We start from the raw sequence: 52878 nt of genomic DNA, 5'->3' as shown, positions 1-52878 counted from the left end.
CGAGCGGGGTGCCGAGCGCGGCGTCGGGGGCGGGGCCGGGGTCGGCGGTGAGCAGCAGGACGCGCCGCCCGGAGCGGGCCGCGGCGAGGGCGGTCGCCGCGGCGACGGTGGTGCGGCCCGCGCCGCCGGGACCGGTGACGAGGACCGTACGCAAGGGTGGAGCCTCCGGCAGGGGTCGGGATCAGGGCGTCGGAGTCAGGACGTCGGGGTCAGGACGTCGAGGTCAGGACGCTCAGGACGCGACGACGGTCTCGACGCGCTGCTTGAGGCCGGCGAGCGCGCGGTCGATGATGACCTTCTCCGCCTTGCGCTTGATCATCCCCAGCATCGGGATCTTGACGTCGACGGTGAGCTTGTAGGTGGCCTCGGTCCGTCGGCCGCCCTCCAGCGGCGCCAGGCTGTACGAGCCGTCGAGCTGGCGCAGCATCGCCGACTTGACCAGGGACCAGGACACGGTGTGCGTGTCCGGCCAGCTGTACGCGAGGGTGTGGTCGTCCTTGATCGCGCCCGCGTCGAGCACCAGGCGCACCTTCGCGGCGCGGCCCTTCTCGTCCTTCTCCAGCACCTCGGCCTGCTTGACCTCGCCGGTCCATTCCGGGTAGCGGTCGAAGTCGGCGATCACCGCCATGACCTCGGCGGGGGTCGCCTCGATCGTGATGCTCGAGCTGGTGTGTTCCGCCATCTGTGTGGCTCCTCCGTGCCGGTCCGGCCGCCTGTCTCTGCTGTCTGCCGCTGAAGGCTACCTCCCGCGGTGCGTCACCACTCCATGGCCCAGGGTGTACCGGTGGAGGCGAAGTGCCCTACGTTGACGCATTCGGTCACGCCGACGCGCATCCGGCGGGCCAGGGGCTGGTGGACGTGGCCGAAGAGCGCGTACCGGGGGCGGGTGGCCCGGATCGCCTCCAGCAGGGCGGAGCTGCCGCGCTCGAAGCGGCGGGCGACCGTGTCGTAGCAGAGTTCGGGCAGGTCGGGCGGGATGTGGGAGCAGAGCACGTCGACCTCGCCGAGCGCCTCGACCTTGGCGGCGTAGACGTCGTCGTCGATCTCGTAGGGGGTGCGCATGGGCGTCCGCAGGCCACCTCCGACGAAGCCGAAGACGCGCCCCCCGATCTCGACGCGCTCGCCGTCCAGGACGGTGGTGCCGGGGCGGGCGTATTCCGGCCACAGCGGCGGGAGGTCGACGTTGCCGTAGGTGGCGTAGGTCGGAGTGGGGAAGGCGGCGAAGAGTTCGGCGTACTGCTTCCGGACCGCCTGTTCGACGGCGGCGCTGCGGTCGATGCCGTCCCAGAGCCGCCGCCCGAACTCCCTGGCCTCCTCGAAGCGGCGTGCCGTGCGCAGCTCGACGAGGCGGTCGGCGTTCTCCGTGCCGAACAGGTCGGGGAAGATGCCGCGCGAGTGGTCGGCGTAGTCGAGGAAGAGCACGAGGTCGCCCAGACAGACGAGGGCGTCGGCCCCGTCACCCGCACGGGCCAGATCCCGGGCATTGCCGTGCACATCGCTGACCACATGAACCCTGGTGCCCCGCCTGACCCGTGTACCACGCATGAGTAGCACCCTAGGTCGCGGCCCGGCCCGGCGGAAGGGCCCCGACCTGCGGTTACTTCCGGGTCACCGGAGGGAGCGGCTAGGGTGCCGGGAGCGGTCCCGAGGCATGTGACGCACAGAACATCTGGGCGTGACCCTCTATTCGAAAGCTGTACTGGTGGGTAACGTCCGGGCCGTCCTTCACCCTGCCCGCACACATGAACCGCAGCCGACGCAGCGCCCCTCGACGACGCGGCGGCGCCGGCGCCCGACGAGGAGCAGCAGTCTTGCGCGAGTTCAGCCTTCCGGCCCTCTACGAGGTCCCAGCAGACGGAAACCTGACGGATCTCATCCGCCGGAACGCCTCGCTCCACCCAGATGTCGCGGTCATAGGGCGCAAGACCGGGGGCCAGTGGCAGGACGTCACCGCGGTCGAGTTCCTGGCCGAGGTCCGCGCCGCCGCCAAGGGCCTGATGGCCTCGGGCATCAAGCCGGGCGACCGGGTCGGCCTGATCTCCCGCACCCGCTACGAGTGGGCGCTGCTCGACTTCGCCATCTGGAGCGCGGGCGGCGTCACCGTCCCCGTCTACGAGACCAGCTCCCCCGAGCAGATCGAGTGGATCCTCGGCGACTCCGGCGCCGTCGCCTGCCTCGTGGAGACCGACGCCCACCAGGCGGCCGTCGCGTCCGTCCGCGGCGCGCTGCCCGGGCTGAAGCACATCTGGCAGATCGAGGACGGCGCCCTGGACGCCCTGCGCACCGCGGGCGAGGGACTGACCGACGAGGAAGTCGACGAGCGCAGCTCGCTGGCCGACGCGGACACCCCCGCCACCATCGTCTACACCTCGGGCACCACCGGCCGCCCCAAGGGCTGTGTGCTCACCCACCGCAGCTTCTTCGCCGAGTGCGGCAACGCGGTGGAGCGGCTGAAGCCGCTGTTCCGCACGGGTGACTCCTCCGTGCTCCTCTTCCTCCCCGCCGCGCACGTCTTCGGACGGCTGGTCGAGGTCGCCGCGCTGATGGCCCCCATCCGGCTGGGCATGGTCAGCGACATCCGCAACCTCACCGACGACCTCGCGGGCTTCCGCCCGTCCCTGATCCTCGGCGTGCCCCGGGTCTTCGAGAAGGTCTACAACGGCGCCCGCGCCAAGGCCCAGGCGGACGGCAAGGGCAAAATCTTCGACAAGGCCGCGGACACCGCCATCGCCTACAGCCGGGCGCTCGACACCCCGTCCGGCCCCTCCTTCGGCCTGAAGCTCAAGCACAAGGTCTTCGACAAGCTCGTCTACGGCAAGCTCCGCGCCGTCCTCGGCGGCCGCGCCACCCACGCCATCTCCGGCGGCGCCCCGCTGGGCGAACGCCTCGGCCACTTCTACCGCGGCATCGGCTTCACCGTCCTGGAGGGCTACGGCCTGACGGAGTCCTGCGCCGCCACCGCCTTCAACCCCTGGGACCGCCCCAAGATCGGCACGGTGGGCCAGCCGCTCCCCGGCTCAGTGATCCGCATCGCCGACGACGGCGAGGTCCTGCTCCACGGCGAACACCTCTTCACCGGCTACTGGAACAACGAGAAGGCCACCGCCGAGGCCCTGGAGGACGGCTGGTTCCACACCGGCGACCTCGGCACCCTCGACGAGGACGGCTACCTCCGCATCACCGGCCGCAAAAAGGAAATCCTCGTCACCGCCGGCGGCAAGAACGTCGCCCCCGCCGTCATCGAGGACCGCATCCGCGCCCACGCCCTCATCGCCGAATGCATGGTCGTCGGCGACGGCCGCCCCTTCGTCGGCGCCCTCATCACCCTCGACGAGGACTTCCTCCCCCGCTGGCTCGAATCCCACCACAAGCCCGCCGGCCTCACCCCCGCCGAACTCGCCGACGACCCCGACCTCCTCGCCGACGTCCAGAAGGCCGTCGACGACGGGAACGCGGCGGTGTCCAAGGCGGAGTCGGTACGGAAGTTCCGCATTCTGCCGGGGCAGTTCACGGAGGAGTCGGGGCATGTGACGCCGTCGCTGAAGCTGAAGCGGAATGTTGTGGCGAAGGATTTCGCGCACGAGATCGAGGCGATTTATCACGGGTAGGGGGTGGGTGCCCCGATCCCTCCCTTTCACCGTTTCTGCGGGGGGTGCCCCGCGCCCCCGAAACCACGCTCCGCGCGGTTGTCCTCAAACGCCGGACGGGCTGAGATAGCCCGTCCGGCGTTTGAGGACAGCGCGCGCAGCGCGCTTCGCGGGGGTGCGGGGGCGCAGCCCCTGCAAGAAACGGTGAAAGGGCGGGACCGGGGCACCCCCGCCGTCAACCGGACACAAGCTCCGACGCCCGCTCAGCCGGAGGCTCCTGCTCCCCCGCCGCGGAGGGCGGCACATTAACCGTAGCCCTCCAAAGCCGCCGGCAAGCAATCACCGTCGCCACCACCAACAACGCATTACGCAACGTCAACGTCGCAACCCCCAACTTGTCGCTGGCAATGACATGCTGAAACCAGATCGGAAACTCCAACTGCGTCAACGGCGCAGCCACCAGCACCAGCACAATCGGCAACCCCTGCCGAGTAGACCGCACCGTCGCGCACACCGCCGCCAGCCCGATCAACCACACCACATACTGCGGACTGATCACCCGACTCGTCGTCGTAAACAGCAGCACCGCCGTGAACGCCGCATCCGACGCCGTACAAGCAGTGAAAGTCCGCGCCCGCAACCGCCAGAGCAACAGCCAGCCAAAGGCGAGCAGACTCAGCCCCAGAGCCAGCGCACTGACGGCATGGACATGCCGCCCGAGGAACTCGACGGATCCGTAGTGCAGCCGGGCCCGTCCATGCCACCCGAAGTGCCGCCCGAGGTGGAAGACCAGCGAGCCGAGCGACTCGACCTCGGTCCCCCGGTCCCGCTGGAAGGTGAGGAAGGCGAGCGCCCCGGGCATGGCCGCGGCGAAGAACATGACCAGGACCACCCCCGTGACCAGGGCGGAGCTCCAGGCGGACCGCGTCCGGGGCCCCCGCTCCACCCCGGCGAGCAGCAGGACGGGCCAGATCTTCAGCAGGGCACCGAACCCGGCGAGCGCCCCCGCCACCCGGGTGCGCCGGCCGAGCGCCAGCAGACCGGCGACGGCGACGGCGGTCACCATCACGTCGTACCGGGCGTAGACGATCGGCCCGAGCAGCGGCACGCCGATCACCCAGACCCACACACCGCGCCGGTCGCGGCGCCCGCCCCGGACCGCGTACAGGAGCATCGCGAGGATCGCGGCGTCCGCCACCCAGCACACCAGGAAGAAGGCGGGGGCGTAGTCGAGGAACGGCAGCAGGCCGGGGGCGAGCACGGCGAGGGCGGCGGCGGGCGGGTACTGCCAGGTCACGTCGTCGTAGGGGAAGACGCCGGTGCTGAAGACGCCGTACCAGTTCTTGTAGATCACCTCGATGTCGACGGCGACGTCGGAGCCCGGCATGTCCAGCACGCGGAACACGCAGAGCAGCAGGACGGCCCGGGTGACGGCCCACGTCGTGATCAGGAGCCGTAGCCGTGAGCCCGTACCGGAGCCCGCCATCGTCCACCTCGTCCCATCGGGGCGCCACTCACCGTAGGTGCGCCGTCACTGCAAGGCATGATGCCTGCACAGGGGGCGGTCCGCGGTGACGTGCGGCGTCGTGGCGCCATTGCCCCCCGATCGCCGTCGATCGGGTCCGGACGCACCGGGTACTGTCGGCGGCGATGCACAAGACCCTGATCGTCACCAACGACTTCCCGCCCCGGCCCGGCGGCATCCAGGCGTTCCTGCACAACATGGCGCTGCGGCTGGACCCGGCCGACATCGTCGTCTACGCCTCGACGTGGAAGCGGAGCCGCGAGGGCGTCGAGGCCACCGCGCGCTTCGACGCCGAGCAGCCGTTCCGGGTCGTCCGCGACCGCACGACGATGCTGCTCCCCACCCCGCGGGTGACCCGCCGGGCGGTGGGCCTGCTGCGGGAACACGGCTGTTCCTCCGTCTGGTTCGGCGCGGCGGCCCCGCTGGGGCTGATGGCCCCGACGCTGCGGAAGGCCGGGGCCCGGCGGATCGTGGCCACCACCCATGGGCACGAGGCGGGGTGGGCCCAGCTGCCCGCCGCGCGGCAGTTGCTGCGGCGCATCGGCGAGGGCACCGACACAATCACCTATCTGGGTGAGTACACCCGCTCCCGGATAGCGAGCGCCCTCACGCCGGAGGCGGCGGGCCGCATGGTCCAACTGCCGCCCGGCGTGGACGAGAAGACCTTCCACCCCGCCTCGGGCGGCGCCGGGGTCCGGGCCCGGCTCGGCCTGACCGACCGCCCGGTGATCGTCTGCGTCTCCCGGCTCGTCCCCCGCAAGGGCCAGGACACCCTGATCCGCGCCCTGCCCGCCGTCCTCGCGCGCGTCCCCGACACCGTCCTGCTGATCGTCGGCGGTGGCCCCTACGCCAGCGACCTGCGCAAACTCGCCGACGAGACCGGCGTCGCCGACTCCGTCCGCTTCACCGGCCCGGTCGACTGGGACGAGCTCCCCGCCCACTACGGCGCCGGCGACGTCTTCGCCATGCCCTGCCGGACGCGCCGCGGCGGCCTCGACGTCGAAGGGCTCGGCATCGTCTACCTGGAGGCCTCGGCGACGGGCCTGCCGGTGGTCGCCGGCGACTCGGGCGGCGCCCCGGACGCGGTCCTGGAGGGCGAGACCGGCTTCGTCGTACGCGGCGACTCGGCCGCCGAGACCGCGGACCGGGTGGCGACGCTCCTCCTCGACCCGGAGCTCCGCGCCCGCATGGGGGCGCGGGGACGGGCCTGGGTGGAGGAGCGCTGGCGGTGGGACCTGCTGGCGGAACGCCTCCAAGAGCTGCTGTAGACACGCGGACGCCGGGCGCCGTCAGCCGACGTCGAGCACCGCCTTGCCGTGGAGCCGGCGCCCGAGCAGGGCCTCGGCCGCCTCGGCCGCCTTCGCCCAGCTCCCCCGCCACGAGATCTGCGGGTCGAGGGCACCGGCGGCGACGCGGTCGGCGAGCCAGGCCAGGTCGGGGCCGAGGCCGGTGCAGGAGAGCAGGAAGAAGGTGGTGAGCGAGCGGTTGTGCCGCCCCTCGCCGCCGAAGAGCGCCCCGAACGGGAAGTTCTCGCCCTCGCCCGCCGAGTGCCCCACGGCCACCAGCGTGCCGTTCTCGGCCAGCCTCTCGTAGGCTTCCACGAGTTGCCGGCCACCGATCACGTCCACGACGCCGTCGACCGGCGCGTCGAGCGCCGCCGGCTCCGAGATCACTTCGTGCGCGCCGAGGGCGCGCAGCCCGTCGCCGTGCGCCTCGGGGTGTCCGGTGGAGGCGACGACGTACGCGCCGCCGAGCCGGGCGAGCTGGACGGCGTACCGCCCGACGCCACCGGTGGCCCCGGTGACGAGGACCCGCCTGCCGAGGATCGGGCCGAGGCGGTGCAGGGCGCGCAGGGCGCTGGCGCCGGCGACGGGGACCGTGCTGATCGCCCCGAGGTCGGCTCCGGCGGGCACGACGCCGATCAGGTCGGTGTCAACGGCGCGGAGTTCGGCCCAGGCCCCGTCGGGAGCCAGGGTCACCACAGGGGTACCGGCAGCGGGGCCCGAGCCGTCGGCCGCCGCCCGTTCCACGACGCCGGCCGCGTCCCAGCCGAGGACGGCCCCGTCGGGCGCGCCCTCCAGAATGTGCCTGATCTCGCCGTAGTTGAAGGACGTCGCCGCCACCCGGATCAGTGCCTGGTGGGGTGCGGGCGTGGGGTCGGGGGCCTGGCCGAGCCGGAGCCCGGCGGGGGCGGAGTGGTCGACGAGCAGGGCGCGCATGGTGAACACCTTTCAGCAGGGCAACGCCTCGAAGCGGGCGCCGAATACAACTTATGCCACTGAGTGGCATAAGCGCGCAAGAGGCGTTCGCTACCAAGCGCCGCCCTCGGATATGCTGCGGCCATGCCGGAACCCGAGACGGAGCAGCCCGAGAGGGAACACCTGCCACTGCGCGAGCGCAAAAAGCTCCGCACCCGGCAGGCGCTGATCGACACAGCTCTGGAGCGGTTCACCGAGCGCGGCTTCGACGGCACGACCCTCGACGAGCTCTGCGACGCGGTCGACGTCTCCAAGCGCACGTTCTTCCGCTATTTCACGAGCAAGGAAGACGTGGCCATGGCGCCGACCCAGGACCTCTGGGCGGCCTTCCTCGACGACCTCGCAACCCGGCAGAGCCACGGCGGCACCCTCCTGGAAATGCTCCAGGACGCCCTGCTGGCCGCCCTGGACCGGATGACGGCCGACGACTGGCCCCGGCGCGTGCTGCTCAGCCACCGGCTCATCGACGACACGCCCTCGATGGGCGCGCACGGCCTCCACTTCTGCGACCTCACCGGCCGGGCCGCACTTGGCCTCCTCCAGCGCCGGTTCGACCTCGACACCAAGGGAGACCCCCGCCCGCGGCTCGCGCTCGACATCCTGATCGCCGCGTTCCACTGGGCGCTGGACACCTGGGCCTCCCGACCCGGCACCCCCACGCGCGCCGGCCTCGCCGCCGACCTGCGCGAGGCGTTCGCCGCCGTACCCGGCAGCCTGACGCTCACGGCGGCGCCGCGTCCGTAGGATCCCGGCGTGAAGATGACCGAGGCGATAGAGATCGATTACAGCCGTTTCCAGGAGCGCCTGGAGGCGGCCGGGAACGCGCGGGACACCACCGAACGCTGGGCGCTGCTGCGCGAGTTCCAGGAGGAGTGGGGGTACGAGCCCACCGGCGGCGCACGCTGGGAGCGGGACGAGCCGGACGCGCACAAGGAGTACGTGGCCGGCCTGGCCTCACCGGATGCCGAGCCGGAGGACGTCGACCGCTCACTCCCCATCCCCGCCGCGCTGGACGAGTGGTGGGACCTGCCGTTCAACTCGTTCGCCGACCGCTGCGAGCTGTACTGGACCAACCCGGTCCGGCCGCCCACCGTCCGCCCCGACCCCACCGGTTACGGCATCGCCGACGGCCTGCCGCCCGGCAACCCGTTCGTCGGCCCCGACGAGGACCCGCGCGTCTGCGTCCTGATGGCCGAGAACCAGTACTGCAACGAGTGGGGCTACCCGGCCGCCCGCGCCCACCTCGCCGACCCGCCGGTCCTCGTCACCGTCGCGGACGGCGAGTGGGTCCTCCAGAGCCGCTCCGTCTCCGAGTTCTTCCTCCACCTGGCCGCCGCCCGGCTGCCCGCCCACTACGGCTGGACCGTCGAGGACCCGGCCCTGTCCCCGGAGGCAATGACCCGCCTCCGCCGCACACTGCGCCCGATGGGCCTGCTGCCCTGGCGCGAACTCGGCTCCCACACCGAGTTCCTGGGCGGCCCGGACGTCATCGCCTGCCACAACACCGGTTACGGCGACACGGAACTCGTGGTGTACGGCCGCACCGAGGAGGCGCTGCGACGGCTCGCCGACACCCTCGGCACGGACTGGTCGGCCGAAATCACCGAACCGGAGAGCCACCACGAGGAGCCCTGACCACTCAGGATTGCCGGTGCGGATACCGCACCTGATGCCCGGTCCGCCTCCGCCGGTACACCTCCGCCGCCTCCCCGTCCCCGCGCTGCCGCGCCGCGCTCTCGGCGGCGGTGTACCACCGGCACATCCCGCACTCGTGCGGCGCCGGGTTCACCAACGGCCCGCTCCCGTGCGGCGTCGGCGGCAACGGCGGCGGCTCCCACATCGGCGGCGGGAACGACCGCCCGCTCACGCCTCGTCCCGCCGGGTGACGGTCCCGTACGACGTGACCACGAACGCACCCGGGACACCCGCCCGCTCCCGCTCCTCCAGAGTCGCCGGCCGCACCCGGCCCTGCTCCACCTCCCACTCCCGCCCACCCCCGGGCGCCCGGAGCCGCACCCGCGCCCCCCAGTCCTCCATCAGCTGCCCGACCTTCCCCCGACGCATATCCGTCAGCCACACGCCGGGCCGGTAGGCGGCCTCCACCTGCTTCACGCTCACCCGTTCGACCTCCGTGGTGTTCCGCTCTTCACGAGCGGGCATCAACCGTGAGGCTTAGACTCCACCTCCACGGCCTGCCTGAACAGGCCGTTCTGGATTCCAAAGCAGCTTGGAATAAGGGGAGTTGAACATATGCTCGATCCCTCACCCTGCGAACCCGTCTCCCCCGCCCTCGAGTTCGGCCGCGAGGTCAAGGCCGCCCGCGAAGCCCGCGGCTGGACCCAGGACCAGCTCGCCATCGCCCTGCACTGCCGCCAGCCGTACGTCAGCAAGGTCGAACGCGGCGAACAGCTCGCCTCGGCGGTCTTCGCCGAGCAGTGCGACCGGGTCTTCGGCACGCCGGGGACGTACGCGCGGTGGCGCCAGCGGGCCGCTGACGCGGGGTCGCCGACGTGGTTCATCCCGTACTTGCAGCTGGAGCGCGAGGCGCTGGCCATCTGCGACTACTCCAACGCGTTCATCATGGGCATCCTCCAGACCCCGGAGTATGCCGAAGCGGTCTTCCGCTCCGCCCGCCCACAGGATTCGACGGCCGACATCAAGAAGCGGGTCGAGGAACGCATGCGGCGACGGGAGTTGTTCGACTCCCCGCGCCCACCGTCCTTGTGGGTGATCCTGCACGAGGCCGTGCTGTGGTCCAACGTGGGCGGCGCCACCGTCATGCGGGCCCAGCTCACGCATCTGCTGGCGGCGTCGGAGTCGCCCCACATCACGATCCAGGTGCTCCCCTTCAGGGCGGCGACGCCGTCGCGAGGCGAGGCATTTATTGTGCTGACGCGGCAGGACGGGACTGATGTCCTGTACGAGGAGACCTATCAGCGTGGGCAAGTGGACGACTCAGCGGATGTGGTGACCGAAGCACGTGCGGCGTACGAGCGCCTGCGAGCCGACGCTCTCTCGCCCGCCGACTCCCTGGCTCGCATTCGGCACGTTTTGGAGGCATACACCCATGAACACCAACCCGAACCTCACCCTCGCGATATGGGAGAAGTCCAGCTACAGCCAGGGAAACGGCGGCAACTGCGTCGAGTTCGCCCGCAACCTCATACCGTCATCCGACACCGTCCCCGTCCGCGACAGTAAGCACCCGTCCAGCCCTGCCCTTGCCTTCCCCACAGCCGCCTGGACCACGTTCGTCACAAGCGTCAAGGCACTCTAATCGGAGGAGTATGGCCATGAGCACCATTCCCGACCTCACCAGCGCGATATGGAAGAAGTCCAGTTACAGCGAGGGAAACAGCGGCCAGTGCGTCGAGTTCGCCCGCAACCTCGTACCGTCATCCGACACCGTCCCCGTCCGCGACAGTAAGCACCCGTCCGGCCCCACCCTCCTCTTCCCCGCATCCGCCTGGTCCACGTTCATTGCGAACGTCCGGAAGCGGTGAGCCCACCGCGCCCCACCCAGCCCACTCGCCGAAGAGGTCCAATGCCGTCTTCCCCATCTGCCCACGCCCCAGTGGACCTGCGGATCGCGCCAATCGATGACGTGCTCGACCAAGTTGAGCGTGCTCTCTGGACGCAGCTGGACCGAAGCACCCTGGTGCGCAAACGACGGTCGCTGGGGGCGCGCACAGATCGTGGCACGTGGGTGCGGGTCGAACGGCGCGGCTTCGGCAGGATCGGCGGCCAGGGCTGGAACGGCACCGAGTGTGCCGCTCTCCTGGAGGGAGTGGTCAAGCCGCAGTGGCACCGAGGCGTCGCGTGGCGGCAGCCCGGGGAGCCGGTGATGTGGCGGGCGGACGAGACGGACCTCCTGCCGGGCGGGCCCGTAGGCAGCAGTGTCCTGGCCGCCGAGCCCGCCCTGTCGGATGACTGGTGGCGGGCGTTCAACGGGTCGCTGGATGCCTTGGCCGAGCAGCACACGCGCCGCGTCGCCACTCCGGACACCGTGACGATCACGCAGAGCGGGGTCACCGAGGCGATCCGTCGCTTCCTCCCCGACGGTGTCGACACGACGGTGAGACGGTGGCTGCCGGCCCACGCGGATCTCAACTGGGCGAACATGACAGAGCCGGAGTTCTGCCTGTTCGACTGGGAGGACTGGGGTGCGGCTCCTCAAGGGTTGGACGCCGCGTCGTTGTGGGGCAACTCCCTCGCCGTCCCGGCTCTGGCCGAGCGCGTCCGCCACGAACGGCGCCACGACGTGGAGAGCCGGGACGGCAAGCTCATGACCCTGTTCGTCTGTGCCAAGATCCTGGCCCCGGACGCCCGCCCCGAGGACCCTCGCCTCGAACCCGCCCGCCTCATGGCCGAGCAGGTCGCGAAGGACCTTCAGCAAAACTGACGATCCCGCCGTTCGCGGAGGAAGGACAACGGAAACTCCGCCTCCAGTTCCCTCGCCGTAGCCGCCGTTACCTGCGGCGCAGACAGATCCGGTTCTGGCTCCGCTGACGGTCCGGTCAACACTCCTCGCGGGCAGACCCCAGGCAGGAGTAGTGCCGGTTTCACGGCCCGTAGATCAGGGTCCATTTCTGATTGGGCAGTCCCTCATTGTCATTGGTCACCACCGGAGATTCGTTGGCCCCTCCCCATCCGCGGTCGGGTTCGAGGACGCGGCCGAAGAGGTTGGCGATCCGGGCGGGGTCGGCGCTGTGGGCGGGGTCCACGTACCAGAGCTGATCCACGTTGGTGAACGATCTGTCGCAGTCGCTCAGCCACGTCGCCCAGCCACTGGGCCCTTGGGCATAGCCGGCCAGGCAGCGGCCGTCTCTGCGAGTGACCATGTGGTAGGCGCCACGGCCGTCGGCGATCAGGTCCCAGAGCTGGTACGGCTCGCTGGTGCAGTTCCACACCCGCATTCGGTCGTCGCCCGCCGGCATGCCCATGCAGCGGCCCGTGCCCTGGTTCCGTACCTGGAACGGACCGACCGCGGCGCGTGCCGTGGGTTCGGCGGCCCGGTCGGCGGCGCCCGAACTCGGCGCGACGGATGCCAGCGCCGAGAGCAGCCCGGCAATGACCAGTGCCCGCCGCGTACGCGATAGCGTCAAGATTCCTCCCCAAGTGGCGTGACGGGCACCACGATTCCCCGACGTATACGTGGGAGAACAGGGGCGAGCGGCCAAATACCCTCGAACGAGTACCGTCCTCGCTCCAGCAGTTGTCTCGACCCGCGCGCATTCTGCCCCGGGCGAGGACAACACCCCTTCACCAGTTGAGAAGCATCAGCTCACTGGTGAGGCCCGGGCCGAGGGCGAGGAGCAGGCCGTGGGAGCCCGGGGGCGGTGGGGTGGTCATGGTTTTGTGGAGGACGTCGAGGACGGAGGCGGAGGAGATGTTGCCGTGTTCGGCGAGGGAGGCCCGGGTGTGGGTGAGGGCGTCGGGTGGCAGGTCGAGGCAGCGGTCGAGGGCTTCGATGATCTTGGGGCCGCCGGGGTGGCAGATCCAGGTGGCGATGTCTTTGGTGGTCAGGCCGTGGTCGGCGAGGAAACCGTGGATCTCGTCGGCGAGGTGTTTCTCGATGAAGTCGGGGACGTCCGGGGAGAGGAACACGGCGAAGCCGTTGGTGCCCATGCGCATGCCCATGAGGTGTTCGGAGTCCGGGTGCAGGCGGCTGCGGGTCGCCACCGGGGCGGGGCCGGCGGCCTCCTGGGCCCGGTGGGCGCCGAACACCACGGCGGCGGCCGCGGCGTCGCCGAACAGGCCGGTCGCGACGAGGTTGGCGACCGAGGTGTCCGTGTACTGGAAGTTCAGTGAGCACAGTTCGACGGAGACCAGGACCGCGATCCGGTCCGGGTGGCCCCTCAGATAGTCGTGCACTCTCGACAGGCCGACGGCGCCCCCCGCGCAGCCGAGGCCGAGCATCGGCAGGCGGGCCACATGGCGCGGAAGGCCGACCCGGTGGATGAGTTCGGCGTCAAAGGAGGGCACCGAAACGCCGGTGGTGGTCGTCGTGACGATGGCCCCGACCTCGTCGGGCCGTACGTTCGCCGCCGCGAGGGCCCGGGTGAGCGCGTCCTGCCCGACCTGGCCTGCGGTGCGGACCCAGATCTCGTTGTACTCGGTGAAGGTGCGCGGCCGGGGGTACTCGGCCAGGGGCAGGGAGAGGTTGCGGTACTCGATGCCCGTACGGCCGGCAAGACCGATGAACTGCCGGCGTACGTCCGCGTCGGCGTCCGCGTCGGCGGGGTGGAACGCCCCGGCGAACACGGCGGCGATGTCCCGCTGAGGGTGCCGGTACGGCGGTGCGGACACCGCGACGGAGGCCACCCGGGGGCCTGTCGGACTCGTGTCGCTCATGGCGGCCCCCTCGCGGTCGCGCCCGTTCCGCACCGGACACAGCACAGTGACACGGGCACGCCACAGTCCAGCAGGGCGTGAACCGGGCGCAGGGGCGCGTGGTGCGGCGCGGAAGCGCCACAGCGCTTTCGGTCGCCTGCGGAAACAGGTGGAAACAGGTGGAACCGGGGGTCCCCGGGGTAGCCAAGTGGCCGGTAGCCGCGCCGACGGCCGGCGCACGCACGGGAAGCGAACACCGGAAGCGAACGCGGGAAGCGAAGGAGTCGCCGTGATCGGCAAGCGTGGCATCGGGATCGCTCTGTCCTCCCTCACCCTGGCCGCGGCGAGCGTCGGTTGGGCGCCGACGTCGCAGGCCCACGGCCACCCCCACCCCCACCCCCACGCCCACACCCCTCAGGACTGCACCGGCCAGGAGAGCATCACCTACGGACCGGGCCTCGGCCTCTCCTCCGAGCCCGCAAAGGTCACCGTCGACGGCGCCTACCGCTGCACGGATGCCGCAGGTCACAACTTCACGGCCACGTACCACACCGAGGGCACCACCGGGGGCACCTGCCTGCTCCTCGCGTCGAACAGATCGGAGGAGACCCTGCGGTACGCGGACGGCAGCAAAACGGTCATCGCCTACCACTCCGGTCCCTCCGCCCGGGTGTTGGGGTTCAACACCGCGAGGCTCGTGGGCGTGGTCGTCAGCGGGCGCGGCAAGGGATCCGCCGCCGAGAAGATCATCCAGACGGTGCCCGGCAGTCTGCCGACCGACTGCGTACTCGCCGACGGCATCCGGCACACCACCGCGTTCACGCACCTGACCATCCACCCGAGCTCGTGAGCGTCACCCCACCGCCTTCACCACATACCTCCGCCACGCCTCCGTGAACTCCCGCTCGCTCACGCCCAGTACGTCCCGCGCCGCCCTCTCCCACGTCCCGGCGCCCGCCGCGCGGTAGAAGGCGACGAGCTTCTTCTCGCCCCACTTCTCGGCGACCATCCGGCAGGCGAGCCAGCCGCCCTCGTAGGCCCTGGCCAGCCGGCCGGCGCCGCCGGTGAAGCCGAAGTCGGCGTCGGCGGGGAGGCGTTCGGGGGTGCGGCCGGAGGTGACGGAGCGGGCGAGTTCGGGGGCGACCTGGCGGGGGGTGCGGTCGGTGGTGCGGTAGGCGACCCAGTCGGCGAAGCCTTCGGAGAGCCACATGGGGGTGGTGTCGGTGGTGCGGTCGCGGGTGGCGACGTGGGTGGCCTCGTGGGTGAGGACGGTACGGCGGCCGAAGGCGCCGAGGGCGGTGTACGCCTCGGGGTTGATGACGATGCGGCCGGCGGGCGCACCGTCGGGCTTGTCCTTCTCGCCGGACGTGGTGGTCACCGCGGCGATGCCCTTGTAGTCGGACGGCGAGGCGCCGAGGAGCGCGCCCATCCGGTCGAGGGAGGCGGGCATCTCGACGACGAGCCCGGCCGTTCCATGACCGTCCGGCCAGGCGGCGGCCACGGCCGGGACCGCCGCGTCGGCCAGTCCGGAGAGGGCGCGCAGGGCGGCCGGGTCCTGGCCCGCCCCGAGGACGAGGCTGTGCCGGCCCCGGACCACGGCGACCCGGCCCTGCTCCCAGAGCTGGCGGTCGCCGGACGCGGTGTCGTCCCCGGCCACGTACCACTGCCCGGCCCGGCGGACCGCCGTCAGCCGGACGGGGACGGTGACCGGCGCGGCGTCGTAGCCGGCGAGGCGGTAGCGGAGTTCGGCCTCGGCGGCCACGCGGTAGCCGTCGCCGGGGGCGGGGGCGAAACCGCCGGTGCGGACGGCGCGGTACTCCCAGGAGGCGAGCGGGACGTCGGTGAGGTTGGCGAAGACCTGGCGCCGCCGGTCCCGGTAGGCCCGCTCGCCGGGGTCCACGGCGGCGAGGTAGGCGCCCTCGTCCCGGTCGCGCAGCGCGGACGCCCAGCGGTCCAGGAGCCGCTGGACGGCGGTGGTGTCGCCGTCCCGCACGTCGGCGGGTCCGGTGCGGCAGCCGGCGAGCAGCGGCAGCGCGATCAGCACGACGGCCAGGCAGCCCAGCGCCCGGCGCCCGCTCGGTCTCGTGGGGCCGTCCATGGCCCGCATCGTACGAGCCGACCGGCGGGCCACCCGCGCTCAGGTCACGGGAAACGCGGTCAGGGCACGGAAAACGCGGTCACCGCGCGGGAAACGCGCTCACGGCCGGGTGACGGACGAGATCGGCATCATGTTGGCGGGGTCGTAGCGGACCCGCGCCCCGGGGTACGGGGCGTGCACGACCTGGCCGTTGCCGACGTACATGCCGACGTGGCAGGCGTCGTCCCGGTAGATGACCAGGTCGCCGGGGCGCGCCTCGGACAGGGACACGTGCCGGCCGGCGTTGCGCTGGGCCTGGGAGGTGCGCGGCAGGCCGACGCCCGCCCGCCCGTAGGCCCACTGCATCAGCCCCGAGCAGTCGAAGGCGGACGGGCCGGTGGCGCCCCAGGCGTAGGGCGAGCCGACCGCCGAACGGGCGGCCAGGGCGGCGGCGGCACCGCGCCCCGAGCCGACGGCGGACGCCACCGCCCGCTCGGCGGGCCCGCCGAGCTGCGGGGGCAGAGAGCCGGACCGGCCGCCACCGGATGAGGAGCGGGAGGCACGGGCGTACTGCTGCCGTTCGCCGTCGGGCAGCGCGTTCAGCAGCCGGCGGGCGGCGGCGAGCCGGGCCTCGACCTCGCGCTTGTGGTGCTCGACGGCCTTGCGGCTCTGCTCCAGCTCGGCGAGGGTGCGGGCGGCCTCCAGCCGCTCCTGGCCCAGCGAGCGCTGGGCTGCCAGCAGGGCGTGCAGCTGCTCGGCCTGGCGGCCCGTGACGCGTTCGAGGGCCGACGCCTGGTCGAGGTAGCGGTCGGGGTCGGAGGAGAGCAGCAGCCGGAGGGCGGGGTCCACGGCGCCGGCCCGGTACTGGGCCGCGGCGACCATGCCGAGGGCGGTCCGCATCCGGTTCACCCGCTCCTGGCCCCTGGCCACCCGGTCGGCGGCCTCCTCCACCTTCCGCCGCAGGACACCGGCCCGTTCGCCCGCGGCGTTGTACTTCTCGGTGGCCCGCTCGGCCTGCCGGTAGAGCCGGTCGATCTGCTCCTTCACCGTCCCGGCCGTGGCGGCGTCCCCGCGGGGGCCGCCGGGACGGGCGCTGGCGGGCGTCGTCGAGAGGGCGGCCGCCGCGGTGGCCACGGCGGCGGAGAGGACGGTGACCCGGACGGTCCGGGTGAGACCGGAGGGCTCGGGTCGGCGGTGGGACGCCACGTGCTGCCGTACTCCCTTCGCTGCGCGGACCCCTGCCCGCCCGGACGGGCGGACGACGGCCGGGGCACCGCGCGGCAGACAGTAGCGGCGCGTTCACCCGGGGTTCAAAGACCCCGGCGGCGGACCGAATCCGGGCACACCACCCCGGAACAGCCGGACGCCCCGCCCAAGACGCAGGTCATGGGCGGGGCGCGGAGTCATCCGGGGCCACGGGGACTTCACCCGAACGGGCGGATTGGCGGGGCCGGTCGGCTCACACGTATGCCTCGGCCTCACGCCCCACGCATACCTCAGCCCACCCGCACGCCGAACTGGAACGGCATGTTGCTCATGGCCTCGTAGCGGACCACGGTGCCGCTGCGCGGGGCGTGCAGCACTTGGCCGTTGCCGGCGTAGAGGCCGACGTGGTGCAGATCGCCGTAGAAGATCACCAGGTCGCCGGGCTGGAGCTGGCCCTGGTCGTAGATGCGGGTGCCGTCGTTGGCCTGGTCCTGGGACGTGCGGTCCAGGGTGACGCCCGCCTGCGCGTACGCCCAGGACGTCAGTCCGGAGCAGTCGAAGGAGCTCGGGCCGGTGGCGCCCCAGACGTACGGGGAGCCTATCTTCGTCTGCGCGGCGGCGAGCGCGGCGCCCGCCCGGCCCGATCCGGGGACGGCCTTGCCGCTGCTGCCCTTCCCCGAACCGCTGCCCTTCGCGCCGCTCTTGGAACCACTGGCGCCGCCCGAATCGCCCTTGGCCGCATCCGCCTTTGCCGCGTCCGCCTTGGCGGCGGCCTTGGCCGCCTCCGCCTTCTCGGCGGCGGCGATCTCGGCGCGCTCCTTCTCGGTGAGCGAGTTGAGGACGTCCTGCGCCTCGGCGAGCTTGCCCTGGACCTCGGCCTTGCGCTCGCCGAGCGCCTTGCGGGTGGACTCCAGGTCGGCGAGCTTGCCCGCGGCCTCCTCGCGCTGCTGCTTGAGGGCGCGCTGCTTGGTGGCGATCTGCCGGAGGGTCTCCGCCTGCTTGGCGCTGACCTGGTTGAGCGTGGACGCCCGCTCCAGGTAGGTCTCCGGGTCGGAGGAGAGCAGCAGTTGGAGGGAGGGGTCCACGGAACCGGTGCGGTACTGGGCGGTGGCCACCGCGCCGAGGCTGTCCCGGAGCTTGTTGACCTCCTCCTGGCCGCGCGCGACGCGGTCCTGGAGCTCGCCGGCCTCCTTCTCCAGCTTCTCCTGCTTCTGCTTGGCCCCGTTGTACTTCTCGGTGGCCTGCTCCGCCTGCTCGTAGAGGGTGTCGACCTTCTCCTTGGCCTCGCTCTTGGTCGGCTTCGCGCCGGGGTCGGCGGAGGCCGCCTGGGCGGAGAGGGCGACGGCAGCGGCGGCGGTCGCGGTGAGGACGGTCACCCGAGTGCGGCTCGGCTGTTTGGGACGACGGTGGGACGCCACGGAGTCGAGCTCCTTCTCTCCTCGGCCGCCGCCCGCGCGCGACAAGAGGGCGGGCACGGCGGGACCTTCACGTCACCCCGATTGGATGATCACCGCGCGAAGGTTCGAGGCCCGACCTTAGTGACCCTCATATGATCGGTTCAAATCCCCTGGAGGAAATTACCTCCCGACAGCCCGGCTTTTACCTGCCGCAGCACGGGCCGTAACGGAACCCTGACGCCCCGGCAATACCCGGCGTGCGCACACGAACCACTCAGGTACGAGCGAGCCGCTTCAGCAGCAGGGCCGACGCGACCGGCCGCGCCCCCGCCTTGGCGACCCCATCGGCCACCTCGCGGTCCGTGGAGACCACCACGACCGGGCGGCCCGGCGGTTCGGCCCGCACGAGTTGCCGGATCAGCTCGTCCGCGGTCACCCCTGGCTTGCTGAACAGCACCCGCACCCCGCGCGGCGGCGCCAGCAGCACCGGCGCGGCCAGTTCGGCGCCGTCGAAGACGCAGGTCATCTCGGCGCCGGTCTGCGCGGCGAGCATCGACAGACCGCCGAGCAGCCGCAGCCGCTGCTTGTCCAGCGGCATCGTCGGATAGCCGGTCTTGGTGACGTTGTAGCCGTCCACCACCAGGTGCGCCTGCGGCAGCGCCAGCAGTTGGTCCAGCAGCGCCGGGTCGGTCTCCGACAGGGCGCGCGCCGCAATGTCCTTGGGCGTCATCCGGCCCGGCTCCACGGCGTCCACCAGGTCCGCCGGGTGGACGGAGGTGGGGGGCAGGGCCAGTTCGCGGCGGAGGCCCTGGGCCGCGTCCAGCACGGTGTCCAGCAGCAGCCGCAGCCGCATGTCCTCCACGCTGCGCCCCTCGCGGACCGCCCGGCGGCTCGCCTCCAGGGCCGCCTCGGCCTCCGCGAGCCGCGCCTTGACCCGCCGGGTCTCGCCCAGCGCCGCCGCCAGTTCGGCGGCCGCGTCCGAACGCAGCGCCTCCAGCTCACCGTGGACCTTGCGCAGCGCGGCCTCGCCGCGCCGCACATCGCTCAACGCGCTGCGCAGCTTGCGCTGGAGGGCCTCGCCCTCCTTGCGGACGGTCTCCAGCTCCCCGCGGGCCCGCTCGGCGTCGGTCCGCGCCTCGCCGCGCACCCGCGTCAGCTCCTCGCGCAGCTGCCGCAGTTCGCGCTGGGCCTCCTCGCCGGCACGCTCGGCGCTGGCCCGCTGGGCCTCCTCGCCGGCGGCGGTGACCAGCTTCACCCAGCCGGGCGGACGCAGCACGAAGGCCATCGCCGCCACGTCCTCCGGGTCGGCCGCGGCCGGCGGGGACCCGGCCTCCAGGGCCTGGGCCAGCTCGGAGCCGGTCTCGCGCAGCCGGGCGGAGACGCGCTGCCGGAACGCGGTGTCGGTCTCGACGGCCGCCGCCATGGCGTTGCCCGCGAACTTGGCCCGGCGGACGGGGGTGAAGCGGGCGTACTGCCGCAGCTGCGGCGGCAGTTCGGCGACCGTCAGACCGCCGAACGCCTCGGCGACGAGCGCGATGACGCGGCGCCGGATCCCCTCGGGCAACGGGCGGTCGAGCACCTCGCTGACGCCGTCGGCCCGGCCGTCGTCACCGGCCGTCTCCTCGTCGCCCGTGTGCTCCACCACGCGTTCCCGCTCCGTTCCTCAGCTCGTCCCTGGACGGTCCACCAGCTCGACCCGGTCCACCGCGTCGCACCAGCGGCAACGCACCGACTCGATCGTCTCACTGACCACGTCCCGTTCCTCCACGGTGGGCTCACCGGCGAGGTCGAGGTGGACGTACTCCACGGCCCTGACCGTGCGGGTCACGTCGAAGCGCGTGAGGTTCCCGCACAGGGTGCACCGCCATCGGGTGGCGGCGGTCGGCCGGGGAACGTCCATGGTGCCGTCCGTCCTGTTCGTGGCGCGCGGGGTGCCGGGCGTTTGTCGTAACCCTACGGCCTGGCGGTCCCGCGGCGGGATGAGACCGCCACGTACCGGGCCGACCGGCGAGGCTCTCCGTACCGCTTGCCCCGGTACGCCATGATCTGCCCATGATCGTAAAGGAAGTGCGGCTGGGCCGGCCCCGCACCCCCTGGGTCACCCGCGTCCTCCTCGGCATCTGCTGCGCGGTCTTCCTCATCGGCCCCGCCTCCGGCCTCAACCCGGCCTACGGCACCGGCCCCGATCTGCTCGCCACCCAGTCGGCCTACTTCGAGCGCTGGGGCGTCGTCCCCGACGAACTGTGGTCCGGCCTTCCGGGCTCCCTCACCACCCCCTTCACCGCGCTCTTCGTGCACGGCAACTGGCTGCACCTGCTCGGGAACATGCTCTTCCTCCACGTCTTCGGGGCCATGACCGAGGAGCGCATGGGCCGCTTCTCCTTCGCCCTCTGCTACCTCGTCACCGGCTGCCTCGCCCTCCTCGGCTACGCCGCCGTCCACGCCCACTCCGACCAGTCCCTCGTCGGCGCCTCCGGCGCCATCTCCGGCGTCCTCGGCGCCTTCCTCCACCTCTTCCCCCGCGCCCGGGTGACCAGCCTCTTCCCCTTCCTCTTCTTCCTCCCCCTCCGCTTCCCCGCCTGGGCCGTCCTCCTCTTCTGGTTCGCCCTCCAGTGGCCCGGCGTCGGCGCCCCCGACGACCGCCCCGGAGTCGCCTACCTCGCCCACGTCGTGGGCTTCGCCCTCGGCTTCGGCTTCGCATGGGTGTGCCGGGAACGGCCGGTTAGAGTGAAAGGCACCCCCAGGTCCACCGAAGGAGACCAAGCGACGTGATCACCTCGATCGTGCTCATCAAGACCGACGTGGACCGGATTCCCGAGATCGCCGAACGGATCGCGGCGCTGGAGGGGGTGAGCGAGGTCTTCTCCGTGACCGGGGCGTACGACTTGATCGCCATGGTGCGGGTGGCTCGGCATGATGATCTCGCGGAGGTCATTCCCGGGCGGATCAGCAAGGTGCCCGGGGTGGCGTCGACGGAGACGCATATCGCGTTTCGTACGTACTCGCAGCACGATCTGGAGGCGGCGTTCGCGATCGGCTTGGACAGCTGAGCTTGCCCCGGTCCCACCCTTTCACCGTTTCTTGCGGGGGCAAGCCCCCGCACCCCCTTGAGCGCGCCTGCGGCGCGCGTCCTCAAACGCCGGACGGGCTATTCAGCCCGTCCGGCGTTTGAGGACAAGCGGCGAAGCCGCTTTCACAGGGGTCCGGGCCCTCCCGGGAAACGGTGAAAGGGCGGGACCGGGGCACCCCCAGCGGCTACCGCCGCACCAACTCCCCCACCGCCCGCACAAACCGCTCAATGTGCTCATCCGGCGTCCCCGCCCCAAAACTCACCCGCACCGCATTCCCCTCCGCAAGAAGCCCGCGAACCAACGGGTGCGCGCAGAACAACCCATCCCGCACCCCGATCCCGTACTCCGCGGAGAGCGCAGCGGCAAAGTCGGAACTGTTCCACCCCTCGACGACAAAGGAGAGGACCCCCACCCGGGGAGCGTCCTCACCGAAGAGGGACAGAACCCGCACCCCCGGCACCCCGGCAAGCCCACCCCGAAGCCGCCCCAGCAACCCCTCCTCACGCGCCGCGAGCCGCTCGAAGCCCGCCTCGGTAAGAGCCCGGCAGGCGGAAGCCACCGCATGGGCGCCGATGACGTTGGGCGACCCGGCCTCGTGCCGGGCGGCGGTGTCGAACCACTCGACGGCGGGCGCACCGGCCGCGTCCCGGGTGACGCTGCGGGTGGCGCCGCCGCCGGCGAGGTAGGGCTCGGCCTCACGCAGCCAGTCGGCGCGCCCGGCGAGGACGCCGGCGCCGAAGGGGGCGTAGAGCTTGTGCCCGGAGAAGGCGATCCAGTCGACGTCCAGGGCGGTGATGTCGACCGCGCGGTGGGGCACGAGCTGGGCGGCGTCGAGGACGATCCGGGCGCCGTGCGCATGGGCGGCGGCGGCGAGTTCGCGTACGGGCCAGACCTCGCCGGTCACGTTGGACGCGCCGGTCACGCAGACGAGCGCCGGACCGTAGGGCTCGCGGGCGGCGAGGGCGCGCTCCAGCGCGTCGACGGCCTGCTCGGGGCTGCGCGGCGCGTCCAGCCAGGTGACGGCCGTCTCGCCGGCCGCGGCGCGCCGCGCCCAGGGCAGCAGGGCGGCGTGGTGCTCGCTCTCGAAGACGAACACCCGGGTGCCGGCGGGCAGGGCGCCGGCGAGGAGGTTGAGGGAGTCGGTGGTGGAGCGGGTGAAGACGACCTGGTCGTCGGGGCGGCAGCCGAGGAATTCGGCGACCGTCCTGCGGCTGTTCTCGAACAGCTCGGTGGAGAGCTGCGAGAGGTATCCGGCGCCCCGGTGCACGCTGCCGTAGTACGGCGCGTAGGCGGCGACGTCGTCCCAGACCCGCTGGAGGGCGGGGGCGCTCGCCGCGTAGTCGAGGGCCGCGTACGGCACTTCGCCGCCGGAGGCGAGCGGGACGCGGACGTCCAGGCCGAGGACGGGCAGGGGGAGGGACGGGCGGGGATCACCGTCGACGGAAGGGGCGCAGGCGGGGGCGGACACGGCAGTGGACATGACGAACTCCCGTAAGAGGCAAGCGAGATCGACTGCGCGGCGACGGCGCAGGAGAAAGGACGAAGGGCGCGGAGAAGGGGCGCTCGGCCCTAACGCATTCGCTGGATCACGGAAGGAACTCCCTCGACGACCAGGATCCCTGGCGAGGGATCCGCGCTTGCCGCAGACCTCGCTGCCTGCGGCCCGGTCATCACCCGGGGCACCCCGCCACGGACGGAGGGTTGCCGGACAGCGGGCCGGGGCCTGTGTCGCTGTCACTCGTGACCTGGCCGCGAGTATGGCACAGCTGATCGCCGCGCCGAAAGGGAGTTGTCCGCGATGCGGACGGAGGGCGGCCGGAGGACGGCCGGAGCAGGAACTCCGGCCCCAACCACCCCCGCTCGCCTACGCGTTGCTGGCCGCCACCCACCGCTCCAGCGCCGCCCGCGCCGCCCCCGAGTCGATCGACTCCGCCGCCCGGGCCATCCCCGCCGCGATCTGCGCCGTGAGCGGCTCCGCGGTGGGCTCCAGCGCCACCAGCGCGGCCGCCGCGTTCAGCAGGACGGCGTCCCGGACCGGACCGTGCTCGCCCGCCAGCAGGCGCCGGGCCACGTCCGCGTTGTAGGACGCGTCCGCGCCCCGCAGGGCCTCCACCGGCACCAGCTCGATGCCCACGTCCCGCGGGTCGAAGGGCTCCTCGCGCACCGCCCCGTCGCGGACGGTCCAGACCCGGGACGTGGCGGTCGTCGTCAGCTCGTCCAGGCCGTCGTCGCCGCGGAAGACCAGGGCGGAGGAGCCGCGTTCGGCGAGGACGCCGGCCAGGATGGGGGCCATCCGGGCGTCCGCGACGCCGGTCGCCTGGGCCCGGACGCGGGCCGGGTTGGTGAGCGGGCCGAGGACGTTGAAGGTGGTCCGGACGCCCAGTTCGCGGCGGGCGGCCGCCACGTGCCGCAGCGCGGGGTGGAACTTCACCGCGAAACAGAAGGTGATGCCCGCGTCCCGGGCCACCTCCACCACGCGCTCCGGGGAGAGGTCGAGGTTGACGCCCAGCTTCTCCAGGACGTCCGAGGCGCCGCTGGCGGAGGACGCGGCCCGGTTGCCGTGCTTGACGACCTTCGCCCCGGTGCCCGCGACGACGATCGACGACATCGTCGAGATGTTGACCGTCTTCGCGCCGTCGCCGCCGGTGCCCACGATGTCCACGCTGGGTCCCGGCACCTCGATGAGGTTGGCGTGCCGGTACATGGTCCGCACCAGGCCGGAGATCTCGGCGACCGTCTCGCCCTTGGCCCGCAGGGCCACGGCGAAGGCCGCGATCTGGGCGTCGGTGGCCTCGCCGCGCATGATGCGGTCCATGGCCCAGGCGGTGTCGTCCGCGCCCAGGTCACGGCCGCCGAGCAGGGCCTCCAGGACGCCGGGCCAGGAGAGGGACACCGTGCCGTCGCCGCCTGCCGGGGTCGCAACGTTCATGGTCCACACTCCTGGGTGGGTCGGTACGGGGCCCCGTCCTCGCAGGGCACGTGCCCAGCCTAACCAGGTCCCGGAACGGCGAAGAGCCCCGTCCATGCGATGGACGGGGCTCTCGCCGTGGCGATCTGCTTCAGTGATCAGTGACGGGGATCAGTGGTGGCCGTGGCCGCTCGTGATCTCCTGGTACTCCTCCGCGGTGGCCTTGGGGACGAAGTTGTCCTCCCCGTACATGCTCTTGGAGAGCTTGACCTTCAGCTTCTGGGAGGCGGACGCCTTGCGGGCGACGCCGTTCTCGTCGACCTCGGGCTCCAGCTCCAGCGGCTTCGGCTGCTCGTGCGCGGTGAGCGTGTGCAGCTGCTCCTGCGTGAGCGGCTCGTGGACCTCCACGAACTCACCGTGCGGCAGGCGCTTGATGATGCCCGACTCGCGGCCGTGCAGCACCTTCTCCCGGTCGCGCCGCTGGAGACCCATGCAGATCCGGCGGGTGACGATGAACGTCAGCACCGGGATGACGAAGAAGCCGATGCGGACGAACCAGGTGATCGCGTTGAGCGACAGGTGGAAGTGGGTGGCCCACAGGTCGTTTCCACCGCCGACCAGCATCACGAAGTACGCGGCGATCCAGGCGGCACCGAAGCCGGTGCGCGTCGGGGCGTTGCGCGGACGGTCCAGCAGGTGGTGCTCCCGCTTGTCGCCGGTCGCCCAGGACTCCAGGAACGGCCAGAGGGCGATGGCGAAGAGCACCAGCGGGAAGATCACCAGCGGGATGAACACGCCCAGGACCAGTGTGTGGCCCCAGATGTTGATCTCCCAGCCCGGCATCACCCGGATCAGACCCTCGGCGAAGCCCATGTACCAGTCGGGCTGGGCGCCGGTCGATACCTGGTCCGGCCGGTAGGGGCCGATCTCCCAGATGGGGTTGACGGTGGCGAGCGCCGCGACGGCCGCGATGACACCGAAGACGAGGAAGAAGAAGCCTCCCGCCTTGGCCATGTAGACCGGCAGCAGCGGCATGCCGACGACGTTCTTCTCGGTCCGGCCGGGGCCGGGGTACTGGGTGTGCTTGTGGTAGACGACCAGGATCAGGTGGGCCACCACGAGACCGAGCATGATGCCCGGCAGCAGCAGGATGTGGACCGAGTAGAACCGCGCCACGAAGTCCCCGCCGGGGAACTCCCCGCCGAAGATCAGCATCGACAGGTACGTACCGACCAGCGGCACGGACAGGATCGCGCCGTCCACGAAGCGGACACCGGTGCCGGAGAGCAGGTCGTCCGGCAGCGAGTAACCGGTGAAGCCGGTGAACATGCCGAGGAAGAACAGCAGGAAGCCGAACAGCCAGTTGATCTCACGCGGCTTGCGGAACGCGCCCGTGAAGAAGACGCGCATCATGTGCACGAACATGCCGGCGAGGAAGATCAGCGCGGCCCAGTGGTGGATCTGCCGGATGAGCAGACCGCCGCGGACGTCGAAGCTGATGTGCAGCGTCGAGGAGAACGCCTCCGACATCCGCTGTCCCTGGAGCGGGACGTAGGAGCCGTGGTAGACGACCTCGTTCATGCTCGGGTGGAAGAACAGCGTCAGATACACACCCGTGAGGATGATGATCAGGAAGCTGTAGAGGCAGACCTCGCCCAGCATGAAGGACCAGTGGTCCGGGAAGATCTTGCGCATATTGGCCTTGGCCAGGCTGTAGATGCCCAGCCGGCCGTCGGCCCAGTCGGCGACCCGCTCACCCGCGGGTGCCTTGCGGCCGGGCGCGCCCGCCGTCTTCGATTCTGCAGTACTCATCCGCGCTCCCAGAAGGCAGGACCGACGGGCTCGGCGAAGTCACCCATCGCCTCAAGGTAGCCCTTGTCATTGACCTTGATCCGCAGCTGCGGAAGAGCGTGTCCGGCCGGTCCGAAGATCACGCGACCGCCGTCGGCGAGGTCGAAGGTGGACTGGTGGCACGGGCAGAGCACGTGGTGCGTCTGCTGCTCGTAGAGGCTGATCGGGCAGCCCACATGGGTGCAGATCTTGGAGAACGCGACGATGCCGTCGACGGACCAGTCGAGTTCCTGCTTGTCCTTGATGTCCTCCGGGCGGAGCCGGACGATCATCAGGGCGGCCTTGGCGATCTCGACCTGGAAGTCGTGGTCCTCCTCCGTCATGCCCTGCGGCATGGCGAAGGTCAGGGACCCGACCTGCACGTCCTCGGGACGCAGCGGCTGCATCGTGTTCTGGTTGACCAGCATCTTGCCGGCCGCCCACTTGGTCTTGCGGAGCTTGGTGCCCGGCTTGGGGCCCATGCCTCCGAAGAGGAAGACGGCGGACAGCGGCAGCAGCGTCAGGGCACCGAACATGGTGTTGCGGACCAGCGTCCGACGGCCCATCGCCGACTCGGCGGCACCCTCGGCGAAGTCGGCCATGACCTTGGCCTTGACCTCGGGGGACGCCTGGATCGGGTGGCGCTCGTCGATGCGCTCCTCGTCCGACATCAGGGTGCGGGCCCAGTGGACCGCGCCCGCGCCGATGCAGAACAGGGCCACGCCGAGGGTCATCCCCAGCGTGAAGTTCATGGCGCTGACATGCCCGAGCGGGAACAGGTAGATGTTCTTGTCGATCGGGATGGCCAGGTAGGCGGCGATGAACGCCACCGTGGCCAGCATGGACAGCGTGAACATGAACGCCACGGCGCGCTCGGAGCGCTTGGCGGCCCGCTCGTCGATGTCCTGGACGCGGTGCTCGTGCGGCGGCAGGCCCGGGTCGGCGAAGGGGTCGCCCTTGACCGTCACCGCGCCCTCGCGCGTGTCGCCCTGCTTGCTCGGCAGGGTCTCTTCTGGAATGTCTTGGCTACTCATGACTTCTTGGCCTTTGCGGTCCGGGCGGCGACCCAGATGGCGACGGCGATCAGCGCGCCGAGGCCGAAGATCCACGCGAACAGACCCTCACTGACCGGGCCGAGCCCACCCAGGTTGAGGCCGCCCGGGCTCTCCGACTTGCTGGTGTTGACCTCGTCGAGGTACGCGATGATGTCCTTCTTGTTCTTCTGGGACATCGTGGTGTCGGGGAAGGACGGCATGTTCTGCGGGCCGGTCTGCATGGCCTCGTAGATGTGCTTGGGGTCGACGTCCTCCAGGGTGGGCGCGAACTTGCCGTTCGACAGCGCGCCGCCCTTGCCCGTGAAGTTGTGGCACTGGGCGCAGTTCGTACGGAACAGGTCCCCGCCCTTGGCGGCGTCACCGCCGTTGGGGCTGTACTGGTCCTTCGAGGGAACCGACGGTCCCGCGCCGAGCGAGGAGATGTAAGCGGCCAGCTGGTCGATCTGGGCCTCGGTGTACACCGGCTTCTTGCGGGGCGCCTGGGCGCCCTGCTGCTGCATCGGCATACGGCCGGTGGCGACCTGGAAGTCGACGGCGGCGGCACCGACACCGACCAGGGACGGCCCGTCGGAGGTGCCCTGAGCGCCGGTGCCGTGGCAGCTGGCGCAGCCGACGGCGTAGAGCTTCTTGCCCTCCTCGATGGCAAGGGACTGGGCGGAGTCATCGGCCTTGGCCGACTCGGCCGGCGCGAACGCGGCGTACAGCCCCCCGGTTACCGCCAGCGCGAAGAGTAGGACGACGACCGCCGCCAGCGGATGGCGTCGTCGTGCGGAGAGCTTTTTCACGGATTACCCCGGTGTCAGGATCTTCTGCGTTCGATGCTGGACTGTTGGTCCGGTGCGGGACCGATTACTTGATCAAGTAGATCGTGGCGAAGAGGCCGATCCAGACCACGTCGACGAAGTGCCAGTAGTAGGACACGACGATGGCCGCCGTCGCCTGGTGGTGGGTGAACCTCTTGGCCGCGTACGTCCTGCCCAGGACCAGCAGGAAGGCGATGAGTCCGCCCGTCACGTGCAGGCCGTGGAAGCCGGTCGTCAGGTAGAACGCCGAACCGTACGGGTCGGAGGAGAGCGAGAGGCCCGCCTCCTTGACCAGGTCGGTGTACTCGAAGATCTGGCCACCGATGAAGATGGCACCCATCACGAACGTGATCACGAACCAGGTGCGCAGCTTCTTCACATCACCGCGCTCGGCGGCGAAGACGCCGAGCTGGCAGGTGAGCGAGGAGAGCACCAGGATGGTGGTGTTCGTCGCCGAGAACGGAACGTTCAGGTGCGACGCCATGTCCTTCCAGTGGTCGGCGCCGGTCACCGAACGGAGGGTGAAGTACATCGCGAAGAGGGCCGCGAAGAACATCAGCTCGGAACTCAGCCAGATGATGGTTCCGACGCTGGTGAGGTTCGGTCGGTTGACCGAGGGGTGCGCGTGCCCGGTATCTACTGCTGTTGCTGTCGCCACGACCGACATTATGTCGGTCGCTTATCTCGCGCTCACTCCGGGGGGTGCCGTTCGGTGTGTCAAGGACGTATGCCCTGCTCGTACGGCCGAATCCGGCAGTCGCCCGGTCGTCCCCCAAAGGGGGGAAGGCACCCTTCCGTCATGCCCTGCGCCGCGCGCGCGGACCGCTGGTGACGGGCCGTCGGCGGGCGGCCGCGGGGTCCCGTGGTCCGTCGGGCCCTCCTCCCGGGCGGCCCCCCGGGAGTAGCATCCGCGCAGCGGTCCCCTCGTTCACAGCTGTGCCCGACCCCTCGACGTCCCTTGTCACCCCTCGACGCCCCTTGCCAACGAGCCCGGAGGTCAACGATGCAGCCCACGGTCACGGTACTGGTCTACAGCGACGACGCGAGCACCCGCGAACAGGTGCGGCTGGCCGGCGGCCGGCGGCCCGCGGCGGACCTGCCGCCGGTGGAGTACCTGGAGTGCGCGACCCTGCCCGCCGTGCTGCGGACGCTGGAGGAACACCGGGTCGACGTCTGCGTCCTGGACGGCGAGACGGCCCCCGCGGGCGGTATGGGCGTCTGCCGGCAGCTCAAGGACGAGGTGTTCCGGTGCCCGCCGGTGCTGCTGCTGATCGGCCGGCCGCAGGACGCCTGGCTGGCCACCTGGAGCCGGGCGGACGCGGCGTTGACGCACCCGGTGGACCCGGTGGCCTTCGCCGACGCCCTGGCCGGGCTGGCGCGCACGAGGATCACCGCGGACGCCTGACGGGCCCGCCGGCGGCGCCTCAGACCCTGGGGCGCAGCCGGGCCGCGTCGGCGAGGGTGGTCCCCTCCCGCTTGCCGGCGACGAGGGCGCTGCCCTTGCGCCAGTCCTCCCACGACAGGTTCCAGTCCCCGAAGCCGTTGTCGAAGGGCGTCATGGTGGCGCCCGCGCTGCCGACGACCTTGACGATGTCACCCACCCGGACGTTGTCGAAGAACCATTTGGCGTTCTCGGTGGACATGCCCGTGCAGCCGTGGCTGACGTTGTCGGCGCCCTGCGAGCCCACGGACCAGGGCGCGGCGTGGACGTACTCGCCGCTCCAGGTGACCCGGGTGGCCCAGTAGACGGGCAGGTCGTAGGAGTCGGCGCTGCCCTCGGCGATGCCGATGGTGTCCCCGCGCATCCGTACGAAGGATTCCTGGCCGAGGATCACCTTGACCCCGTTGCGCGTGTCGTACCCGGGTTTGCCGGTCGTCACCGGGATCGAGCGGATCTCCTGGCCGTTCTTCTGCACCGACATGTAGTGCCCCGCGGCGTCGGTGACGGCCTCCACCCGGTCGCCGGTGGTGAGGTGCAGGGGCTGGGACGGGCCGCCGTACATGCCGCCGCCGACCTTGATGCCGTCGAGGGTGGCGTGCACGTCGATGGTGGCGTGGGCGGGCCAGTACTCCTGCGGGCGGTAGTGCAGGATCCGGTTGTTCACCCAGTACCAGGTCCCCTGGACGGCGGGTTTGGACTCGACGCGCAGGGTGCGTTCGACGACGGCCCGCGCGGCGGGGGTCTGGACGGGGGTGCTGAGCTCGGCGGTGATGGGCTGTCCGACGCCGTAGGTGCCGCTCTTGGGGCCGAACGTGACGGTCAGCAGGCGGGTGGCCGGACCGGTGTCGAAACCGATCGTACGGCGGCCCTGGGCCCCGTTCTCGTCCTCGGTGCTCACCCGCACCGTGTAGTGCGCCCCGGCCGCCAGCGAGCCGGTGCTGCGCCAGCGGGAACCGTCCGGGAGGAGCTCTCCGGCCACGTAGCGTCCGGCGGCGTCGGTGGCGATGACGTCGGTGATGCGGTCGCCGCCGGTGGCCTCCACTTCGAGGGGCAGGCTCGGGTCGACCTTGCGGCCGTCCTCCGCGCCCTTCAGCACGACCTGTTCCGTCGCGTCGTACGGCGTTTCGGCCAGCGGGTTGGACGAGCTGCACCCGGTGCCCCCCAGCGCCAGGGGGATCAGCAGCAGCACGCCGCCGAGCACCGTGCGGCGTCGAGGAGAGTGGCTCATGGTCACACCGTAGGAAGGATCGCCACCCGCGGCCCCTGGTGCGCCTGCAAACGGGTGGGGCCCTCCGGGCAAAGAGCCGGGCCCCGCACACCTGGTGGTGTGCGGGGCCCGGCCCGTGCGAACGGGGGAACCTACTGGTTCTGGTTCTCGCCGCGGTAGAACTCGAACACCCAGCCGAAGAGGCCGACCATGATCAGCGGGGCCGAGAAGTACATCAGCCACCAGCCGATCGCGATCGCCGCGAAGGCGAGGGCGCCACCGATCGCCAGGGACAGCGGCTGCCAGCTGTGCGGGGCGAAGAAGCCCAGCTCACCTGCGTCGTCCGCGACGTCCGCGTTCTTGTTGTCCTGCGCTCCGGCGTCCACCCGGCGCGCGGTGAACGCCAGGTAGTAGCCGACCATGATGCAGAGGCCGAAGGCCAGGAAGAGCGCGGTGGTGCCCGCCGGCTCCTTCGACCACACGCCGTAGACGACGGCCATGGCCAGGATGAAGACGGAGAGCCAGATGAACATCCGGCCTTGGATCTTCACTTGCCGGCCTCCTTGCCACCCGCGAGGGCCTTGTCTGCGAGGTTCTCCTCAAGCTCCAGCGCCGCGATCTCGGGGTGGTGCAGATCGAACGCCGGGGATTCCGAGCGGATGCGCGGCAGCGTGAGGAAGTTGTGCCGCGGCGGCGGGCAGGAGGTCGCCCACTCCAGCGAACGGCCGTAGCCCCACGGGTCGTCGACCTCGACCTTCTTGCCGTACTTGGCGGTCTTCCAGACGTTGTAGAAGAACGGCAGTATCGACAGACCGAGCAGGAACGAGCTGATCGTGGAGATGGTGTTCAGCGTCGTCCAGCCGTCGGCCGCCAGGTAGTCGGCGTACCGGCGGGGCATGCCCTCGGCGCCCAGCCAGTGCTGGACGAGGAACGTGCCGTGGAAGCCGACGAACAGCGTCCAGAACGTGATCTTGCCGAGCCGCTCGTCCAGCATCTTGCCCGTGAACTTCGGCCACCAGAAGTGGAATCCGGCGAACATCGCGAACACCACGGTGCCGAAGATGACGTAGTGGAAGTGCGCGACGACGAAGTACGAGTCGGAGACGTGGAAGTCCATCGGCGGCGAGGCCAGGATGACGCCGGTCAGACCACCGAAGGTGAAGGTGATCAGGAAGCCGACGGCCCAGAGCATCGGGGTCTCGAAGGACAGCGAGCCCTTCCACATGGTGCCGATCCAGTTGAAGAACTTCACACCGGTCGGAACCGCGATCAGGAAGGTCATGAAGGAGAAGAACGGCAACAACACGCCGCCCGTGACGTACATGTGGTGCGCCCAGACCGTCACCGAGAGACCGGCGATGGAGATCGTGGCCGCGATCAGGCCCCAGTAGCCGAACATCGGCTTGCGGGAGAAGACCGGGATGACCTCGGAGACGATGCCGAAGAACGGCAGGGCGATGATGTACACCTCGGGGTGGCCGAAGAACCAGAAGAGGTGCTGCCACAGCAGTGTGCCGCCGTTGGCCGGGTCGAAGATGTGGGCACCGAACTTACGGTCGGCCTCCAGCGCGAACAGCGCGGCGGCCAGCACCGGGAAGGCCAGCAGGACCAGGACACCGGTCAGCAGGACGTTCCAGGTGAAGATCGGCATCCGGAACATCGTCATGCCGGGCGCGCGCATGCAGATGATCGTGGTGATGAAGTTGACCGAGCCGAGGATCGTACCGAAGCCGGAGAAGGCCAGACCCATGATCCACAGGTCGGCGCCGACGCCCGGCGAGTGGGCGTTGTCGGTCAGCGGCGAGTAGGCGAACCACCCGAAGTCGGCCGCACCCTGCGGGGTGAGGAAGCCGGCCACCGCGATCAGCGAGCCGAAGAGGTACAGCCAGTAGGCGAACATGTTCAGCCGCGGGAACGCCACGTCGGGCGCGCCGATCTGGAGCGGCATGATCCAGTTCGCGAAACCGGCGAACAGCGGCGTCGCGAACATCAGCAGCATGATCGTGCCGTGCATCGTGAACGCCTGGTTGAACTGCTCGTTCGACATGATCTGCGTGCCGGGGCGAGCGAGTTCCGCACGCATCAGCAGCGCCATCACGCCGCCGATGCAGAAGAACGCGAACGACGTGACCAGGTACAGGGTCCCGATCGTCTTGTGGTCGGTGGTGGTCAGCCACTTGATCACCTGGTTGCCTGGCGTCTTGGCGCGAACAGGCGGTGCTGCCGGGGCTGATGCGGCGGCACCCTGGGGTTCGTTGAGGATGCTCACTTGTTCTTGGTCTCCGCGTTCTTCGCGTGATCCGTCTGCGCGATGCCCGCCGGCAGGTAGCCGGTCTGGCCCTTCTCGGCCAGCTCCTTGAGGTGCTTCTGATAGCGCTCAGGAGAGACGACCTTGACGTTGAAGAGCATCCGCGAGTGGTCCTGTCCACAGAGCTCGGCGCACTTGCCCCGGAAGGTGCCCTCCCGGTTGGGGGTGACCGTGAAGCTGTTGGTGTGCCCGGGGAGAACGTCCTGCTTCATCAGGAACGGCAGCACCCAGAAGGAGTGGCTGACGTCGCGCGAGGTGAGCACGAACTGGACCGTCTCACCCTTGGGCAGCCACAGCGTGGGACCGGGCATGCCGTTCTGCGGGTTCTTCGTCCCCGGGATGCCGGTGTCGTAGACGCCCGCCGCGTCGGCCGGGGCCTTCTTCAGGAACCGGTCCGGGATGGCGTTGAGGTTCTCGATGCCGCGCAGCGGCTTGCCCGGCTTCTGGCCCTCGGCCGTCTCCAGGTAGTTGAACGCCCAGTTCCACTGGAAGCCGATCACGTTCACGACGTGCTTCGGCTTCTCCGGGTTGGCCATGAGCTTGTTCTCGTCACGGGCCGTGAAATAGAAGAGCACCGAGACGATGAGGATCGGGACCACGGTGTACAGGGCCTCAAGAGGCATGTTGTACCGGGTCTGGGCGGGAACCTCGACCTTGCTCCGGCTGCGCCGGTGGAAGATGACGCTCCAGATGATGAGGCCCCACACCAGGACGCCGACCGCGAGGGCGGCAGCCCACGAGCCCTGCCACAGGGAGAGGATCCGCGGCGCCTCCTCCGTGACGGGAGTGGGCATTCCGAGGCGGGGAAAGTCCTTCGATGTGCAACCGGTGGCGGTCGCCAGAACAGCGCCCGCGGCCAGCGCCTGCAGCAGCTTCCGCCGCACCGGGCGCCGCGACGAGCGGTCGGAGCCGTTGGGACTCACGTAGCGCCTTCCCGAGAGTCTCGCCCGCGCGGCCGGCTGCGGCCGTCTCGGTCGGTCGCCGGCCCGCTGCGGGCAGGGTTTGGATGTTTATGCGGACCAAACCCTACTGGACGCTATTTGGGGTCGCGCGGGGAGGGTGCCCAACGCGCCGAGCTGCTGCGCGAAGACTCCCCAAAGAGATGGAACCACCGGCTCCGGGCGGTATCTGGGAGGCCGTCAGCCCTGGCCCGCGGCCGCCCGCGACGCGCGCTAGGTTCGGTCACGTGCCCTACTTCGACGCCGCCTCCGCCGCTCCCCTGCACCCCGTCGCCCGCCAGGCGCTGCTGGCCGCCCTGGACGAGGGCTGGGCCGACCCCGCCCGGCTGTACCGGGAGGGCCGGCGGGCCCGGCTGCTGCTCGACGCGGCCCGCGAGGCCGCGGCCGAGGCGGTCGGCTGTCGCCCGGACGAACTCGTCTTCACCCCTTCGGGTACCCGCGCCCTGCACGACGGCATCGCCGGCGCGCTGGGCGGGCGCCGCAGGACCGGGCGCCATCTGGTGGTCTCCGCGGTCGAGCACTCCGCCGTCCTCCACTCCGCCGAGCTCCTGGAGGCGAACGGCGGAACCGTCACCCGCGTCCCCGTCGACCGGACCGGCCTGGCCGACCCGGCGGCGTACGCGGCGGCCCTGCGCCCGGACACCGCGCTGGCCGCCCTCCAGTCCGCCAACCACGAGGTCGGCACCGAGCAGCCGGTGGCCGAGGTGGCCGCCGTCTGCCGGGCGGCCGGGGTGCCGCTGCTCGTCGACGCCGCCCAGTCGCTGGGCTGGGGGCCGGTGGCCGAGGGCTGGTCCCTGCTGACCGCCAGCGCCCACAAGTGGGGCGGGCCGGCCGGGGTGGGCCTGCTCGCGGTGCGCAAGGGCGTACGGTTCGCCGCCCGCGGCCCGGTCGACGAACGGGAGTCGGGCCGCGCGCCCGGCTTCCCCGATCTTCCCGCGATCGTCGCCGCCGCCGCCTCCCTGCGCGCCGTCCGCGCGGAGGCCGCCGCCGAGGCCGCCCGCCTGCGCCCCCTCGTCGACCGCATCCGGGCCCGCGTCCCCGAACTCGTCCCCGACGTCGAGGTCGTCGGCCACCCCGCCCGACGCCTCCCCCACCTCGTCACCTTCTCCTGCCTCTACGTCGACGGCGAGGCCCTCCTCCACGCCCTCGACCGCGAGGGCTTCTCCGTCTCCTCCGGCTCCTCCTGCACCTCCAGCACGCTGGAGCCGAGCCATGTGCTGCGGGCCATGGGGGTGCTCTCGGAGGGGAACGTCCGGGTTTCGCTGCCGCGTGGGGTTGATGGGGCGGATGTGGAGCGGTTCTTGGAGGTGCTGCCGGGGGTGGTCGCGGATGTGCGTCGGCAGGTCGGGGCGCCGTCGGGGGCGCCCGCTGCTTCTGGGGGCGGTGAGGAGGGTGAGCTTGTTGTGGACGCGCTCGGGAAGCGGTGTCCGATTCCGGTGATCGAGTTGGCGAAGGTGTTTGAGCGGGTGCCGGTTGGGGGGCTGGTGACTGTGCTGTCCGATGATGAGGCGGCTCGGCTGGATATTCCTGCGTGGTGCGATATGCGGGGGCAGGAGTATGTGGGGGAGCGGGGGGTGGGGGGTGGGGTGGGGTATACGGTGCGGCGGCGGTCTTAGGGGTGCCCCGGTCCCGCCCTTTCACCGTTTCTTGCGGGGGCAAGCCCCCGCACCCCCACAGACGGGCTGATTCAGCCCGTCCGGCGTTTGAGGACGCCGCGCGCAGCGCGGCTCGGGGGCGCGGGGCCCTCCCCGCAGAAACGGTGAAATGGGGGTGCCCCCTCTGGGGGGGGGACCGGGGCACAGCCCCCGCAGGGGTCACCCCAGGTGAGCCTGGACCTCCGCCGCCGCCTCGTGCCCGTACGCCTTGGCGAACCGCTCCATGAAGTGCCCGCGCCGCAGCTCGTACTCCTGAGTACCGAGAGTCTCGATCACGAGAGTGGCAAGCATGCAGCCGAGCTGAGCGGCCCGCTCAAGGGAGAGCTCCCAGGTGAGACCGGCGAGGAAGCCGGCACGGAAGGCGTCGCCGACACCGGTCGGATCGACCTTGGCCTGCTCCTCGGCACAGCCGACCTCGAGGACGGGGTCGCCGACCCGCTCGATGCGGACACCGCGGGAGCCGAGGGTGGTGACGCGGGTGCCGACCTTGGCGAGGATCTCGTCCTCGGTCCAGCCGGTCTTGGACTCGATGAGCGCCTTCTCGTACTCGTTGGTGAAGAGGTAGGTGGCGCCCTCGATCAGCTGCCGGATGTCGTCGCCGTCCATGCGGGCGAGCTGCTGGGAGGGGTCGGCGGCGAAGGGGATGCCGCGGGTGCGGCACTCCTCCGTGTGGCGGAGCATCGCCTCGGGGTCGTCGGCGCCGATCAGCACCAGGTCGAGACCGCCGACGCGGTCGGCGACCGGCTGGAGCTCGATGAGGCGGGCCTCGCTCATGGCGCCGGTGTAGAACGACGCGATCTGGTTGTGGTCGGTGTCGGTGGTGCACACGAAACGGGCGGTGTGCAGGACCTCGGAGATGTGGACCGAGTCGGTGTCGACGCCGTGCCGTTCGAGCCAGGCGCGGTAGTCCGCGAAGTCCTCGCCCGCGGCGCCGACGAGGATCGGGCGCAGGCCGAGGACGCCCATGCCGAAGCAGATGTTGGGGCCGACGCCGCCGCGTCGGACGTCGAGGTCGTCGACGAGGAAGGACAGGGAGACCGTGTGCAGCTGGTCCGCCACGAGCTGATCGGCGAATCGGCCGGGGAACGTCATCAGGTGGTCGGTGGCGATGGAGCCGGTGACAGCGATACGCACGGCGAATCTGCTCCTTGCGGGGCGAGGCGGTGAAGGGCGGTGGCGGACCGGTGGAAACGGGTCCGAACAGGAAAAGGCCGTACCACGCTATCGGCTCCGGCTCGGGGCACCAGGCCGGATCTCGCCATGAGCGCCTGAATTTACCCGATGGTCGGCCTTTCTCCTGTGGAGCGACGGTCGTACTGTGCCGGTATGCCGACTCCTGTGAAGCACGTCACCTCCGCCGCCGCGGAGGCCGCCGCCGGCCGCGACGCGCTCGCCGCGCTGCGCCGGGACTGCGCGGGAATGCTGCCGCACTGGAGGGTGCCGCCGGCCGACGAGGCTCCCGCGGCCGGGGCCCGGCCCCTGCACGGTGTGACGGTCCCCGAGCGGACGGCGCGGCTGCTGCGGGGCATGTCCGAGTACGGCGACTGAGTCCCGCGCACCTCTCGCACCCCGGGCGTGGAACCGCTCGCTCCCGTGTTCCGTCCCACCGGCACCTCCCCCTGCCGGGGGCGGGCACGGGACACCGAGGGAACCGGGTGAAGGAGCGATGCGGTGAGCACCGAGGGCGGCACCTCCGGAAAGCGGCGGCGGAAGTACTCGCCGCCGGTGGTCGCGTCGGTCGCGGCGGCCGTGCTGCTGGCCGGGGGCGGCGGCGCGTACTGGGCCTCGACGCAGGGCGGCGGCGGTGGGTCCGCGCCGCCCGCGGCGGAGGGACCGCCTCCGCCGCTGGTCCTGGACGACACGGCCTCCGGCGCGGGTCCTGACGGGCCGCCGCCGGGCATCGCGGTGGGCGAGCCGGACCCGAACGGGACGGCGAAGTACCGGGCCGAGGGCAGGCTGCCGGAGGGCCCGCGCAAGGCCCCGGTCTATCTGGGCGGCCGCGAGCCGGGCGCCGGTGACGTGGCGGCGCTGGCCCGGGCGCTGGGCGTCCGGGGCGAGCCGCGGCGGGCCGACGGCGTGTGGACCGTCGGCGCGAGGACCGGGCCGACGGTCCAGGTGGGGGCGGCGGCGCCGGGCGACTGGGCGTACTCGCGGCACGGGATCGCCGGCGCGAAGCCGTGCGTGCACCCGCCGGGCGCGGGCCCGGAGAAGGAGAAGGACGGCAAGGACGACAAGGGCGGGGACGCCTCCGTCTGCCCGTCGTTCCGTGACCGGCCCGGCGGCTCCGACCCGGCGGCGGCGCTCCCGGTGTCGGAGGAGCGGGCGCGGGCGGCGGCCCGTCCGGTGTTCGAGGCCCTGGGCCTGAAGGACGCGAAGGTGGACGCGGGCCGGGTGTTCGGCGCCGTGCGGTCGGTCACGGCCGATCCGGCGCTGGACTCGGTGCCCACCTACGGTCGGCAGACCGTGCTCCGGATCGGCGCCGACGGCCTCCCGGAGGGCGGCAGCGGACAGTTGTCGGCGCCGTCGAAGGGCGCGGTGTATCCGCTGATCAGCGCCGAGCGGGCACTCGCCGAGCTCAACAAGCGCGCGGGGAAGGGCGGGACGCGGATCGGCGGCTGTGCGACACCGGTACCCGCCGGCGCGGACGCGCGGCAGGCTCCCGGGACGCCGCCCTGCGCGGGCGGCACGCTCCCGCGGGAGCCGGTGCCGATACGCGGGGCGACGTTCGCCCTGGCCGCACGGTCGGTGGAGGGCCGGCCCGCGCTGGTGCCGTCGTGGCTGTTCGAGGCCCGGGTGCCGGGGGACGCCAAGGCCACCGTCACGGTCGTCCAGCCGGCGGTGGACCCGAAGTACCTGGCCCCCGCGCGGGGCATGCGGTCGGCGCCCGGCAGCAGTACGGGGCGGGCGGTACCGGCCCAGGTGACCTCGTACCGCGCCGACGGCACCGGGCTCACCCTGCGCTTCTGGGGTGGGGTGTGCAGCGACTACGCGGCGTCCGCGCAGCAGCAGTCGTCCGCGGCGGTGACGGTGAAGGTCACGGGCACCGAGCGGGAGCCCGGGCGGCCCTGTGTGCTGATGGCCCGGCAGTTCGACCGGAAGGTGGCGCTGGACCGGCCGCTGGACGGGCGGAAGGTCGTGGACGTGGTCACCGGTGAGACGGTGCCGAAGGACTGACGCCGGAGGACCGGCCGGACGCGCGGAAGGCGGGCACCCCCGAGGGTGCCCGCCTTCCGCGCGTCGGTACGCGCAGCCGTCAGCTGAAGGAGTCGCCGCAGGCGCAGGAGCCCGTGGCGTTCGGGTTGTCGATCGTGAAGCCCTGCTTCTCGATGGTGTCCACGAAGTCGATGGAGGCGCCGCCCAGGTACGGGGCGCTCATCCGGTCGGTGACGACCTTGACGCCGCCGAAGTCCTTCACGACGTCGCCGTCGAGCGAGCGCTCGTCGAAGAAGAGCTGGTAGCGCAGACCGGAGCAACCGCCCGGCTGGACGGCGACGCGCAGGGCGAGGTCGTCACGGCCCTCCTGCTCCAGCAGGCTCCTGACCTTCTCGGCCGCGGCGTCGGACAGGAGGATGCCGTCGCTCACAGTGGTCTTCTCGTCCTGAACGGACATCTGCTTCACTCCCGGGTTTCGTGCGGACTGCTTGCCCTCGGCTGAACCGACGGAGCCCGGGATTCATTCCGGGTCCGGCCGTTGGTTTCCGCCTTTCATGCTCGCACATCCGGCGCCGGACCGGGAATGCGTCACATCGACGCAATGGCCATCGTCAAAGTGACACGAAGCAGTTATGATAGATAACGTCAAATTGACGACAAGGCCGGTGCAGATGAGTCCGGTCGTCCGCAGAACAGAAAGGGTGCGTGTCGTGACCACCGCCCAGTCCCTGGATTTCCAGGACCCCGCCCCGTCGCCCCTCGCCCTGCTGCTGCTCGGCCGTGAGTCCGACCCACGCAGCGAGCGCGGCGTGGAGTGCCCCGGCGACCTGCCGGCGCCCTCCGACCCGGACCTGGTGGAGCGGGCCCGCGCCGCGAAGGCGAAGCTGGGTGACCGGGTCTTCGTCCTCGGCCACCACTACCAGCGCGACGAGGTGATCGAGTTCGCGGACGTCACCGGCGACTCCTTCAAGCTCGCCCGCGACGCGGCGGCCCGTCCCGACGCGGAGTACATCGTCTTCTGCGGCGTCCACTTCATGGCCGAGTCTGCCGACATCCTCACCACCGACGCCCAGCAGGTCGTCCTGCCGGACCTCGCGGCCGGCTGCTCCATGGCCGACATGGCCACCGCCGAGCAGGTCGCCGAGTGCTGGGACGTGCTCACCGAGGCCGGCGTGGCCGAAGTCACCGTGCCCGTCTCCTACATGAACTCCTCCGCCGACATCAAGGCGTTCACCGGCAAGCACGGCGGCACCATCTGCACCTCCTCCAACGCCGAGCGCGCCCTCAACTGGGCCTTCGAGCAGGGCGAGAAGGTGCTCTTCCTGCCCGACCAGCACCTCGGCCGCAACACCGCCGTCCGCGACCTCGGCCTGTCCCTCGACGACTGCGTCCTCTACAACCCCCACAAGCCGAACGGCGGGCTCACCGCCGAGCAGCTGCGCGGCGCCAAGATGATCCTCTGGCGCGGGCACTGCTCCGTCCACGGCCGCTTCTCGCTCGACTCCGTCCGCGAGGTGCGCGAGCGCATACCCGGCGTCAATGTGCTCGTCCACCCCGAGTGCAAGCACGAGGTCGTGGCCGCCGCCGACTACGTCGGCTCCACCGAGTACATCATCAAGGCCCTGGAGGCCGCCCCCGCCGGGTCGAAGTGGGCCATCGGCACCGAGCTCAACCTCGTCCGGCGGCTGGCGAACCGGTTCGCCGCGGAGGACAAGGAGATTGTCTTTCTCGACCGGACCGTGTGCTTCTGCTCGACCATGAACCGGATCGATCTGCCGCATCTGGTGTGGGCGCTGGAGTCGCTCGCCGAGGGCAAGGTCGTGAACCGGATCGAGGTCGATCCGGAGGTTGCCTCCTTCTCGAAGCTGGCGCTGGAGCGGATGCTGGCGCTTCCGTAGGGGGTTTTCTCCCCGCCCCGCCCCTTCCCGTTTCTTGCGGGGGCGGGGCCCCCGCGACCCCCGAAACCGCGCTCCGCGCGGTTGTCCTCAAACGCCGGACGGGCTGAAGTGTGCGCGCGGGCGGGACAACCAGCCCGTCCGGCGTTTGAGGACGCCGCGCGCAGCGCGGCTCGGGGGGTCTGGGGGCTCGCCCCCAGGAATCGGAGAAGGGGCGGGACCGGGGCTCACTCCCCCCGCGGCCGCACCAGCCCCGACTCGTAAGCGATCACGACCAACTGCGCGCGATCGCGCGCACCGAGCTTCGCCATCGCCCGATTCACGTGCGTCTTCACCGTCAGCGGACTGACAGCCAGCCGCTCCCCTATCTCGTCATTCGACAAACCCCCCGCCACCTGCACCAAAACCTCCCGCTCCCGCCCAGTGAGCGCGTCGAGCGCCGCAGCCCCCGCCCGCCCGGGCCCGTCGTCGGAGTAGGCGCCGCCCTGGGCGAGGAAGGTGGCGATGAGGCCCTTCGTCGCCGCGGGCGAGAGGAGCGCCTCGCCGGCGGCGGCGATGCGGATGGCGGCGAGGAGTTCGTCGGGCTCGGCGCCCTTGCCGAGGAAGCCGGAGGCACCGGCGCGCAGGGACTGGACGACGTACTCGTCGACCTCGAAGGTCGTGAGCATGACGACGCGGACCCCGTCGAGGGAGGGGTCGGAGCAGATCTCGCGGGTGGCGGCGAGGCCGTCGACGCCGGGCATGCGGATGTCCATGAGGACGACGTCGGGGCGGACCTCGCGGGCCAGCCGGACGGCCTGGGTGCCGTCGGCGGCTTCGCCGACGACGCGCATGCCGGGTTCGGAGTCGACGAGCACCCGGAAGGCGCTGCGCAACAGCGCCTGGTCGTCGGCGAGGAGAACGCGGATGGAGGACTCGTCGGTCATGAAGTCAGCCTAGGCGCGGCGGCGGTGGGGACGGGCAGGCGGACGCGGACGCGGAATCCGGCGGTCCCCTGGCGCGGTCCGGTCTCGATGGTGCCGCCGAGGGCGGTGACGCGCTCGCGCATGCCGACGAGCCCGTGCCCGCCGGTGGGGCCCTGGGGAGGGACCCGTTCGGGGCAGCCGGGGCCCTCGTCCAGGACGGTGAGCACCAGGCTGCCGGGGGCGCGCAGGATCGCCACCTCGGCGCGGGCCCCGGGGCCGGCGTGCTTGTGGACGTTGGTCAGGGCCTCCTGGATCACCCGGTACGCGGTGAGGTCGACGGCGGCGGGCAGCGGGCCGACGAGGGACGCCGTCCGGGCGGTGTCCGCGCCGCTGTCATACGCGTCGGCGGGGGCGCCGGACAGCGAGACGGTCACGCACAGCCCGGCGCGGGTGAACCCGTCCACGAGCTGGTCGAACACGCCCAGTCCCGGCGCCGGTTCGGTGGGGGCCTCGGGGTCGCCGTGCTGGCGGAGCAGACCGACCGTGGCCCGTAGCTCGTTCAGGGCCGACCGGCTCGCCTCACGGACGTGGGCGAGGGCCTGTTTGGCCTGGTCCGGGCGGCTGTCCATGACGTGGGAGGCCACCCCGGCCTGGACGTTGACGAGGGCGATGTGGTGGGCGACCACGTCGTGCAGCTCGCGGGCGATCCGCAGCCGCTCCTCGGCGACCCGGCGGCGGGCCTCGTCCTCGCGGGAGCGCTCGGCCCGCAGGGCCCGCTCCTCGATCGCGGCCACGTAGGCGCGGCGGCTGCGGACGGCGTCGCCCGCGGCGGCGGCCATGCCGGCCCAGGCGAGCATCCCCACGTTCTCCTGGGCGTACCAGGGCGGCGGCCCCAGCAGCATCGCCGCGCCGGTGAGGCCGGTGACGGTGACCACCGAGATGCGCAGGGCCGTGGGGCGCTCGGTGCGGGAGACGACGGTGTAGAGGGCCACCGCGGCGGCCGACGCGATCTGGATGCGCGGGATCCCGTCGCCGGTGTCCATGGCGCCCACCACGGTGAGCACGGAGATCAGCACCAGGACCGTGCGCGGCGCCCGGCGGCGGGCCGCCAGGCAGGCGCAGGCGAGGACGGCGCACAGCATGAAGCCGGGCCGGAGCGGGTGCTCCGCGACGCGGCGGCCGACGAAGAGGCCGCCGATGATCACGGCGAGGACGCCGGCGGCCAGCACCGTGTCGGCGGCGGCCGGGTGGGCACGCAGCCGGTCGAGCGGGCGGGGGCGGCCGGGGGCGGCGGGGGAGGTCATCGCGATCCCATCGGGGACGAACGTCGCACGCCCCCGTCCTCGTCGGGGCGGGGGCGCGGCGGGAGCCGGGGTGCCGGTGACCGGGTCGCCGGGGGGTCCGGGGACCAGTGAGCGGGTTCAGCCGGGGATGAGGCCGTCGTCGCCGAGCATCTGGCGGACGTCGTCGATCGAGGAGTCCGGGGCGGGCAGGATCAGCTCGGAGGGTTCGAGGGCGTCGTCGGGCAGCGGGGTGCCCAGCCGGCGCACGGCTTCGAGCAGGGCGTCGAGGGTGCGGCGGAAGCCGGTCTCGTCACCGCCCTCCATCTCCTCCAGGAGCTCGTCGTCCAGCTTGTTGAGCTCGGTGAAGTGGCTGTCGGCCAGCTTCCACTGGCCCTCGCCCATGATGCGAACGATCACGACGGCTCCTCTCTCTCGCCCGCCCCCGTCAGCGCTTGTTGAAGTCTGGACGGTCCTGCGGCTGAGCCTGCTGCGCCTGGTTGCCGCCCTCGATGGCGGGCTTGGCGGTGCCGCCGGAGAGCTCGGCCTTCATCCGCTGGAGCTCCAGCTCGACGTCCGAGCCGCTCGACAGACGGTCGAGCTCGGCCGTGATGTCGTCCTTCGCCATCCCCGTGGGGTCGTCGAGGGCGCCGGAGGCGAGGAGCTCGTCGATGGCGCCGGCCCGGGCCTGGAGCTGCGCCGTCTTGTCCTCGGCGCGCTGGATGGCCATGCCGACGTCACCCATCTCCTCGGAGATGCCGGAGAAGGCCTCGCCGATCCGGGTCTGGGCCTGGGCCGCCGTGTAGGTGGCCTTGATGGTCTCCTTCTTGGTGCGGAAGGCGTCGACCTTGGCCTGCAGCCGCTGGGAGGCGAGGGTGAGCTTCTCCTCCTCGCCCTGGAGCGTCTGGTGCTGCGTCTCCAGGTCGCTGACCTGCTGCTGGAGGGCGGCGCGGCGGGTGAGCGCCTCGCGCGCCAGGTCCTCGCGGCCGAGGGCCAGTGCCTTGCGGCCCTGTTCCTCCAGCTTCGAGGACTGTCCCTGGAGCTGGGTGAGCTGGAGCTCCAGGCGCTTGCGGGAGGTGGCCACGTCGGCCACGCCCCGGCGCACCTTCTGGAGCAGCTCGACCTGCTTCTGGTACGAGTAGTCGAGGGTCTCGCGCGGATCCTCGGCCCGGTCCAGGGCCTTGTTGGCCTTCGCGCGGAAAATCATCCCCATACGCTTCATGACACCGCTCATGGGCCTCGCGCGCCCCCTTCTGACCGACTAGCTCGGGCTTCGGCTCCATCACACCTAACAGAACCCACAGTACGGGGCCTCTCCCCATTACCGCACTGTCCGGACCCGGATGCGCTCCTCCTGCAGGACGATCAGGGGGACGCGTTCCTCCGGCGGGAGGAGGAGACGGCCCCACCGGGTCGTCCTCCCGGGAGCCCGGAACGGCCCGCGGACCGGGGAGTCCGCGGAGAGCATCATCGGATCGTTCCCCAGAACGCTGGGGTCCACCCCTGGAAACCCCGTACCCTTGGGTCCCGTGTTCCGAAGCCGTTCGAAGGAAGAGCAGTCCGCCAAGGTCGCCGACGCCAAGGTGACCGCGGACGAGCCCCAGCAGCCCCGTCATCCGGAGGCCCCCAAGGGCCGCCCCACGCCCAAGCGCAGTCAGGCCTCGGCGCAACGCCGCAGCCTGGCCAGTACGCCGGCCAACCGTAAGGAGGCCGCCAAGCGGCAGCGGGAGGCCCGCCGGGCCGACATGGCCAAGCAGCGCGAGGCGCTGGCCAACGGCGACGAGCGGTTCCTGCCTGTCCGTGACAAGGGGCCGGTCCGGCGCTTCGTGCGCGACTTCGTGGACTCCCGGTTCACGGTCATGGAGTTCTTCCTGCCGCTCGCGGTGGTGATCCTCGTGATGAGCATGATCAACCAGGGCAAGTTCCAGCAGTTCGTGCTGCTGGCCTGGATGGTCGTCATCCTGGTGATCGTCCTGAACTCGGTCGTCATCGCCGTCACCCTGAAGAAGGCGCTGAAGAAGAAGCTCCCCGGCGAGCCCACCAAGGGCGCCATCCCCTACGCGCTGATGCGCAGCCTCCAGATGCGGCGCCTGCGTCTGCCCAAGCCGAAGGTCAAGCGCGGGGCGAAGCCCTGAGCGGCTCTTCGTGGGGCCCGGCCGGCGCGCTGCCGGACGGGCCCGGGCCGGTGCCGGCGACGGCGTCCGGGGCCCTGGCGGAGGTGACCGCCGGGGCGGCGTCCGGGCCGGTGCCCGCGCCCCCGCCGGGGCCGGCGCACGGGACGGGCTCCTTCGGATTCGCCGGCGAGCTCGCCGACGAGGGCCTGCGGGAGGGGTTACGGAACACGGTCCGGCACGAGCTGGTCGCCCGGCAGATCGACGAGCAGATCGCGGCCTGCTTCCCGGTCGGACGGCGGCTGCGCGTCCTCGACGTGGGCCTCGCCCACGGCACCCAGGCCCTGCGGCTGGCCCGCGCCGGGCACGAGATCACCGCCCTGGAGTCCGACCCGGGGACGGTGGCCGCGGTCCGCAGGGTGCTCGCCGCCGAGCCGGCGGGGATCCGGGACCGGGTCCGGCTCATCGAGGGCGACGGCCGGGACACGGGGGTGCACTTCACCCCGGGCGCCTTCGACCTCGTGCTCTGTCACGGCGTGCTGATGTACGTCCCGGAGCCCGATCCCCTGCTGGCCGGGCTGGCCCGGGTGCTGGCCCCCGGCGGCCTGCTGTCCCTCCTGGTGCGCAACGCCGACGCGCTGGCCCTGCGGCCGGGGCTCGCCGGCGACTGGGACCGGACGCTGGCCGCCTTCGACTCCCCCTACGGGACCGACCGGGCGGGCAACCCCGTCCGCGCGGACCGGCGCGAGACCCTGACCGCCACCCTGGCCGGCATCAACGCCCCGCTCCGGGCCTGGTACGGGGTCCGGGTCTTCACCGACCCGCCCGCGCGGCCCCGCAGGGGCGATCTGGACCGCCTGCTGGTGGCCGAGGAACGGGCCGGGCGGACGGATCCGTACCGGGCGGTGGCGGCGCTGCTGCACCTGTGCGGGGTGCGGGGCGGGTAGCCCTGTGCGGGGCGGGTGGGGATCGGCCGATCCGGTCTGCCGGCCCGGTTCGGTGCCCGCCGGCCTGAGGAGCGGTCCCGTAAGGGCCCGGCCCCGGGACCGCCCCGTAGGGGCCGTCCTCGGGACCGGCCCCTCACGCCGTCCCGGCCCAGCGGCCGAGCGACCCGAGCGGGCATGCGGAAGTCCGGTGCGCTACCGCGCCCCGTAAGGGGCGCGGGGAGCTGCACGACCGGCCACAGACGGCCCGCAGTCGCATGACCTCACTTCCGGAGCGCTCAGCTCTCCGCCGCCGCCCGCAGGCTCATCGGCGCCTCGTAGATCTCCTTGCCGTCCTCGAAGAGCCGCACCTGCTCCACGCCGCCGTCGAGCAGCGCCCGCCACTCCTCGCCGACCCAGGACTCCGCGTCCCCCTGCGTCGTGAACTCCTCCGGCTCCACGGCCGGGGCCGTCTCCGTCCCGTCCGCCTTCTCGAACCGCCACACCCACGCCATGTCAGCCTCCCGAGACTCGTGGTTCGCTGCCGAGCGCAGCCTAACCCCCGGCCGGGGGCGCGGTCCCGGGGCGAGAAAGGGTGATCCCGGCGCGCCCGCCGTGCGTGGACGCGAGACGATCGGGGCGTGGAACTGACTCTGCTCGGCACCGGAGCCCCCGAGGGGCTGCCGCGCCCCGGCTGTCCCTGCGCCGCCTGCGCCACCGCCGTCGGCGAGGACGCGCGGGCGGCGACCGCGCTGCTCGTCGACGGCGCGCTGCTGCTCGACCTGACGCCCGGCCCGGCGTTCGCCGCCGCCCGGGCGGGCCGGAGCGTCGCCGGGGTGCGTCAGGTGCTGCTCTCCCACCCGCACGACGGCCCGGCCGTCGAGCTGCCCCCCGGGCTGCCGGCGCCGGTGCGGGTGCCGGACGGGCGGGACCTGTCGGTGATCAGCGGGCACCGGGTGCGGGCGGTCGCCCTGGACGCGCCGGGCACCGGCTACGAGGTGACGGGCCCCGAGGGCGACCGCCTCCTCTACCTGCCGCCCGGCGGCGCCCCGGCCGGGCTCTCCGCCGCGTCCGGCCCCTACGACCTCGTCCTGCTCGACGTCGTGGACCGGCCCGACGCCCTCGCCCGGCTGCGCGAGACCGGCGCCGTCACCGCCACCACGGACGTCCTCGCCGTCCACCTCGGCCACGAGGTGCCGCCCGGCCCCGAGCTCCACCGCCGACTCGCCGCCGCCGGCGCCCGTACCGTCCCGGACGGGACCACCCTGACGGTCGGCGACTACCACGCCGTTCCCGACGTCCCCCGGCGCACCCTCGTCCTCGGCGGCGCGCGCTCCGGCAAGTCCGTCGAGGCCGAGCGGCGCCTGGAGTCCTTCCCCGACGTCCTCTACGTCGCCACCGGCGGCACCCGCGACGGCGACAACGACTGGGCCGCCCGCGTCGCCCTCCACCGCGAACGCCGCCCCTCCTCCTGGCGCACCGCCGAGACCTGCGACCTCGTCCCGCTGCTCGCCTCCGACGGCCCGCCGCTCCTCGTCGACTGCCTCTCCCTGTGGCTCACCCACGCGATGGACTCCGTCTCGGCCTGGGACGACGCGGCGTGGGCCAACGGGGGTGCGGCGGCGCTGGCGCGGCGGGTCTCCGAGCTGGTGGGGGCGGTGCGGGAGACTCGGCGGACCGTTGTCGCCGTGAGCAACGAGGTCGGGTCGGGGGTTGTGCCGGCGACCTCGTCCGGGCGGCGGTTCCGGGATGAGCTGGGGCGGTTGAACGCGGCGTGGGGGGCGGAGTGTGAGCATGTGGTGTTGGTGGTGGCGGGGGTGGCGGTGCGGTTGCGGGGGTGAGGGGGTTTGCCCCGGGCCCGCCCTTTCACCGTTTCTTGCAGGGGCTGCGCCCCCGCACCCCCGAAACCGCGCTCCGCGCGGTTGTCCTCAAACGCCGGACGGGCTGAATAGCCCGTCCGGCGTTTGAGGACAAGCGGCGAAGCCGCTTTCAGGGGGCTGGGGCAACACCCAACCCCAGCCCCCCGCACGGGTAGTGTGTCGCGGATGAGCGGTCTGAACCTTGATGACTTCGCCACGCTGATCGAGCGCCCCGACCCCGACATCCGCCGCGACGCGGAGGAGCGGCGCGAGCGGCTCACCCCCCGCCCGGGCGCCTTCGGCCGCCTGGACGAGCTCGGCGAGTGGCTGGCGGCCGCGCAGGGCGGCGTGCCGGTGAAGCCGGTGGAGCGGCCGAAGGCGGTGCTGTTCGCGGGGGACCACGGAGTGGCGTCGCTGGGTGTCTCGGCGGGCCCGGAGGAGGGCGCGTACCCGCTGGTGCGGGCGGCGCTGGACGGGGAGAGCGCGGCGGCGGTGCTGGCGCGCCGGTCCGGCGTGGGGCTGCGGGTGGTCGACATGGCGCTGGACTGCGATCCGGGGCTGCTGCCGGAGGAGGTCACGCGGCACCGGGTGCGGCGGGGCTCGGGCCGGATCGACATCGAGGACGCCCTGACCGCGGAGGAGGCGGAGCGCGCGTTCCGGGCGGGGATGGCGATCGCGGACGAGGAGGCGGACTCCGGCACCGACCTGCTGGTGCTGGGCGATCTGAGCGTGGGCGGCACGACCGCGGCCGGCACCCTGATCGGGGCGCTGTGCGGGACGGACGCGTCGGTGGTGACGGGCCGGGGCGGCGCGGGCATCGACGACCTGGCCTGGATGCGCAAGTGCGCGGCGATCCGGGACGCCCTGCGCCGGGCGCGGCCCGTGCTGGGGGACCAGCTGGAGCTGCTGGCGGCGACGGGGGGCGCGGACCTGACGGCGATCACCGGGTTCCTGCTCCAGAGCGCCGTCCGCCGGACGCCCGTGATCCTGGACGGCGTGGTCTCGGCGGCGTGCGCCCTCGTCGCGCAGCGGGTCGCCTTCCGGGCCCCGGACTGGTGGCTGGCCGGGCAGAACAGCGGTGATCCGGCCCAGGCGAAGGCGCTCGACCGGATCGCGCTCAACCCTCTCCTCGATCACGGCGTCACACTGGGCGGGGGAACGGGTGCGCTGCTCGCCCTGCCACTGGTGCAGGCGGCGGCGTCCCTGGCGGCGGAACTTCCCGAACGCTCCTGAGCCGACACGGGACCGAAGGTCTCGACAGCGGTCCCCGGCAGCGGAAACGTGGAGGCCACGCCGTACACCAGCCCCCGTCCGTCGCCTTCCTCAGGAGAAGTCCGCTTGACTCCGGATGACGAGGTGCGCCGCGGCCCCTGGCCACGGCGCGCCGCTGCCTTCGCCGTGTGGTACTTGCGTGCCGTCGCCTTCGTCAACCTGCTCAGCGCGTTCTGGGTGTCCTTCGGAGCCAGCATCCGGCGGCACAGCGTCGACGACTACTTCACCCCCTACCTGCTGGAGGCCAGTTTCACGTCGGCCGTGGTGTCGCTGTTCATGGCGATCACCCTGCGCCGCCGGAAGCGGGCCGCCTGGATCCTCAACCTGGCGCTCGCCGGGGTGCTCCTCCTGCTGCTGGCCCTGCTGATGTGGTTCCCGGAGTTCCGGGCGCACGGCCAGAACTGGTTCTCGGTGGTGATCACGGCGCTGTTCGTGGCCGCCCTGGTGGTGGGCCGGCGCGAGTTCTACGCGATCGGCGACCGCTCCAACCCCAAGCTCGCCGCGGCCGTCGCGGCCGGGGGCCTGCTCGTCTGCTCGCTGATCGCCGCCTTCCTGGTGACGGTCACCAACCAGGCGGGCGCAGGGCAGCACGCCACGTTCTGGGAGCGGTGGCGCTACGGCGTGCGGCGGCTGGTGTTCCTGGTGAGCGACGACAGCCGGTTCCCGGCGATCGACACCCCGGACTGGGTCAACGTCACCATCAATGTGATGAGCACGGTGCTGCTGGTCCTGGTGGTGTGGGCGGCGTTCCGCTCCCGCCGGGCCACGGACCCGCTGACGCCGGAGGACGAGTCGCGGCTGCGGGCGCTGCTCGACCGGTACGGCGACCGGGACTCCCTGGGCTACTTCGCGCTGCGCCGCGAGAAGAGCGTCGTGTGGTCGCCGTCGGGGAAGGCGGCGGTCACGTACCGGGTGGTGGGCGGGGTCTCGCTCGCCTCCGGCGACCCGCTCGGCGATCCGGAGGCATGGCCGGGTGCCATCGAGCCCTGGCTGGCCGAGGCCCGGGCGCACGGCTGGATCCCGGCCGTGATGGGCGCGAGCGAGGAGGGCGGCACCGTCTACGCCCGGCACGGGATGGACGCCCTCGAACTCGGTGACGAAGCCATCGTCGACACGGCCGAGTTCACCCTGGAGGGCCGGGCGATGCGCACCGTCCGGCAGGCGTACAACCGGGTGAAGCGGGCCGGGTACACCGTGCGCATCCGGCGGCACGAGGACATCCCCGAGGAGGAGATGGCCGAGCTGCTGCGGCGCGCCGACGACTGGCGGGACGGGGCGACCGAGCGCGGTTTCTCGATGGCGCTGGGCCGGCTGGGCGATCCGGACGACGGCCGCTGCGTGATGCTGGAGTGCCATGACGGCAAGGGCGAGTTGCGCGCCCTGCTGAGCTTCGTGCCGTGGGGCCCGAAGGGCCTGTCGCTGGATCTGATGCGCCGTGACCGGGACTCCGAGAACGGCCTGATGGAGTTCATGGTGATCGAACTCCTCCAGCGGGCGCGGGACCTGCGCATCGCCCAGGTGTCGCTGAACTTCGCGATGTTCCGCTCGGTCTTCGAGCGCGGCTCGCGGCTCGGCGCGGGCCCGGTGCTGCGGGCCTGGCGCTCGCTGCTGAGCTTCTTCTCGCGCTGGTGGCAGATTGAATCGCTCTACCGTGCAAATGCGAAGTACCGCCCGATCTGGGAGCCTCGTTTCATGCTGTTCGAGAAGAGCAGTGACCTGTTGCGGATCGGCGTCGCCAGTGCCCGCGCGGAAGGCTTCCTGGAGGCGCCCGGCCTGCCCAAGTGGCTGAACCGCAAGCATCTGGAGAGCCGGCGATGAACCGCGCGGCGCTGCGACGCGCCGCGCGCACCGAATGGGGACCGCTCGCCGCGACCGTGACGGACGCGATCACCCGCGAACGGTTCCGCGCGATTCCGATGACGCTCTCCGCGGTCGCCCTGACCGCCGCCTTCCAGGTGGTGCAGAACCAGTCCTGGGGCTTCGGCCCGGTCCAGGCGGTGGGTTCGGTGCGGGCCGAGCTGCCGTGGTGGCTGGCGCTGCTGCGGACGCCGCTGTCGCTGTTCGTCCCGGCGCTGGACCTGCCGGTCTGGGGGGCGCTCGCCCAGGTGCTGATCGTCTTCGGTATCTCCGAGATCTGTCTGGGCCCGTGGCGGACGCTCGCCGTCGCCTACGTCGCCACCCTCGCCGGGACGATGTACGCGCGGCTGGCGATCGCCCTGGGCCCCGGCCTGCTGGGGCTGCCGCCCGGAGAGGCCAAGGTGGTCGACACCGGCCCGTCGGCGGCCGTCGTCGGCCTGGCGGTGTACGTGTCCTGGCGCTACCGGGCCTGGGGCACCTGCGCGGTGGTGGTCCTGGCGATGGTCGCCGAGGTGGTCCTCAAGCCGAACCTGGCGGGCAAGGAGCACATCGCGGCCGTCCTGGCGATGCTGGCGCTGAGCGCGGCGGACGAGCTGCGCAGGCGCCGCCGCAAGCCGCGGGACGACCGCTTCCGGGACGGCGATCAGCGGTCGGGGGCGCCCGCCACCAGGTCGTGAAGCCGGTTGCGGACGGCGTTCCAGCGGGCGTCGTGCCGGTAGGCCCGCACCCGGGCGCGGCGGCGGGCGCGCGGGCGGTGGCGGTAGAAGCGGCGGGCCCACGGGGAGCCGGGCCGGGCCAGCCGCACCGCGCCGATCAGCGCCACGAGCGGCACGACCGCGCCGATGAGCGCTATCCGCGGCTTGCCCTTGGCGAGTGCGAAGAGGGCGATCAGAAAGTTGACCAGCATGTTGGTCACCACGATGCTGCGGCTGCGCAGTTCCTCCGGGGTCAGCTCGCTCACCCCGAAGGGGGAGAACCCCGAGAGCACCAGGGCGACCAGGGCCGCCGTCAGCACCACGATCTCGACGCTCTTGCGGCCCTGCTCGGTCCAGTAGACGTCGTCGAGGTGCAGGATCAGCGCGAACTCGTCCAGTACCAGCCCGGCGCCGGTCCCGAAGACCACCGCCGCGACGAGCGCGCTCAGCCCGTGCCGGCCCGCCGCGACCGCGCCGAAGCCACCGATCACCATCAGCACCACCCCGGGGACGACATGGTGGACGTGCAGACCGCCGGGGCGGATGTTGCGGAAGGGGCCCTTGCCCGCGCGGATGAGCCGGGTGATGATCCGGGTGACCACGAACGTCAGCACGAACGCGGTCAGGGCCGCCAGCAGCGGCAGCTTGCCCGGCTCGACGACATTGCGGTCAAGCCAGTGTTCCATCGGACTCCCGCACTTCCGAACTCCGCCCTGACGTGCAGCTTATCGGCAACCAAGGGCCTTTCAGGGCCGTCCCCCGGCCGGTGGGGGCCCGGGATACCCTGCCCGCGATGACCGACGCCCCGTCCGCCCGCGCGACCACCGGTGACGCCCTCCGGTTCGCCTTCGGCACCCTGACCGTACTGCCCGTCCGCCTGACCCGCTGGGACCGCGCGGCGGCGCGCGGCGGCATGCTCGCCGCACCGCTCGCCGGACTGGCCGTGGGCGTGTGCGCCGGCGCGGCGGGCTGGCTGTTCCTGCTGCTCGGGACGGGCCCCGCGGTCGCGGCGGTGGCCGCCGCGGCGGTGCCCGCCGTGCTCACCCGGGGCCTGCACCTGGACGGGCTGGCCGACGTCGCCGACGGACTGGGCAGCGGCCGGCCGGCCGAGGACGCGCTGCGGATCATGAAGCAGTCGGACATCGGCCCGTTCGGCGTCGTCACCCTGGTGTTCGTGCTGCTCGGGCAGGCCGCCGTGCTCGCCGGCGGGTACGCCGGCGGCGGGGCGCGCGGCGCCCTCACCGCGGTGGTCGCGGCCGTCGCCGCCCGCTGCGCCCTCACCCTCGCCGCCCGGCGCGGCGTCCCCGC

The 52878-nt window shown here is 72.0% G+C and carries 53 protein-coding genes, 1 pseudogene and 1 riboswitch; of the genes and pseudogenes, 23 read left to right on the top strand and 31 right to left on the bottom strand.

Annotated features, from left to right (window positions below):
- The 3 genes from HN013_RS26945 to HN013_RS26935 form a co-directional block, all read right to left on the bottom strand.
- A partial coding sequence (locus HN013_RS26945) for an ArsA-related P-loop ATPase (protein ID WP_283247705.1) occupies nt 1-154 on the bottom strand: 154 nt, incomplete at its 3' end.
- A gap of 78 nt (nt 155-232) precedes the next feature.
- The gene (locus HN013_RS26940; protein ID WP_171170688.1) at nt 233-682 is read right to left on the bottom strand and encodes an SRPBCC family protein; all 450 of its coding nucleotides are present in this window, start codon (nt 680-682) and stop codon (nt 233-235) included.
- A 74-nt stretch (nt 683-756) separates the two neighbouring features.
- A complete protein-coding gene (locus HN013_RS26935) occupies nt 757-1545 on the bottom strand; it encodes a metallophosphoesterase (protein ID WP_171170686.1) in 789 nt (262 codons plus the stop codon).
- A 266-nt stretch (nt 1546-1811) separates the two neighbouring features.
- On the opposite strand from HN013_RS26935, the gene HN013_RS26930 reads away from it, so the two are divergent.
- On the top strand, nt 1812-3608 hold the full coding sequence (locus HN013_RS26930; RefSeq protein WP_171170684.1) for a long-chain fatty acid--CoA ligase: 1797 nt from the start codon (nt 1812-1814) through the stop codon (nt 3606-3608).
- A 214-nt stretch (nt 3609-3822) separates the two neighbouring features.
- On the opposite strand, the gene HN013_RS26925 is transcribed toward HN013_RS26930, so the two are convergent.
- Entirely contained in the window at nt 3823-5073 is a 1251-nt protein-coding gene (locus HN013_RS26925; RefSeq protein WP_171170682.1) for a glycosyltransferase 87 family protein, read from the bottom strand.
- 164 nt (nt 5074-5237) lie between these two features.
- Between HN013_RS26925 and HN013_RS26920 the strand changes: the two genes are divergently transcribed.
- Nucleotides 5238-6380: a glycosyltransferase family 4 protein gene (locus HN013_RS26920; protein WP_171170680.1), complete on the top strand. Its 1143-nt coding sequence runs from the start codon at nt 5238-5240 to the stop codon at nt 6378-6380.
- A 21-nt stretch (nt 6381-6401) separates the two neighbouring features.
- Here HN013_RS26920 and HN013_RS26915 read toward each other — a convergent pair whose 3' ends face one another.
- Nucleotides 6402-7331: a zinc-binding dehydrogenase gene (locus tag HN013_RS26915; RefSeq protein WP_171170678.1), complete on the bottom strand. Its 930-nt coding sequence runs from the start codon at nt 7329-7331 to the stop codon at nt 6402-6404.
- A gap of 123 nt (nt 7332-7454) precedes the next feature.
- Between HN013_RS26915 and HN013_RS26910 the strand changes: the two genes are divergently transcribed.
- Both HN013_RS26910 and HN013_RS26905 read left to right on the top strand, forming a co-directional pair.
- Nucleotides 7455-8114: a TetR/AcrR family transcriptional regulator gene (locus HN013_RS26910; protein ID WP_171170676.1), complete on the top strand. Its 660-nt coding sequence runs from the start codon at nt 7455-7457 to the stop codon at nt 8112-8114.
- Between the two features lie 9 nt (nt 8115-8123).
- Nucleotides 8124-9005, top strand: a complete 882-nt coding sequence (locus tag HN013_RS26905) for a hypothetical protein (protein WP_171170674.1) — start codon at nt 8124-8126, stop codon at nt 9003-9005.
- A gap of 228 nt (nt 9006-9233) precedes the next feature.
- On the opposite strand, the gene HN013_RS26900 is transcribed toward HN013_RS26905, so the two are convergent.
- A complete protein-coding gene (locus HN013_RS26900) occupies nt 9234-9530 on the bottom strand; it encodes a hypothetical protein (protein WP_249375438.1) in 297 nt (98 codons plus the stop codon).
- Between the two features lie 90 nt (nt 9531-9620).
- Between HN013_RS26900 and HN013_RS26895 the strand changes: the two genes are divergently transcribed.
- The 4 genes and pseudogenes from HN013_RS26895 (at nt 9621) to HN013_RS26885 (ending at nt 11772) form a co-directional block, all read left to right on the top strand.
- Entirely contained in the window at nt 9621-10571 is a 951-nt protein-coding gene (locus tag HN013_RS26895) for a helix-turn-helix transcriptional regulator (RefSeq protein ID WP_171170672.1), read from the top strand.
- A pseudogene (locus tag HN013_RS34020) lies at nt 10531-10647 on the top strand (DUF397 domain-containing protein); the annotation flags it as partial. The gene HN013_RS26895 and the pseudogene HN013_RS34020, both read left to right, overlap by 41 nt.
- 16 nt (nt 10648-10663) lie before the next feature.
- Nucleotides 10664-10873 carry a DUF397 domain-containing protein gene (locus HN013_RS26890; RefSeq protein ID WP_171170670.1) on the top strand — a complete coding sequence of 70 codons (210 nt, stop codon included), beginning with the start codon at nt 10664-10666 and terminating at the stop codon, nt 10871-10873.
- 41 nt (nt 10874-10914) lie between these two features.
- On the top strand, nt 10915-11772 hold the full coding sequence (locus tag HN013_RS26885) for a hypothetical protein (protein WP_171170668.1): 858 nt from the start codon (nt 10915-10917) through the stop codon (nt 11770-11772).
- Nucleotides 11773-11932: 160 nt separating this feature from the next.
- Here HN013_RS26885 and HN013_RS26880 read toward each other — a convergent pair whose 3' ends face one another.
- Together HN013_RS26880 and HN013_RS26875 are read right to left on the bottom strand one after the other, a co-directional pair.
- Nucleotides 11933-12475, bottom strand: a complete 543-nt coding sequence (locus tag HN013_RS26880) for an RICIN domain-containing protein (protein ID WP_171170666.1) — start codon at nt 12473-12475, stop codon at nt 11933-11935.
- Between the two features lie 157 nt (nt 12476-12632).
- Nucleotides 12633-13724, bottom strand: coding sequence for a type III polyketide synthase (locus HN013_RS26875; RefSeq protein WP_171170665.1), 1092 nt, complete (start codon nt 13722-13724; stop codon nt 12633-12635).
- A gap of 268 nt (nt 13725-13992) precedes the next feature.
- Between HN013_RS26875 and HN013_RS26870 the strand changes: the two genes are divergently transcribed.
- Nucleotides 13993-14553 carry a hypothetical protein gene (locus HN013_RS26870; RefSeq protein WP_171170663.1) on the top strand — a complete coding sequence of 187 codons (561 nt, stop codon included), beginning with the start codon at nt 13993-13995 and terminating at the stop codon, nt 14551-14553.
- Nucleotides 14554-14556: 3 nt separating this feature from the next.
- On the opposite strand, the gene HN013_RS26865 is transcribed toward HN013_RS26870, so the two are convergent.
- From HN013_RS26865 to HN013_RS26845, 5 genes are all read right to left on the bottom strand, one after another.
- Nucleotides 14557-15810 carry a hypothetical protein gene (locus HN013_RS26865; protein WP_171170661.1) on the bottom strand — a complete coding sequence of 418 codons (1254 nt, stop codon included), beginning with the start codon at nt 15808-15810 and terminating at the stop codon, nt 14557-14559.
- 90 nt (nt 15811-15900) lie between these two features.
- The gene (locus HN013_RS26860; protein WP_171170659.1) at nt 15901-16986 is read right to left on the bottom strand and encodes an NlpC/P60 family protein; all 1086 of its coding nucleotides are present in this window, start codon (nt 16984-16986) and stop codon (nt 15901-15903) included.
- A gap of 290 nt (nt 16987-17276) precedes the next feature.
- Nucleotides 17277-18404 carry a C40 family peptidase gene (locus HN013_RS26855; RefSeq protein ID WP_171170656.1) on the bottom strand — a complete coding sequence of 376 codons (1128 nt, stop codon included), beginning with the start codon at nt 18402-18404 and terminating at the stop codon, nt 17277-17279.
- A 253-nt stretch (nt 18405-18657) separates the two neighbouring features.
- Nucleotides 18658-20025 (bottom strand): NYN domain-containing protein, encoded by a 1368-nt coding sequence (locus HN013_RS26850; RefSeq protein WP_398980807.1) that lies wholly within the window; start codon nt 20023-20025, stop codon nt 18658-18660.
- 21 nt (nt 20026-20046) lie between these two features.
- Nucleotides 20047-20283, bottom strand: coding sequence for a hypothetical protein (locus HN013_RS26845; RefSeq protein WP_171170652.1), 237 nt, complete (start codon nt 20281-20283; stop codon nt 20047-20049).
- 152 nt (nt 20284-20435) lie between these two features.
- On the opposite strand from HN013_RS26845, the gene HN013_RS26840 reads away from it, so the two are divergent.
- Together HN013_RS26840 and HN013_RS26835 are read left to right on the top strand one after the other, a co-directional pair.
- A complete protein-coding gene (locus tag HN013_RS26840; protein WP_171170650.1) occupies nt 20436-21155 on the top strand; it encodes a rhomboid family intramembrane serine protease in 720 nt (239 codons plus the stop codon).
- Nucleotides 21152-21433, top strand: coding sequence for an Lrp/AsnC family transcriptional regulator (locus HN013_RS26835; RefSeq protein ID WP_171170649.1), 282 nt, complete (start codon nt 21152-21154; stop codon nt 21431-21433). Before HN013_RS26840 ends, HN013_RS26835 begins: the two co-directional genes overlap by 4 nt.
- Before the next feature lie 205 nt (nt 21434-21638).
- Here the strand turns inward: HN013_RS26835 and HN013_RS26830 are convergent, their stop codons facing one another.
- The 6 genes from HN013_RS26830 to HN013_RS26805 form a co-directional block, all read right to left on the bottom strand.
- Nucleotides 21639-22934 (bottom strand): aminotransferase class V-fold PLP-dependent enzyme, encoded by a 1296-nt coding sequence (locus HN013_RS26830; protein ID WP_171170647.1) that lies wholly within the window; start codon nt 22932-22934, stop codon nt 21639-21641.
- A gap of 148 nt (nt 22935-23082) precedes the next feature.
- A riboswitch (SAM riboswitch) is annotated at nt 23083-23200 on the bottom strand.
- 118 nt (nt 23201-23318) lie between these two features.
- Nucleotides 23319-24383 (bottom strand): anthranilate phosphoribosyltransferase, encoded by a 1065-nt coding sequence (gene trpD, locus HN013_RS26825; protein ID WP_171170645.1) that lies wholly within the window; start codon nt 24381-24383, stop codon nt 23319-23321.
- Nucleotides 24384-24533: 150 nt separating this feature from the next.
- Nucleotides 24534-26174 (bottom strand): cytochrome bc complex cytochrome b subunit, encoded by a 1641-nt coding sequence (locus HN013_RS26820; RefSeq protein ID WP_171170643.1) that lies wholly within the window; start codon nt 26172-26174, stop codon nt 24534-24536.
- Complete coding sequence (locus HN013_RS26815) at nt 26171-27226, bottom strand: ubiquinol-cytochrome c reductase iron-sulfur subunit (protein WP_171170641.1); 1056 nt, start codon at nt 27224-27226, stop codon at nt 26171-26173. The genes HN013_RS26820 and HN013_RS26815 overlap by 4 nt, the downstream gene beginning before the upstream one ends.
- Entirely contained in the window at nt 27223-28032 is an 810-nt protein-coding gene (locus HN013_RS26810) for a c-type cytochrome (protein ID WP_171170639.1), read from the bottom strand. The genes HN013_RS26815 and HN013_RS26810 overlap by 4 nt, the downstream gene beginning before the upstream one ends.
- Before the next feature lie 64 nt (nt 28033-28096).
- Nucleotides 28097-28717 carry a heme-copper oxidase subunit III gene (locus HN013_RS26805; RefSeq protein ID WP_171170637.1) on the bottom strand — a complete coding sequence of 207 codons (621 nt, stop codon included), beginning with the start codon at nt 28715-28717 and terminating at the stop codon, nt 28097-28099.
- 336 nt (nt 28718-29053) lie between these two features.
- Between HN013_RS26805 and HN013_RS26800 the strand changes: the two genes are divergently transcribed.
- On the top strand, nt 29054-29455 hold the full coding sequence (locus tag HN013_RS26800) for a hypothetical protein (protein WP_171170635.1): 402 nt from the start codon (nt 29054-29056) through the stop codon (nt 29453-29455).
- Between the two features lie 19 nt (nt 29456-29474).
- Here the strand turns inward: HN013_RS26800 and HN013_RS26795 are convergent, their stop codons facing one another.
- The 4 genes from HN013_RS26795 to coxB form a co-directional block, all read right to left on the bottom strand.
- Nucleotides 29475-30719, bottom strand: coding sequence for an Ig-like domain-containing protein (locus tag HN013_RS26795; RefSeq protein WP_171170633.1), 1245 nt, complete (start codon nt 30717-30719; stop codon nt 29475-29477).
- A 131-nt stretch (nt 30720-30850) separates the two neighbouring features.
- Entirely contained in the window at nt 30851-31249 is a 399-nt protein-coding gene (locus HN013_RS26790) for a cytochrome c oxidase subunit 4 (RefSeq protein WP_171170631.1), read from the bottom strand.
- The gene (gene ctaD / locus HN013_RS26785; protein ID WP_171170629.1) at nt 31246-32967 is read right to left on the bottom strand and encodes a cytochrome c oxidase subunit I; all 1722 of its coding nucleotides are present in this window, start codon (nt 32965-32967) and stop codon (nt 31246-31248) included. Before ctaD ends, HN013_RS26790 begins: the two co-directional genes overlap by 4 nt.
- Nucleotides 32964-33929, bottom strand: coding sequence for a cytochrome c oxidase subunit II (gene coxB, locus HN013_RS26780; protein WP_171170627.1), 966 nt, complete (start codon nt 33927-33929; stop codon nt 32964-32966). The genes ctaD and coxB overlap by 4 nt, the downstream gene beginning before the upstream one ends.
- A gap of 263 nt (nt 33930-34192) precedes the next feature.
- Between coxB and HN013_RS26775 the strand changes: the two genes are divergently transcribed.
- Nucleotides 34193-35581, top strand: a complete 1389-nt coding sequence (locus tag HN013_RS26775; protein ID WP_171170625.1) for a cysteine desulfurase/sulfurtransferase TusA family protein — start codon at nt 34193-34195, stop codon at nt 35579-35581.
- Between the two features lie 198 nt (nt 35582-35779).
- On the opposite strand, the gene HN013_RS26770 is transcribed toward HN013_RS26775, so the two are convergent.
- On the bottom strand, nt 35780-36754 hold the full coding sequence (locus HN013_RS26770; RefSeq protein WP_171170623.1) for a carbohydrate kinase family protein: 975 nt from the start codon (nt 36752-36754) through the stop codon (nt 35780-35782).
- A gap of 192 nt (nt 36755-36946) precedes the next feature.
- Between HN013_RS26770 and HN013_RS26765 the strand changes: the two genes are divergently transcribed.
- Nucleotides 36947-37168 (top strand): hypothetical protein, encoded by a 222-nt coding sequence (locus HN013_RS26765; RefSeq protein WP_212764865.1) that lies wholly within the window; start codon nt 36947-36949, stop codon nt 37166-37168.
- 123 nt (nt 37169-37291) lie between these two features.
- Complete coding sequence (locus HN013_RS26760) at nt 37292-38794, top strand: hypothetical protein (RefSeq protein WP_171170621.1); 1503 nt, start codon at nt 37292-37294, stop codon at nt 38792-38794.
- A 79-nt stretch (nt 38795-38873) separates the two neighbouring features.
- Here HN013_RS26760 and HN013_RS26755 read toward each other — a convergent pair whose 3' ends face one another.
- Nucleotides 38874-39230 carry an iron-sulfur cluster assembly accessory protein gene (locus tag HN013_RS26755; protein WP_171170619.1) on the bottom strand — a complete coding sequence of 119 codons (357 nt, stop codon included), beginning with the start codon at nt 39228-39230 and terminating at the stop codon, nt 38874-38876.
- Nucleotides 39231-39474: 244 nt separating this feature from the next.
- Here HN013_RS26755 and nadA point away from each other — a divergent pair, with 244 nt between their 5' ends.
- Nucleotides 39475-40671, top strand: a complete 1197-nt coding sequence (gene nadA / locus HN013_RS26750; protein ID WP_398980795.1) for a quinolinate synthase NadA — start codon at nt 39475-39477, stop codon at nt 40669-40671.
- Nucleotides 40672-40895: 224 nt separating this feature from the next.
- Here nadA and HN013_RS26745 read toward each other — a convergent pair whose 3' ends face one another.
- The 4 genes from HN013_RS26745 to HN013_RS26730 all read right to left on the bottom strand — a co-directional run bounded on the left by HN013_RS26745 (nt 40896) and on the right by HN013_RS26730 (nt 44087).
- Nucleotides 40896-41594, bottom strand: a complete 699-nt coding sequence (locus HN013_RS26745; RefSeq protein ID WP_171170615.1) for a response regulator transcription factor — start codon at nt 41592-41594, stop codon at nt 40896-40898.
- Complete coding sequence (locus tag HN013_RS26740) at nt 41591-42877, bottom strand: sensor histidine kinase (protein WP_171170613.1); 1287 nt, start codon at nt 42875-42877, stop codon at nt 41591-41593. Before HN013_RS26740 ends, HN013_RS26745 begins: the two co-directional genes overlap by 4 nt.
- A gap of 117 nt (nt 42878-42994) precedes the next feature.
- Nucleotides 42995-43273: a PspA-associated protein PspAA gene (locus HN013_RS26735; RefSeq protein ID WP_171170612.1), complete on the bottom strand. Its 279-nt coding sequence runs from the start codon at nt 43271-43273 to the stop codon at nt 42995-42997.
- 28 nt (nt 43274-43301) lie between these two features.
- Nucleotides 43302-44087 carry a PspA/IM30 family protein gene (locus tag HN013_RS26730; RefSeq protein ID WP_171170610.1) on the bottom strand — a complete coding sequence of 262 codons (786 nt, stop codon included), beginning with the start codon at nt 44085-44087 and terminating at the stop codon, nt 43302-43304.
- A gap of 295 nt (nt 44088-44382) precedes the next feature.
- On the opposite strand from HN013_RS26730, the gene HN013_RS26725 reads away from it, so the two are divergent.
- The gene (locus HN013_RS26725) at nt 44383-44988 is read left to right on the top strand and encodes a DUF3043 domain-containing protein (protein WP_312018722.1); all 606 of its coding nucleotides are present in this window, start codon (nt 44383-44385) and stop codon (nt 44986-44988) included.
- Between the two features lie 50 nt (nt 44989-45038).
- Nucleotides 45039-45911, top strand: a complete 873-nt coding sequence (locus HN013_RS26720) for a class I SAM-dependent methyltransferase (protein ID WP_398980794.1) — start codon at nt 45039-45041, stop codon at nt 45909-45911.
- 275 nt (nt 45912-46186) lie between these two features.
- Here HN013_RS26720 and HN013_RS26715 read toward each other — a convergent pair whose 3' ends face one another.
- Entirely contained in the window at nt 46187-46402 is a 216-nt protein-coding gene (locus HN013_RS26715) for a hypothetical protein (protein ID WP_171170605.1), read from the bottom strand.
- Nucleotides 46403-46528: 126 nt separating this feature from the next.
- Here HN013_RS26715 and HN013_RS26710 point away from each other — a divergent pair, with 126 nt between their 5' ends.
- The 4 genes from HN013_RS26710 (at nt 46529) to HN013_RS26695 (ending at nt 51552) form a co-directional block, all read left to right on the top strand.
- Nucleotides 46529-47728 (top strand): bifunctional adenosylcobinamide kinase/adenosylcobinamide-phosphate guanylyltransferase, encoded by a 1200-nt coding sequence (locus HN013_RS26710; protein WP_171170603.1) that lies wholly within the window; start codon nt 46529-46531, stop codon nt 47726-47728.
- A 204-nt stretch (nt 47729-47932) separates the two neighbouring features.
- The gene (cobT, locus tag HN013_RS26705) at nt 47933-48979 is read left to right on the top strand and encodes a nicotinate-nucleotide--dimethylbenzimidazole phosphoribosyltransferase (RefSeq protein ID WP_171170602.1); all 1047 of its coding nucleotides are present in this window, start codon (nt 47933-47935) and stop codon (nt 48977-48979) included.
- Nucleotides 48980-49084: 105 nt separating this feature from the next.
- Nucleotides 49085-50836, top strand: a complete 1752-nt coding sequence (locus HN013_RS26700; protein WP_171170600.1) for a phosphatidylglycerol lysyltransferase domain-containing protein — start codon at nt 49085-49087, stop codon at nt 50834-50836.
- Nucleotides 50833-51552, top strand: a complete 720-nt coding sequence (locus HN013_RS26695; RefSeq protein ID WP_171170598.1) for a hypothetical protein — start codon at nt 50833-50835, stop codon at nt 51550-51552. Before HN013_RS26700 ends, HN013_RS26695 begins: the two co-directional genes overlap by 4 nt.
- On the opposite strand, the gene HN013_RS26690 is transcribed toward HN013_RS26695, so the two are convergent.
- The gene (locus HN013_RS26690) at nt 51519-52256 is read right to left on the bottom strand and encodes a hypothetical protein (protein ID WP_171170596.1); all 738 of its coding nucleotides are present in this window, start codon (nt 52254-52256) and stop codon (nt 51519-51521) included. The genes HN013_RS26695 and HN013_RS26690 overlap by 34 nt on opposite strands.
- A gap of 107 nt (nt 52257-52363) precedes the next feature.
- Here HN013_RS26690 and HN013_RS26685 point away from each other — a divergent pair.
- Nucleotides 52364-52878: adenosylcobinamide-GDP ribazoletransferase (locus HN013_RS26685; RefSeq protein WP_171170594.1), on the top strand; the 515-nt coding region annotated here is incomplete at its 3' end.

Origin of the sequence: Streptomyces sp. I05A-00742 (genome assembly GCF_013055795.1) — a bacterium.
Lineage (GTDB): Bacteria > Actinomycetota > Actinomycetes > Streptomycetales > Streptomycetaceae > Streptomyces.
The sequence above is the reverse complement of the archived record's forward strand: the minus strand, read 5'-3'. Positions and strand labels throughout refer to the sequence as shown.

Excerpts from the sequence above, each read along its gene's own strand:
- HN013_RS26895 (WP_171170672.1), top strand. The coding sequence starts at position 9,621 with ATGCTCGATCCCTCACCCTGCGAACCCGTCTCCCCCGCCCTCGAGTTC.
- HN013_RS26745 (WP_171170615.1), bottom strand. The coding sequence starts at position 41,594 with ATGACCGACGAGTCCTCCATCCGCGTTCTCCTCGCCGACGACCAGGCG.
- HN013_RS26920 (WP_171170680.1), top strand. The coding sequence starts at position 5,238 with ATGCACAAGACCCTGATCGTCACCAACGACTTCCCGCCCCGGCCCGGC.
- HN013_RS26755 (WP_171170619.1), bottom strand. The coding sequence starts at position 39,230 with ATGTCCGTTCAGGACGAGAAGACCACTGTGAGCGACGGCATCCTCCTG.
- cobT (WP_171170602.1), top strand. The coding sequence starts at position 47,933 with ATGAGCGGTCTGAACCTTGATGACTTCGCCACGCTGATCGAGCGCCCC.
- HN013_RS26715 (WP_171170605.1), bottom strand. The coding sequence starts at position 46,402 with ATGGCGTGGGTGTGGCGGTTCGAGAAGGCGGACGGGACGGAGACGGCC.
- HN013_RS26885 (WP_171170668.1), top strand. The coding sequence starts at position 10,915 with ATGCCGTCTTCCCCATCTGCCCACGCCCCAGTGGACCTGCGGATCGCG.
- HN013_RS26695 (WP_171170598.1), top strand. The coding sequence starts at position 50,833 with ATGAACCGCGCGGCGCTGCGACGCGCCGCGCGCACCGAATGGGGACCG.
- HN013_RS26865 (WP_171170661.1), bottom strand. The coding sequence starts at position 15,810 with ATGCGGGCCATGGACGGCCCCACGAGACCGAGCGGGCGCCGGGCGCTG.
- HN013_RS26900 (WP_249375438.1), bottom strand. The coding sequence starts at position 9,530 with ATGCCCGCTCGTGAAGAGCGGAACACCACGGAGGTCGAACGGGTGAGC.
- HN013_RS26740 (WP_171170613.1), bottom strand. The coding sequence starts at position 42,877 with ATGACCTCCCCCGCCGCCCCCGGCCGCCCCCGCCCGCTCGACCGGCTG.
- HN013_RS26935 (WP_171170686.1), bottom strand. The coding sequence starts at position 1,545 with ATGCGTGGTACACGGGTCAGGCGGGGCACCAGGGTTCATGTGGTCAGC.
- HN013_RS26820 (WP_171170643.1), bottom strand. The coding sequence starts at position 26,174 with ATGAGTACTGCAGAATCGAAGACGGCGGGCGCGCCCGGCCGCAAGGCA.
- HN013_RS26840 (WP_171170650.1), top strand. The coding sequence starts at position 20,436 with ATGATCGTAAAGGAAGTGCGGCTGGGCCGGCCCCGCACCCCCTGGGTC.
- HN013_RS26730 (WP_171170610.1), bottom strand. The coding sequence starts at position 44,087 with ATGAGCGGTGTCATGAAGCGTATGGGGATGATTTTCCGCGCGAAGGCC.
- HN013_RS26940 (WP_171170688.1), bottom strand. The coding sequence starts at position 682 with ATGGCGGAACACACCAGCTCGAGCATCACGATCGAGGCGACCCCCGCC.
- HN013_RS26815 (WP_171170641.1), bottom strand. The coding sequence starts at position 27,226 with ATGAGTAGCCAAGACATTCCAGAAGAGACCCTGCCGAGCAAGCAGGGC.
- HN013_RS26765 (WP_212764865.1), top strand. The coding sequence starts at position 36,947 with ATGCCGACTCCTGTGAAGCACGTCACCTCCGCCGCCGCGGAGGCCGCC.
- trpD (WP_171170645.1), bottom strand. The coding sequence starts at position 24,383 with ATGAACGTTGCGACCCCGGCAGGCGGCGACGGCACGGTGTCCCTCTCC.
- HN013_RS26690 (WP_171170596.1), bottom strand. The coding sequence starts at position 52,256 with ATGGAACACTGGCTTGACCGCAATGTCGTCGAGCCGGGCAAGCTGCCG.
- HN013_RS26910 (WP_171170676.1), top strand. The coding sequence starts at position 7,455 with ATGCCGGAACCCGAGACGGAGCAGCCCGAGAGGGAACACCTGCCACTG.
- HN013_RS26925 (WP_171170682.1), bottom strand. The coding sequence starts at position 5,073 with ATGGCGGGCTCCGGTACGGGCTCACGGCTACGGCTCCTGATCACGACG.
- HN013_RS26915 (WP_171170678.1), bottom strand. The coding sequence starts at position 7,331 with ATGCGCGCCCTGCTCGTCGACCACTCCGCCCCCGCCGGGCTCCGGCTC.
- HN013_RS26795 (WP_171170633.1), bottom strand. The coding sequence starts at position 30,719 with ATGAGCCACTCTCCTCGACGCCGCACGGTGCTCGGCGGCGTGCTGCTG.
- HN013_RS26830 (WP_171170647.1), bottom strand. The coding sequence starts at position 22,934 with ATGTCCACTGCCGTGTCCGCCCCCGCCTGCGCCCCTTCCGTCGACGGT.
- HN013_RS26890 (WP_171170670.1), top strand. The coding sequence starts at position 10,664 with ATGAGCACCATTCCCGACCTCACCAGCGCGATATGGAAGAAGTCCAGT.
- HN013_RS26800 (WP_171170635.1), top strand. The coding sequence starts at position 29,054 with ATGCAGCCCACGGTCACGGTACTGGTCTACAGCGACGACGCGAGCACC.
- HN013_RS26875 (WP_171170665.1), bottom strand. The coding sequence starts at position 13,724 with ATGAGCGACACGAGTCCGACAGGCCCCCGGGTGGCCTCCGTCGCGGTG.
- HN013_RS26805 (WP_171170637.1), bottom strand. The coding sequence starts at position 28,717 with ATGTCGGTCGTGGCGACAGCAACAGCAGTAGATACCGGGCACGCGCAC.
- HN013_RS26845 (WP_171170652.1), bottom strand. The coding sequence starts at position 20,283 with ATGGACGTTCCCCGGCCGACCGCCGCCACCCGATGGCGGTGCACCCTG.